This is a genomic window from Alteromonas sp. McT4-15 (genome assembly GCF_020515205.1).
GTDB lineage: Bacteria > Pseudomonadota > Gammaproteobacteria > Enterobacterales > Alteromonadaceae > Alteromonas.
In genome coordinates, this window is the sequence record NZ_JAJALG010000036.1 from 1 (window position 1) to 41,969 (window position 41,969).

The following is a 41,969-nucleotide window of genomic DNA, read 5'->3' on the forward strand; positions in this document are numbered from 1 at the left end:
TAAAAGCATTGCTATAAATGATGGCTATGTTGTACTTTCTAAGCGTAGTTTAAGGCTATATGAATCAAGAGTACTAAACTAGTTGATTACGGCTTTAATATTTAAAGGCCCTACGCACTTTTTTGTGTTGATCTGCGTCAAAGTAAGAATAACGGAATACCGCTACTATTTCCTTACTCACTGATGGAGTTTATTTGTGTCAGGCATTTATAAATGGTTTAAATTAGTACTAATAGCTGCGCTGCTTTCACAGCATGGCTTTGCTATGACGAACCCAATTATATGTGATGGTCACGACACATCAGAATCTCATATATCCTCAAATGATTCCTTATCAAACGTAGAACATACTAATTTAAATAATCACACACTTCATTCAGAAAAAGAACCAAGATGCACAGCACTGCGAAGGAAATGATCAATCGATATGCGCGTGCTGCATAGGTGCTTACTGTGCAACTTCTTTAACCCAATTTTTTGCTCCTGTGCAATCCGTTTTTTCGAAAAATAGCATTTTGGCTTTTTATAAACATACACAATGGCACTGATATTTGTGGCGTCACCGTCCGAGCGTGTGGGAAAATTTCAAACGATGCGAATGAAATAGTCCTAAGTGTGATTGGCCACAATGAGTCAATGATGACGACTATTATAGCAGCTGAAACAACACGACAGATGTGCGTTTTCCATCTGGCTCCAGGTGTTTTTCACAGTGAGCAGGTTATCATTCTTTATCCAATAATTGAGGAACTGAAAAATGAGTTTCCCAATTTGGTAGTGAGGCTCTAGGCTTGGTTTTTTCCGAAGGTATTAATCAACTTATTCCGAACTGTTAGATCAATTGTTGATACACACAAGTAAAGCCTATACCAGCAACTGTATTAAGATTAATGATGAAATGTCCAGTTTTATGAAGCAGGTGTTGGAAAGTGCAAACATGACAAATGAGGGGAAGTGGCCGATACATCAGCTTCAGAAAGTGACCACCTGTTTAGAGTCCAGGACGAAGTTTGATTGATTATTTGTGGAATGAAACAACAAATACGGTTAAGTTGTCATCTGAGCTAACCGTTAGTTTAGCTCCGTTCATGTGAAGCAATGAACGAGCGATAGTCAATCCTAAACCAACGCCTTGACCATGATTTTTTCGTGAAGGGTCTGCTCTAAAAAAGCGATCAAAAAGTCTCTGAAGATGGTCATCAGAGATTTTCGGGCCTGGATTTGAAACGGTAATTTTTGTATGTTCATCGTTGGTAGATACTGCTACCTTAACAATCGCGTTTTCGAAGGAATATCGAATTGCGTTTGATAATAGATTACTCATAGCTTGTCGAAACATGGACCTATCGCAATCAATTGTGGCATCGGCCCCTCGGATGCGAATTTGAATTTGTCTTTCTTCTGCCAGTAGTTCAAAATACTCAACTAATTCTTGAAGCTCTGCCCGGCAATTTAGTCGCTCTAACTGTGGCTTGACGAGTCCATGTTCCGTTTTGGCTAGAAGTAACATGTCACTGACCATCTTGGTCATACGTTCGTATTCTTCCAAATTAGAATATAAAATTTCAACATATTCACTTTCAGTGCGCGGTTGATTCAGAATAACCTGCGTTTGAGTTGTCAGGTTTGTGACCGGTGTTCTCAATTCATGCGCAATGTCCGCAGAAAAATATGAAAGTTGCTCAAAGCCAGCTTCGAGTCGTTCAATCATAGCATTAAACGACCCCACTAATCCTGCGAGCTCGACCGGTACCTCTAAAGGATTTAGTCGGATATCGAGCTTGTCAGCAGTAATAGAACCTATTTTTCTACTCAGTTTTCGTAGCGGCGAGTGGCCTCGATACACAGCAAAACGTGCCACTATTATCGTGATCAAACCAGACACGAAAATAATGCCCCATAACGTCTTTTCAAAGTCTTCCATGTAATTCATATGAAATTCCATGTTGGAGGCTACCACAACACGGTATGTAGACTTATTCTGACCAGTGCTGACGGTCACGAGAGCTTCAGTTGCTCGCAACATATGGGATCCATCAAAAAAAAGTGTCAACATATCAGGCGTTATGAGATCGTTGTCAAACAATTGACCGGGGTATTTGTGCAAGTCAACGCCTTTACTCGAAAATACGGATTCTCCATCTTCATTTTGCACAAGGTAATAGACTCCATGATGACCAGACACTGCTTCAACGAGGATACTCGAAGGTGCCACCTTTTCAGTGTATGCTTCGCTAAGCTTTCGTTTTACAGCATGGAATACCTCATTTAATTCATCAGCATCCTGTTCAGCAAAATGCGTTGCAATTGATTGTTGAACGATTAAGCTGATTATTGTAAGGCACAAAAATACGGTAATGCCAACAAGTATAGTGACTCTAAACGCAAGAGAGTTTGGCCGTTTTAGTTTATTCGTTACTATCATCTACACTCATTTTATAGCCCATCCCCCTGACAGTTTGAATTAGCTTTACAGGAAAGTCATCATCAATTTTTGCACGCAATCTTCGGATAGCGACATCAATGACATTCGTGTCACTGTCAAAATTCATGTCCCATACCTGAGAGGCGATCAAAGAACGGGGCAATACTTCACCTTGACGTCTGACCATTAGTTCAAGCAATGTAAACTCTTTAGTCGTCAGATTGATTACTTTGCCACCGCGCTTCGCAACGCGAGAAGGGATATCAAGCTCCAAATCTGCAATGTGTAACGTGTTGTTAGGGACAGAAGTCCCTCTCCTGATCAAGGTGCGCACTCTTGCGAGGAGTTCCGCGAAAGCAAACGGTTTAACCAAATAATCGTCTGCGCCTAACTCAAGTCCTTTGACTCTGTCATTAACGTGATCGCGAGCGGTTAAAAAAAGAACGGGTGTAAATTTACCAGACTCTCTCAATGAAGACAGGATTTTCCAACCTTCTATGTCGGGCAGCATTACATCGAGTACGATTAATTCATAATCACCAATCATCGATTTGTGGTGACCATCCAGGCCAGTCCTTACTAATTCTACAACAAAGCCGGATTCAATTAGCCCTTGTTTGATGTAATCGCCCGTTTTTACTTCGTCTTCGACTACAAGTATTTTCATGGTGTGTGATTAACCTGCTGCATAGCTTTAATTCAATGGAGTAAGCCTGTTGAATACACCGCAATCGTAAAATGCTGTTAGTATACTAATAATAAAACGTATGCCAGCAACCAACAGAGTATTCAATATACTAATGAGCGCGCCACATCGTAGCTCGAAGTCGCAAATATTCAACTAAAAATACACTTTCGCTATCAATATCGCTCATGATTACAAAATTGTAATGTCAAGGTAATCTGTCTGTCAGGGCCATTTGATATTCTCATTGCCGTAGCTAATCCGTGAAAACGCGTTTCATTAAAGGAGTCAGGTTTAAGTGAAACTTTCATTCGTCAAATACCTCTTTGTTATCGCTTTGTTGAGCGTGCAAGTAAGCGGGTCTTTCGCGAGTGTAGCTACGCCATGTGCAAGCGATATGGTGCATGAAATAGATAACAGAATCGGTCATCACATGGACCACTCATCACACGACGCATCAGAGAGTTGTTGCAATCAAAATTGCTGTTGTCCCATGGCAGTCTTTCAGCTCGGCATGTTGGCTGGGGAGAGTTTCGAAACACCAAAACTGTTGAACACCCCAGCCCTAAGCAAACAAACAAGGCTGCATAAAGTCTTTATCGCTATACATTTACGCCCCCCAAAATACTCTCTCGTGTAATTAGATTAGTCGATGTAAAGACTAACAGTTACTGCACGTGACGTTTCCATCGTAAAGCGTGCAAAATCCAATATATGTGAGAGTTGTTTATGAACAAAAATATACCGTTTGGGGCTTTGTTTTCTTTAGTCCTCTTTTTAACGGCGTGCAGTGATGTACTGCAGGCAAAGAATGATGCAAAGTCTGCAACACAGGCACCGAAATTCACATTACATGTCTACAAGAGTAGAACATGTAAATGTTGTCAAAAATGGGTGCGACATGTTGAAGAACATGGCTTTGAGACAGATGTGACAAATGTCACGCTAATGTCCGGAGTCAAAGATAAATATGGCGTCGAACCCCAGTATCGCTCCTGCCATACTGCTCTTTCTCAGGACGGGTTTGTATTTGAGGGGCACATACCCGCAAAATACATCCAACAATTTTTAGAAAACCCTCCTGAAGGGGTTTTAGGGTTGAGCGTTCCAGCCATGCCAATTGGATCGCCGGGCATGGAAGTTGACGAACGATTCCAACCTTACCTTGTATTGCAACTCAATGTAGATGGTTCAGTTACGACCTTTGCTGAAGTCAACACCTATGAGGAGCAATTCTAATGAACCGGTTTTGTCTTTTTGTTTCTATTTGGGGAGCGTTCTCGTTCTCGATGGTCTCTCCCGCTATCGCGAATGAAAAATTAACGCTCAAACGTGCAGTAGAAATAGCGGTAGAAAATGATCCATGGCTCGTTAGCAGTGCACATCGTGAACGTGCCACATTGTCCAGTAGTGTCGTCGCCTCGAGCCTACCAGACCCCGTTGTCAACATCGGTTTAGCAAATGTACCCACTGATGGTTTTGCGTTTGATCAAGAGCCCATGACTCAGCTAAAAGTAGGTGTGTCACAGATGTTTCCTCGTGGTGATTCGTTAGCCATAAGGTCTCGTCAATTGCGGGAGCAAGCAGCAGAGCATCCCCTGATGAGAGCCGACCGAGTGGCCAAAGCACGCGTTCAAGTATCAAACTTATGGTTAGAAATATATCGGGCGCAGCAAAGTGTAAAGCTAATTGATGAAGATAAAGCGTTATTTGAACAGCTCAGCGATATCGCAAAGGCAAATTATTCAACTGCCTTTGGACGCGTAAATCAGCAAGATATCGTTCGTGCAAAGTTGGAATTAACAAGGTTGGAAGACCGACTTACTAAACTACGAGCATTAGAAGAAAGAGCCACAGGGAAGCTTCTAGAGTGGCTAGTTAGAGATCAAAATTATCCAAGTCAATCGGGATTTGATGCCTTTTCTCGATTAACGTTGCCGCATGCCCTACCTGAGATCAAAAACATGGGGCAGAATATGAGAACAATACTTGAGCGCAGAGATCAACAATCGCTTGCAATGGTTCTCAATCAACACCCTTTGATCCTCTCGATAGAGCAAAGAATTCGCGCCAGCCAAACCGGTATTGACCTTGCCAAAGAAAAATACAAGCCACAATGGGGGGTTAACGCTAGTTACGCCTACAGAGACGACACGCCCGACGGTACAAGTCGAGCAGATTTTTTATCGATGGGTGTAAGTTTCGATGTACCTCTTTTTACAGAAAACCGCCAAGACCAAGAGGTTTCGGCTGCCGTAAGCCTATCTGAAGCCATTAAAACCGACAAGCGCTTAGTCCTCAGAGAAATGATGTCATACATCCAGTCTTTATATGCGGAAAATGAGCGATTAATGGAGCGACAAGCGCTGTACGAACTCGAATTGTTAGAGCAAATGCAAGAGCAAGCTGAGGCATCGCTCAATGCTTATACCAACGACGAAGGAGACTTTGCTGAGGTAGTGCGTGCTCGTATTGCGGATCTTAATGCCAGAATTGACGCACTGGATATCAGTGTGGATTTGGTCAAAACAAAAATTCAACTCAACTATTACTTTGATACCAACGCAGGTATTCCTTTGTCTCAAATCGGAGAACAACAATGAGCACAATTAAAGCACTCGTCATAGGCGGGGTAGCAGGCGGTATTATGACTGCGTTGGCATTCACGTTTCTGATACCATCTTCATCATCCACCGCGAATAATGAGCAAAACGAAGAGAAGCAACCGTTGTATTGGGTTGCGCCGATGGACCCAAATTACCGCAGAGACGAACCAGGAAAGTCTCCGATGGGCATGGATCTCATTCCTGTCTACGAAGAAAGTTCAAGTGGTGATGCGGGCCCAGGAACAATTACTATAGCGCCAAATGTGGAGAACAATCTTGGTGTTCGAACTGCGAAAGTGCAGCGCCGCGCGCTGCATGTCCCTATTAGAACTGTCGGGTACGTTCAATACAACGAAGAAACATTAATCCATGTGCATCCTCGCGTTGAAGGCTGGATAGAAACACTGCATGTAAAAGCATCTGGAGAATATGTTAAAAAAGGGGAACCACTTTACTCTCTATACTCGCCTGAGTTAGTGAATGCACAAGAAGAATTGCTGCTTGCTATGCGCAGAAACAACAAAGATCTGATCGTAGCTGCTCGTTCTCGCTTAAATGCATTGCAAGTGCCTGAAGACGTCGTGGAGACGTTAACAAAAACAAAAAATGTTCAGCAAACCGTTACCTTTTCCGCGCCCCAAACCGGATTCGTAGATAATTTAAACATTCGAGAAGGTTTCTTTATAAAACCTGGCGTTACAGTCATGTCGATTGGTGCATTGGATGAGGTTTGGGTTGATGCAGAGGTATTTGAGCGACAAACCGCCCAAATAGTGGAAGGGTTGCCTGTTACTATGACATTAGATTTCCTCCCCGGAAAGACGTGGCAAGGCGTTGTAGACTACGTCTACCCAACCCTTGAACAGAGTACCCGCACACTGCGTGTGCGTCTTCGCTTTGCTAATCAAGATTATACGTTAAAGCCGAACATGTTCGCTCAAGTGACTATCCACTCTGATATGGATTCGACCAACTTGATCGTGCCAACCGAAGCGGTTATTCGAACAGGCAATCAAAATCGCGTTGTATTGGCATTGGGAGATGGAAAATTTAAATCAGTTGCAATCAAAATTGGGCGAGTGGTTGACGAGTTTACAGAAGTACTTGAAGGACTGATCGATGGTGACAGCATTGTCACCTCCGCTCAATTTATGCTTGATTCAGAGAGCAGTATTAGCTCTGACTTTAAGCGAATGGAACCCCCTGAAGAAAGTCCAACATCGGTCTTCACAGAGGTGATGATCACAGACGTGATGCCTTCTCACAACATGATAACTGCAAAACATGGTCCAATTCCAGAATGGGATTGGCCGTCGATGACCATGGATTTTGTGGTAGCGGAGCATATCAATTTAGCAACGGTCAAAGGTGGTTCATCGGCACATATCGAGATCAGTAAGCAAACTGATGGTCAATATGTGGTGACAACCGTGCACATTATCGATTCAGCACAAAGTACACAGGCGACGATGTCTGAAAGCGTTTGGGCTGAAGTCAAGATTAATTCTGTAATGGATGGGCATCGAATGATAAATGTCGATCATCCCGCGATAAAAGAGTGGGATTGGCCCGCGATGACGATGGATTTTAATGTGGCAGATAACATAACCTTGTCTGATTTGGCCTCTGGAACGCTTGCGCATATTGAAATTTCAAAATCCTCAAGTGGCGAATATCTTGTTTCTACCATTCATGTTGTTGAAGAGGCAAGTAGTGAAACAAGTACCGCTGTCGACGCTGTGTGGACTCAAGCAACGGTCAATGCAGTGATGAGTGCTAACAACCAGTTAAGCCTTGAACATGACCCTATTGAGGCGTGGGATTGGCCTGCAATGACAATGGATTTCAACGTCGCTAATGAGATTGATTTATCTGACATTACCGCTGGTATGCGACTGCACATCGAAATTACCAAAACCCAAGACGGTGCGTACGTTATTACCACATTACATATACAAGCATCTGATAAAGGAACGATGGATCACAGCCAACATGAAGGAGCGCACGAATGATAGAAGCAATCATACGTTGGTCGGTCTCAAACCGCTTCTTTGTTTTACTCGCAACCATCATCATAGTCGGTGGCGGTTTAGTTACAATGAAAAATACGCCAGTAGACGCGATCCCAGATTTATCCGATGTCCAAGTGATAATCAAAACGAGTTATCCTGGTCAAGCGCCACAAGTTGTAGAAGATCAGGTAACGTACCCGCTAACGACCGCCATGCTTTCCGTACCGGGTGCACAAACGGTTCGAGGTTATTCGTTTTTCGGTGACTCCTACGTTTATATCATTTTTGATGATGATACCGACTTATATTGGGCAAGAAGCAGGGTGCTTGAATATTTATCGCAAGTTGCCCCCAATCTACCTGAAAACGCCAGGCCGCAATTAGGTCCAGATGCCACAGGCGTTGGTTGGGTTTATCTGTATGCATTGGTCGACAGAACCGGCCAACACGATATTTCTCAATTACGCAGTTTGCAAGACTGGTTCTTGAAATTTGAGCTCCAAACTGTGCCTGGCGTGTCCGAAGTCTCGGCGCTAGGGGGTATGGTGAAACAGTATCAAGTGAAAGTAGATCCTGAAAAACTCCGCGCTTACGGTATACCGCTTTCTCATATTCAGATGGCAATAAAGCGAGGAAATCAAGAAGTTGGGGCCTCTGTAGTGGAGCTTGCAGAAGCTGAGTACATGGTTCGTGCCACGGGGTATATTTCTGATAAGAAGGATATCGAAACCATTCCTCTTGGCGTCAATGACAATGGCACACCGCTTTTAATAAGGGATATTGCCACTGTAGATATCGGTCCACAAATGCGCCGCGGTATAGCAGAGCTAAACGGCGAAGGGGAAACAGTCGGCGGTATTGTCGTGATGCGTTTTGGCGAGAATGCTCAAAAAACGATAGATGGCGTCAAAGCAAAACTAGAGGACTTAAAAAAAGGACTACCTGATGGCGTTGAGGTGGTCACTGTTTATGACCGTTCCGCATTAATTGAAAGGGCCGTTGATAACCTAGCTTCAAAACTATTAGAAGAGTTTATCGTAGTCGCTTTGGTATGTGTCGCCTTTCTTTTTCATGTTCGGTCGTCACTCGTCGCTATCATCAGTATTCCTGTTGGGATCATTACCGCGCTAATCGTTATGTATATGCAAGGTATCAATGCCAATATCATGTCGTTGGGCGGCATTGCTATTGCCATTGGCGCCATGAGTGATGGTGCGATCGTTATGATTGAAAATATGCACAAACACATGGAAAAGACGCCTCTTACCAAGGAAAATCGCTGGCAGGTTGTTATCGATTCTGCGGTCGAAGTTGGACCTGCGTTATTTTTCAGTTTGTTGATCATTACGGTTAGTTTTGTACCTGTTTTTACGCTTGAGGCCCAGGAAGGGAGGATGTTTTCCCCTCTTGCTTATACGAAAACATATGCAATGGCTGCATCAGCGGCACTTGCGATTACACTGGTCCCAGTCTTAATGGGGTATTTTGTACGTGGAAAGGTGTTGCCTGAACACAAAAACCCAGTCAACAAGTTTTTAACGTTTTTATACATACCGACGCTCAAGACAGTTTTGCGCTTTCCAAAGTCAACGATGGTCGCAGCATTGATTGTCTTGGCTATCGGGGTTTGGCCAATTGATAAAATTGGTAGTGAATTTATTCCCCCGCTTGACGAAGGCGATTTGATGTATATGCCAACCACCTATGCCGGCATATCAATCGGGAAGGCACGAGAGCTTCTTCAACAGACCAACAAATTAATAAAAACCGTACCAGAAGTAGAAACGGTATTTGGCAAAGTAGGGCGGGCGGATACGGCGACGGACCCCGCGCCACTGACCATGATTGAGACATTCATTCAATTGAAACCCAAAGAACAATGGCGAGAAGGGATGACCACGCAGGACCTTATTAAAGAGTTTGATGCAGTGGTCAATTTACCGGGCTTAACCAACGCATGGGTGATGCCAATAAAAACCCGAATTGACATGCTTGCCACAGGAATTAAAACCCCTGTTGGGATTAAAATTGGTGGTCCCGATCTAATGGAAATTCAAAAAATCGGCCAACAAATTGAGTCAATATTAACTGACGTCGATGGCACGGCTTCAGTGTATTCTGAACGCGTCGCTGGCGGTCGCTACTTGAAAGTCGACATTGATCGCGAAAAAGCCGCCCGATATGGGCTCAATATCGCTGATGTTCAGCAAATTGTCTCTAGTGCAATTGGCGGTGTTAACGTAACACAGAGTGTAGAAGGGCTGGAGCGCTATCCAGTAAATATTCGTTATCCGCAGTCATACCGAAGCTCTCCAGAGTCGCTTTCTTTGTTACCTGTAGTGACACCACAAGGAAAACGTATAGCCTTAGCTGATGTTGCTGACGTCTACATCGAAGACGGACCACCGGGTATCAAGAGTGAAAACGCGCGGCTCAATGGATGGGTGTATGTTGACATCGATGGTGTAGACATAGGCACGTATGTGGCTACCGCGCAGCAAGTTGTTGCTGAACAACTCGTTTTACCCGCCGGCTATTCAATTAATTGGTCTGGCCAATACGAGTATATGTTAAGGGCAAAGGAGAAGCTCACTTACGTTGTGCCTTTGACGCTCGCTATAATCGTTATTATATTGTACCTCAACTTCCGAAACTTCATTGAAGTGGCGATTATTATGGGGACGTTGCCATTGTCGATGGTTGGCAGCATATGGCTTATGTACATCGAAGGCTTTAATTTCTCCGTGGCCGTAGGCGTAGGTTTCATTGCCTTGGCCGGTGTCGCTGTAGAAATAGGAGTCATTATGCTTGTATATCTCAATCATGAATATCAGGCACTGATGGATAGATGCAAAGAAGGGGGTACCTTACCGAGCGCCGAGATGTTGACCGAGGCAGTACTGCACGGTGCAGGATTGCGTGTTCGTCCCGTCATGATGACAACGGCCACTATCATCTTTGGATTGCTGCCGGTTTTATATGGCTCTGGTACGGGGTCCGAAGTCATGAGTCGGATTGCCGCGCCGATGGTGGGAGGAATGGTTAGTGCGATTATTCTGACACTACTCATACTGCCTGCCATTTATTTAATATGGCGCAAACAACAGCTTAAATACTTGGCTGTCGTTGCGTAATGAAAGGACCTGTTCGCCGTTCACATCGTTGGCTTATGCTGCTAGTCGGCGGGCAGGTGTTGTTTTGGTCGTTAAGCGGCCTTTACATGGTCTGGTTTGATATCTACTACATTCAGGGTGAACATTTTTTTACCTGGGCCCAGCGCGATGATGAAAGACGTCACAGGCTTGCTGATCGACAATACCATTGACCCAAATGCCATCAATATTGAAGCATTTGTGTCATCTATAACCCATCAAGTCTAAGGAGACTTCAAATGAAACTAATCTTTTCAATGCTCATGGTAGCCTTAAGTTTTTCTACTTTTGCTCACACAACACTTAAGACATCTACACCTAAGGATAATGCGATGTTGATGTCATCTCCACCTGAACTATCATTGGTTTTTACCAAGCCTGTAAGGTTGGCTAGAGTAACGTTGCAATCAAAAAGTGGGGAAACCATTCCGTTTGAGTTTAAGCCAAGTACGGAACTCGCTAGTGCCTTTAGTTACGAATTACCCGGATTACCAGTAGATACATACACTGTCAATTGGATGTTGCTAGGTCAGGACGGTCACAAAATGGAAGGGGCTTTTAGTTTTATGGTGCATGCTTCAATGATGAAACATAACGATAAAAAGCACGACAGCACGCACGGCAACCATTAGAGGACGCTATGGACATTTGGCAGTTGGGGTTGTTGATTTCAAAGTTTGGTGTTTATCTCGGCGTATCAGCGCTGCTTGGTGGTGGTTGGATTTTGTGCATTACCAATACTGATACTGACACCAAATTTACTCTACCCGCAAGCTTACAAACAACGGTAACAAGGCACATGCGTTTGTTTGCGGTCATTGGCATCATTTTTAGTGCTTTTGACTTTTTGTTTCAGGTTGGGCAGCTCGCTCAATCTGGATACGCTGGTATGTTTGACCCCGTTATGCGAGAGATGGTCGCGCATTCAACGCTCGGAGATGTTGCAAAAAGTCGACTAGTGCTGTTCGCAAGTGCGCTACTATATTTAACCTACTTAGGTCATTCAATTAGAAAAAATGCTTTTATTTCAAATCGCTCTCTTGGAATTTTCATTGTTATTGCGTTGGCAGGATTTGGGTATACATTTACATTAACTGGGCATACTCAACAGTTACAACCTAGTTTCAAGTTTATCCTGGCTGCTCATGCCGTTATTGCGCTCGCGTGGGTGGGTTCACTCTGGCCTCTTTCAAGGACGTGCGTAGCGCTTTCTAACCCCAATTTGCACCTCGTCATGACAAAATTTGGGAAATCGGCTGTATACCCCATTGGGGGGTTAATTATTGCTGGTTTACTACTGGCTTGGCAACTTGTGCGTTCTGTTAGCAGTTTGCTTGACACAAACTACGGCTTTGTATTGCTTGTTAAGCTGTTGTTTGTTGGTGCCATCTTTCTGATCGCGTTGTTACACAAACTGCGATTGGCTCCTCAGCTTTTAACCGGCATAACCAGTCCTCGAACGCTTCAAAAATCAATCCAAATCGAACTTTGTATAGGGATATCTATTTTAATGGTGACGGTGGTGTTAAGTACCGCCGTAGGCCCCAATTATTGAAGAAACACAAAATGAAAAAAATCTACTTGTTGTCAATCATACTCGTTCCTTTGCTATTAACTAACAGTGTTAATGCTCATGATAAATCGCATAACGACACCAGCAATAGTCCTATGTTCTCAGGGCTAGACTCCGACGCAGGAATAATAGCAAAACAATTCCACAAAGCACTCTCCGACGCTAATGCAGAGACAGTCATGAGCTTACTTGCCGATAATGTCCTTATTTTGGAAGGTGGCAGAATTGAGCGCAGTGCCGACGAATATCGTGCACATCATTTGCAAGCAGACATGCAATTTTCATCTGCCGTAACCACGAAGACGATTGAGCATCATGTTCGTGTGCATGGTAATACAGCTGTCTCCATTTCAAGAAGTCACACTTCTGGAAACTATAAAGGTCGAGATATTGATAGGACAGGCAATGAAACGCTCTTTTTAACGCTGATCAATGGACAGTGGAAAATCAGTCATATTCATTGGTCTCACTAACTCCCCACCAAACTAAAATAAAAAGGTCAAAACGATGAAACTTTTCTATGCAAGCTGCGTTGTTATTTTTTTAGCCACATCACCATACATTTATGCGTCTGAGCAAACGAACGACGAAACCGAGATACTAGAAATGATCCAAGATATTGAAAAGGGGTGGGAGTCTGGTAACGGTATGCCGTTCTATCAACATTATCTTGGCCAGGTAGGTGCGCGTTACATTGAGTCAGGCGGTCAGAATAAAGGGTTAGAGGATTTGGTCAAAAATCATGTAGAGCCGGAAAAAGAGGTATTGAAACGATTGACCATTGATATTCTAGATATCGAAACAAACGTTGAAGGAGACTTCGCTTGGGCAATTACGACAGTAAATGTTTCAGGAGAAGTGCGCAAAACCGGCGCAGTTTTTGATAAAAAAGGATTTCAAACCTATTTGTTTCGCCGAACTGATGAAGGATGGAAGGTCATTCATTCGCATTCATCCACCCGTGATAACAAGCCACATAAGCACCATTAACAACGTTGAATTCCGTGCAAAATCGCAATATCACATTGGATGCAATACGAACGTTAGCCATTGTATTGATGGTTGTATTCCATTTTGCTTACGATCTTCGTTTTTTTGGTTGGGTTGATTGGAATGTCCCCAATGGAAAAGGGTGGAGGGAGTTTCGGTATGTAATATTGACGCTCTTCTTTGTGAGTGTAGGCGCGTCGCTCGTGCTCGGGAATTTTCGAAAATTTAATCTAAAAATGTTTTTACTGCGGCTGTTTTCCATAGCGTTCTGGGCCGCGGTAATATCGCTTTTTACGTATTATTTTTTTAATGCAAACTGGATATTCTTTGGCGTATTGCATTTTATTGTAGTAGCAAGTGTTTTGTGTGTTCCGTTGATTCGAAAACCCATATTGTCGCTGTTGTTGGGTTTTGTTGCGGTCACGTTGTTTAACAGTGGCCTCGTATCCAGTAAATGGCCATTTAATCTGATCAGTTTGTCACTACCTCATTCTCCAAACGATTACGTTGCGATTTTTCCATGGATAGGTGTGGTATTGTTTGGTATTGCGATAGGGCACGTTTTGAAAAGCGGATTTGATCCTGTTGCAAAATGGAATATTCCGAATAAGTTGACTCTTCTCGGACGGCATAGTTTAGTGGTTTACATATTGCATCAACCTATCTTTTTTGCGCTGTTTGGTACTATCTATTGGTTGAGCTCATCGGTGTAACTATACACCTTCTTTTACTTTGCCATTAATCACCTTCAGTAACTAATATCCGCTATGCTGCTGCAGACATAAGATTACGATGAGATGTGCACATTTTTTTTTGGGGGGGGGGGGGAGAGTCAAGGCAGCAGAGCAATGCTTAATACACGCATATGCGCTTGCGCGCAAATGCATGTGTCGATATAATCTTGTTATCAACGCTAATGTGTTTACAGCAACGCAAGACTAATTCGGAGAAGATTGTGCTTTTAGTGCCAACAAACCCAGACTACCGTTAATACTCGAACAGTTTTGGCCGTTCTTCTTTGAAGTTGGTGTATTTTGACCACAAAGAGCTACATTCATTTGAATCTATTACGTCAGTTATTTGTCTTACAGTAGCCATATCGTTTTCTACTAGCAATGCAGACACTTGTGATAACATTTCGTCTTTAGCGGGTTTTTCTTCAGATATTTCGTGAAGTTTCAAACATCCCCTGATAAAAACCAAGCTGTCTACCATGCAGATTACGCGAAAAATGAAACGCGGTAACCGCTCTGGTGTTTTGTATTCGCTTCGTTCTTCGTTTAACCAAAAGAGTACATTCTGCTCAAAAGCAACAAGGTTTTCATTGATCCGTTGTGTTGCATCGACATTCAATATACCAAACCGCGACATTTCAGCCTCATAAAACGCAAGATCTAGTAATGCTTCGTAATACAGCATTTTAGCATCTTCTAGCTTGTTTTTGACTTTTTCAAACCGTGAAATTGCGTGCTCTTGAATTGAAATCACTTCTCTTAATATGCTTGGATCACACCGAACCGTTGCTGTTTCATCAATTGAAATAAGCGTTAAGTCGTTAAAAAACCGATCGTAACCATCTTCCACTAAGAACCGGCGAAGATATATGGAGACCGCTAGATTTTTAAATATCAGCCCATTTTGTGTTTCTGTTTCTCCCATTAGATTTTCAAATGCTGTTTCTGCATGTTGAACCTTGTCTAAATTTAATTGCTCAAGACGCCTTACTTCTTCCTTATGATCTTGAGTGAGGCGAACAATATCGTTTTCGTGCCTCTCAGTCAGTGAATTAATTTGCCGCTGCGTGTTCATTTGTAGTTCGATCAGTTCACGATCCGTTGCTTCTCTCAAGGCAACTAAGTCGCTCTCAGCTTCATCTTTAACTGCCTTCGTTCGCGAACTTTGAACATGGTTCATCCAAGCAATTGCCGCTGAAATCATGGCGACCAACAGCGAAATAAGTGCCAGCGCCATTGTTGCAAGGTTTCGACTGGTTTCATTTGTGAAATCTCTAGACGCGAGTAGTGTTTCAGATTTAGTTGATTTGTGCAGTTGATTTAAATGAGGTTGCAATTGCATTCGAATGTCTTGCATGTTGAGAACCTGCAACGACTGCTTTACCTGCTCTAACTCTTGAGCACTCAACTCACGTAACTCTGCGTCAGAAGCCTCTGAAATTTTCTAATACGCGTCATCAATTTGTACTTTAAGACCAGTTAATCCTCTGTAAAAATCGCCATGCTCACGATCATTTGGATGTGCGAGCGATGATGACATCACAAGAAACAAACATATCCATCTTTTCATAAATTATTTCCTTGTTACAAGTAACCACAATGCCAATTCAATATGGGTAGAACATACGTTCACAATATCGAAATCGTCACAGCAATGACTAAAAAACTTTTAGTCAGGGCGCAGAAGAGAGCTCATAAACAGACCAGTAGGATCGTATTGTTGTTTTAATAATTTCAAACGAGCTGTGTGTTGGCCGTAGTAAAGAGCAAGTGGCGACCCATTCCCCATGTCATAATTTTGGTAAGAATGACCATTAAAAAACGGTAATAGCAAATCGAAAGATTTATTCACCCAATCGATAACTTCAGTATCGTCACATTCAGCTTGAGTGATCCCTGTGATACTACAGACGAAAGAAGCGTTGCGGTGAATAAATGCCGAATCGTCAGCGTTTACATCCTGAATAGCGCCACAAAGCGGGTCTAGCATAAATCCACCTGAATTTACCGGACAAGCTCGGTAACACGATAAAAGTGTTTCAATGAATTCGTCTGATAGCTCGCCTTCAATTATGCCATTTCGCCAATACAAACTCAGATCACTATCGTAGTCATTGGATTGGCATTCAACGTATTGCGACCGCCTACTTAACAATGTGGCACCGTCTTGCCATTTGGCTACAGAATCCAAACCGTGCACCCAGTCCTCACTAAACCCCATTATCGAAATTCGTGCTTTATCGTGCATCGATCGCGAGAGATATGCATATAGAAAAACCGATCTGTTATCACTGAGCACTGTTTTGCTATATTGCCTAAGAATAGATCGTGCGTGACATAATGGCCACTCGAGTATTCGGCCATCAATATTTTGGGGGGCATCATTTAATTTAAACGTGACATCGGTCACAACGCCAAATTGACCATGGCCACACCCTTTTAATGCCCAAAACAAATCCGGATGTTGGGATTCGGTCACTTGTCTTACTTTACCGTCAGCAGTTATCAATCCAAACGCGAGCACATTGTCGCAACTCAAACCAAGCTTTCTGGACAAAAAACCGATCCCCCCTCCCAATGTTGCGCCGACAACACCAACATCGGGACAGGTACCCAAAGGAACTACTTTGTTGTGTTGCGCTAGAAAATGGTCCAATTCACTATTTTTGACGCCTGCGCCGACGTTTACTGAGCTCTTATCAACATTCAGTACAGTTGTTTTAAACATCGACATATCAATTACAATTGCATTGTTAAGGACCGACATGCCACTTACACCATGCCCTTGACCCTTAATTGTAATAGATAAGCGCAACTGCTTTGCACATCTGACAATGTGTATAATATCGGTCTTTGTTTTAGGTTGAATAATTACTAACGGAAAACGCGAAACACCTTGATTGAATACTTTCCTGTTTTCTTCATATTCTGCACTACCCGGTGACCAGAATGCGCCGTCAACAAGACTTGCCAGTTCTACCAAACTTGTTTCAGTAGCCCGCGTGATTGAATCTGTTTTTGTCTGTTTTGCAGGTGAAACTTCAACAATACTCTCAAGTAGATTCCAACTTCGACTACCAAAAGTGTTTGGCGTGATATCGCTCAGCAATTGTCGCAGATATTGTGCAACTAATCGGGGAGGTAAAAGCTTGTTTGCTGAATACATACTGCGCATTAACTCCGATGCAGGCAACGCGTGATTTGAAGCTTGCCTTATCGTTTCCTGCATTTTGGTGTCGACGTTTCCAGGAGCCACAGTTGTAAAAACAGCAATATCGTTATCGACTTCAAGTTGAAAACACTGGCACAGCATATTTAATGATGCTTTGCTCACACAATAAGCTGAGGCGCCAGCAACGGGTTGTACTGGCAAATCACTGGTTAAAAACATCACGCGGCTATGACTAAATTTTTTTAAGCATATCTGCGTTAAAAGGCGAGGTACTTCGACATTTATCCATTGGGTTGCCTCCCACTCATCAGGGGCGACGTTGCTAATATCTCCAAATGGCATGACAACACCTGCGCAATGGATCAGGTAGCTAAAGTGAGTATGCTGATTGACAACGTTTTGAAGGCTTTTAATACAATCCCTATTAGTGAAATCGATACACTCGATTCTGACCCTATCCCCATAAGACCTTTTAAGCTGTTGTAAAGTTTCTGGATTTCTACAAAGTGCTACGATCTGGATAAAAGGGTAGGAGAGTAGAAGCTCTTTTGTAAGCGCAAGTCCTATACCAGAGCTAGCGCCTGATATTAGTGCTGTCTGTTGATACAACATCTTAAAAGCCTATTTCGTAGAAGAGTGAAAGCTCACTTATATGTTTGATAGCTTCAGCATAAGTAAAGTCCTTGAATGGATAAATAAAGTTAATGATTTGATTACAGAAATGTAATCAAACCGTAATCGATTCGTTGTGATGCTTTGATCTGAATCAACTACAGTTGAAATGAAATCACTACGATTAAATACATAAACATTTTATTAAGGTGCCTACGACGAACAAGGACAACTAGATATCACAGCCAATGGGTTTGATATCAACTTTATTAGTACTCACGCCATCATCAGAGGCGAGTATATTAAAACTGAAACGGACTCATTTGTTGAGCGAGATCATGAGCAAACTATTGACTCATTTTCACGCAATGGATGGTTTTTACAAGGTACTTTCTTCGTTGGGCATGCTTTTCAATCCCTAGGTAGTACTGAATTGGTCCTTGAATATGCTGAAACCAATAAAATTGAAGAAGCGGAGCGCTGGATGGTAGGTGTCAACTATTGGTTGGACCCTCGTTCAGTTATTAAGGTGGGCTATGAAGATACAGACGTAGTTGAAGGCCCTGATGATACACGGTTTGCTGTGCAATTCAGCTATGGATTCTAGGGGATATCATGAACAAGAAATTAATTATATGTGCACTAATCACATTTATTTCGTTACCGAACTTGGCAGACGATGAAACCACACTTTCTGGCGCAGAGTTAATTAATAACAACTGTGCGCGTTGTCATAACAGTAGGCCTGTGCGTGAGTTTTCTATCAGTGAGTGGAGAGTGATCATGCCACACATGCGCGAAAAAGCGCATTTAACCGGCAGCGAAGTATAAGCCATTCTTGAATTCATGGAAATAGCTTCTAGTCCTGCTCAACCGGTAGAGGTGACTCTGGCTAAATCATTAACAGTCAATCCACGTGACGTACTCACTCGATATGGTTGTCAGGGGTGTCATCAAGTGCAAGGCGCAGGCGGAACACTCGGTCCATCGCTGGATAATGTTATTAGCGAAAAAGGCAGGGCATTCTTTTTGCGCAAAGTTAAGGAGCCTCAATTTAATAACTCGTCGTCCGCAATGCCGCAAATGCCGATTACAGATGATGAGCTTGAAGCTTTAGCTGAGTTTTTATCGTCCATATAGCCTATTGACCTGAGTCTAAGACATTAGATTAAGGTGACAAGACGTAAACTTTAAACCTAAAACGCTCAACTGAGCATAATCAAAGGAAACAATCTTATGAAAAAGCTTACTTCACTATTACTGGCCAGTGCTTTAGTCGTTGCGCCAATAGCGACTTCTTTTGCATATCAACAGACTGACAAATCTGATATGCCGATGATGGATGGTCAGATGATGCAAAAGATGCAGACGCATATGGAAGAAATGCGCGCAGTATTGGATGCCGTTAAGAGTGAATCGGATCCGGAGAAGCGCGAAGCCATGTTGCATGAGCATGCCCAAAAGATGCAAGACATGATGGGCATGATGGAAGGAAGCGACTCGATGGGGATGAAAGCGGGAAAAGGAATGAAACACAAACACACTGATATGTCCACCGAAGACAAAATGAAAATGATGGAACAGCGTATGTCGATGATGGAAGACATGATGAGCCAAATGATGGGGCACACCGCTGAAAAGTCTAAACCAATACATAAACACAAATAGAGCTAATCACCACGTTACGAGGCAGGAGGTGACCTGCTGTCTCGCTTATTTCAATAATCACAGGAATTTTACATGAATAAATTAATTAAGTTTTTTTCAATTGTAGTCTTGTCAGTTGGACTCCTCGGAGGATGCGCAAGCCAGGTTTATCACGACTACATCATGAGTGGGCAAGTTGTTACAGTCGATGATAAGCAAGCAGTGGTATGTGTATCTGATACGGATGGTTTGAAGGAACATCAAGTTTTTAATGTCTATAGAACTGTCTACGACCCTACAGCAATCTCAGAAGGTGAAAACAGCTATTCACGAGAGTTCGTTGGGAAAATTCGTCTTGGAAAAACTAAGGATAAGCACTTCGCGGAAGCTATTGTGCTGGATGGCGAAATTACGCGTTATGACATGGTCGAGTTTGACCGTGGTTTTTGATTAATATTTTAATTAGGAGTATGCCGTTGTGAATAATAGAGTTTATCACCAACCCTACCGTATAGCGATTATTGTGACGCTGGTATTAGTGAGTGTCTTATTCACAACCGCGTGCTCAGCAGTACCACAAAGTACTGAGCCAGACAAAAAAAACAATTCATCAGAAACTAAAGAAACTCAGCCTGAGTTAAACGTTGATGACTTCGCTAAAATCCAAACCGCTTTGCGCTCGTTAGACAATTCATTAGCGACCCAGCCAAAAAGCAATGAGAGTGTAAATCCGAGTGATACCAGTGTTTCACTCAATACATCATCAATGCCACTTTCAGCAACAAACACAATGAAAATGGGAAAGAGTAAGAATAAAGGCATGATGCCAATGCGCGGGAAATCGTGCATGGGAATGATGTGCAAAATGATGATGAAAAACAGCTCAATGATGGGTACACCACCTGAACAAAATAAAACACAGATATCTGGTTCTCCATTAAATGAAAGCTTACCCGGTGTCAGTGGAGCGCTGCATTTATACCACGTTGGAGAGCAAGCTTTTTTCTTAAACCACAAAGAGACACTCGAATTGACCGATGGTCAGTACCAAACGCTTCTCACGATCCGAACTGAATGGGAGTCTACTCAACAAAGCTTTACGCTGCAGCGAAGTGCGTTAGAAGCATCGTTGTGGGAATTGACCGCTCAGGGGCTACCTCAATACGACAATATCAAAGACACCATTGCTGAAATAGAAGCCACAAACAGCGCCTTGCGGTTGCAGTTTATTACATCGGTAGGGAAAGCGGTATCAGTATTAACGCCCTCTCAGATCGCTAAGATAAATAGCCTGTGGATGGCCGAACAAACAGGTGAGTTATGAGCATGTGGTGGCCACACACATCATTTTTTCTGCGTTACGCCGTCATTTTGAACGTTATGCTGTTATTCGCAACGACGAGCAGTTACGCACAGCAACAGCCAGAGGATAGTGAGCATGCGAGCCACCATCCTGAAGCTACCAATGATCCCACTGTCAACGCTAATACGGATGTTTTGCCGACTGCTACACAAGGTAAAGGACCGCTGGGCAATGCTGACGCCATGATGGGATCCGGTATGGCAAAAGGCATGGATAAAATGATGGAGAAAATGGGTGCACCCAAACCTAAAGATCTCTATCCCACGCTAATGCGCATGCATTCAGCTACACCCGAACAAAGAGAGACTGTTCTGATTAAAGCAACCGCAAGAATGCAACAAGGAAGTGAGCAACTTGCTACAGGTTTTGATTGGCTTGCCCGCGCAGCTGCCACTGATGACTATTCCCAAATGCAAATGGCTGTTGAAACAGTTAAAGAGGGTATAGCCCATTTTGACAGTGGTCTTGCTGCGAAACGTGCCATACAAGACGGGCAAGAACCACGAAGAGTGGCATTAACCTGGTTCAAGTCACAAATGAATTTGCTTCCCAGTGCGCCGGAAAAAGGTACTTCAACCCTATTTGGTATGACACCGTTTCACAGCGCAGTGATGCTCGTTTTACTCATATTTACAATTGTTATGGTGTATGTGTATGGATTTAAGATGCGCAGAGCTGCCGCGCTGCTCGAAGAGCTTAAGTCTACTGACACCGCAAGCACATCTGCGCCAACGACAAAAGTTTCCTCTGTTGTCGAATCTAATCCGGCTGCCCAGCAGCATGCTTCGGCACCTGCGCAAAGTAGCGAGCCAGCATTGTCATCCACTGCCTCATCGCGCAAGGGCACGTTTAGTGGCGGTATGGTAGTAACCGCGATTTTTAATGAAACCCATGATGTTAAAACGTTACGTCTAGCCAGCCCAGATGGACAAACCATTCCATTTGATTTCGAACCAGGTCAATTTGTCACGTTCACACTGAACATCGATGGTTTTGAAAAGCCAGTTAAGCGCTCATACACCATTGCATCATCGCCCACTGAACAGTATTACTTTGAAGTTACGATAAAGCGAGAGGAGTTCGGTGTGGTTTCTCGTTATATGCATGACGCGGTTGAGGTAGGAAATACGCTTTCAATTAAAGCCCCCGGCGGTAAATTTTATTTCAATGGTCATGGTTCAAACAGCGTGGTGTTGATTTCTGGGGGAGTGGGGATCACACCGATGATGAGCGCTGTCCGCTACTTGACGACGACGTGCTGGGACGGTGATATTTATTTTCTGTTTTGTACGCGAACGTCCAACGACTTTATTTTTGAACAGGAATTAAAATATCTGCAAGCACGTCATCCTCGGTTAAAAGTACTGGTCAGTATGACTCAAGCAGAGGGTACATCCTGGATGGGGCCCCAAGGCCGCTTTTCATCCGCAATGATAAACGAATTTGTGCCAGATATTGCCTCAAAAACTGCGCATATTTGTGGGCCTCCTGCAATGATGGATGCTACGAAAAAAATGCTAGCCGAATTGGGTATGCCTAACACGCATATTAAAACCGAAGCGTTTGGGGCTGCTAAACCAGAGCCCGCTCCCGTTAAACCTCAATTAGCCACTAACACCAACGCAGGCGACAACAGACAAGTACGGTTTAGTCTTTCAGACGTCGAAGCCCACGCGGGTCCGGATGAGACCGTATTAGACGTCGCTGATGGACTCGATGTAGATATAGAGAATTCATGCAGAGCGGGTTCGTGCGGGAGTTGTAAGGTGAAACTGCTACGTGGTGACGTCGATATGGAGGTTGATGATGGGCTGGAGCCTGAAGATAAGCTCAGTGGGTATATTCTGGCGTGCCAAGCTATCCCTAAATCTGATGTGGAGGTTGAGGCTTAATGAATTCTCAAGAGCGCACAATTGTAAGCAGCTTGGTTGTCCTAATGATCCTGCTATGGCTCGGTTTTTTATGGCATAGAGACCCAGCATTCCCAGGCAGTTTTATTGGATTTGGCGTGGGTTTAAGCGCTTCGGTATTAATGCTTATCCCATTGGTATACATGACCATTAAGCGTAACAAATCACTTAAGAAAGTCGTGACGAAGCACATCGCTATGCCAACGCTCCTGCGTATACATATCTATGCTGGTGTGCTGGGGCCTATTCTAGCGCTGATCCATAGTGCCCATCGTTTTGATAGTGCTACCGGAGTTTCGCTTGTTATCTTTATGATGGTCGTTGTGATCAGTGGGTTTGTGGGTCGATATGTACTCGGTCTTATTTCATCGAATGTGAAAGAGAAAAAGCGCCAAGTAAATGAACTCCACGTTGCGCTTTCTAACGCAAAACAGGCGTTGAAAGACGCAGTCTGTGATGACAGATATTCGACGTTTGCCCAAACATCCGCACGACATATTCCTTACATCACGTTAAATGTGCCTACTTCAGCACAAAGTAAATTGTTCAAACAAGAAAGCCAGGTTCTTTCTATCATTGATACAATTTCCGATGTTGAGTACAGCATTCTCATTCATGACACCGCGAAGGTGTGGTTTGCTCGTTGGTTAAAATTTCACATCGTGATTTCAATGACACTTTATGTAGTCCTGTTTTTTCACATTTTCAGTGAAGTTTACTTTGGACTGCGCTGGTTATGATGAAATGGATAATAATCGTTCTTGGCTTAGTTGCTGCTGGCTTTGGCGTCAGTCATTTCATTCATATGCCTGAAGATAGCGCACAAATTCCATGGGAAAAAATGGTTGAACCCGGTTCACTCAATAAAGCACATGCCTTTCTCGCGGATGACTGTTTGAGTTGTCACACACCGGTGAAGGGCGTTGAGCGTGACAAATGTGTGGCGTGTCATGCAAATGATACGCATATCGTTGCGCGTCAACCCACTGCATTTCATACCGACATCAAAGAATGTGCAAGTTGCCATGTAGAGCACAAAGGTGAATCGGCCAACATTTCGCTCATGAGCCATATAGCGTTAGTCGACATTGGTTTCAATATGCTCCCCAACCCAAATGTCCCGTTTGACGAGGGCGCTGCCACCATGGCGTTTTTGGAGAACATACTAGCGAATAAACAAACTCCTGAGCCCTTGTTTGTGCACCCTGAGGTCAGTGATAAAGAAGCCTTATTAAATTGTACGCAATGTCACAGCAACGATGATCGCCATTTAGGTCTATTTGGAGAGGATTGCGTGCAGTGTCACAGCACAGACAAATGGTCATTGCCAAAGTTTATTCACCCGTCGAGTCAATCACGTGATTGCAATCAATGTCATGAAGCGCCGCCCAGTCACTATATGCAGCATTTTAAAATGATTTCCGCCAAAGTGGCAGGCGAGCCTAAAGCTAAAGTTGAGGAATGCTATGCCTGCCATCAATCTACGTCCTGGAACGATATTAAGCGTGCCGGGTGGTATAAACACCATTAAGGGGTACAAACTGTGATCACAAATTCCATTGCGCTCGCAACCTCGGTGCTGATCGCAATAGTATTGTGTCTGCCTCGCTTACGACAATCTTTCCAATGGCGAGCAACAGTCACACCGTTGGCTTCCATTATTGGTAGTGGCTTTTTGATCATTGCACCACTGCTGCATTCGGTAATGGGGAAATGGGCACTGCTTGGAATAGTGTTGTTGTCCATTCTGGCATATGCGCTGGGGTCGGTTATTCGCTTCAATATACGCCACGCAGAACCTGAGCTAGCTAGCAATCAACAAAGCAGTATTATGACGCTTGAAAAAGCAAGTCAATGGGCGCTTGGTGCGGCATATGCCATTTCCGTGGCGTTTTATATTAGTTTGTTTGCAGCGTTTGTTTTTGATCGTTTATCTATCTCTGATACGACGTACATCAAACTGTTTACCAGTGGGTTGCTTGTCATCATTATGGTGGTCGCTTGGCTTCGAGGTGCTAGGGGGCTAGAGACCATTGAGCTATTCGCCGTGACAATAAAGTTGGCTATTATAGTAGGTGTGCTCGCAGCGCTGGCAACCTACGACATACAAGTACAAAGTGCTTGGTTTCAACATGAAGCGATACAGGCATTGAGCCATTTTGAAACTGTTAGCATGCTCGCAGGGATGCTCATGGTAACGCAAGGGTTCGAGACAACCCGTTTTATGGGGAATAACTATACGCCAGAACAGCGCATTAAAGCGAGTCGTTATGCTCAGTGGATCGCTATTTTTCTCTATGTTGTTTTTATCGGTCTAACGTGTCCTATTTTCCTGGATTTTCCGATCACGGAATTAAACGAAACAACGATTAGCTACACCCTAGGGCAAGCAATATGGGTATTGCCGATTTTATTACTGGTTGCCGCCACGGCAAGTCAGTTAAGTGCAGCATTAGCCGATACTATCGGTGGCGGAGGCCTCTTAAAAGAGCTTTTCCATTTACCTATCTCCCCCCAATTTTACTACGTTTTAGTTATCGCCATCGCAGGTATATTAGTTTGGTCATCTAACGTATTTGAAATTATTAATCTCGCTTCAAAAGGGTTTGCACTTTATTACCTGATCCAAACAATAATCGTGATCAAACTCGTGATGCGTCAAAGCACAGGTCAACGCATTAGGTCAACAAAATTACTTGGTCTATCGGTGATCGTTCTCTGTTTATTCTTTGTGATTGGCTGGTCAATTCCAGCACCTCATAGCTAATAAGGAAAATACCGATGCTATCACTAGAAACTACACCAACAATTGACCAAATTAAAAATGCGGCTAAGCGCTACGCTATCATTGGTGTTGGAAATCTACTGCAGCGAGATGATGGCGTTGGTGTGCACGCGGTTCGTGCTCTGCAACCCCTGCTAAAGTCTTATTCAAATGTATCTTGCATTGACGCTGGGACACTGAGCTATGAACTTTTGGAGTGGGTCGCGAGTTCCGATCATACGATAGTCATCGACGCGGCCTACATGCGCTGTTCGCCTGGTACGGTGAGAGTGTTTGAGGACGAGGCAATTGCGGATCAGTTTAAGCAAGCGACGACCCATTCCGTTCACCAGATCACGTTACGCGATACATTGTTGACCAGCCAAACGTTATATTCAAAACCTTCTGCGGTGACGTTAATTGGCGTAGAGCCTGAGGCGATAGAGTGGGGAACCTCTTTGAGTCCAAAGGTAAATGCAGCGTTATCATCGATCATCGATATCGCATTTGCTTGCTTATCAAGCGACGACATTCAGGCCTATAAACCGGCAACCCAAAAGGAGGCACGATGACCGAAGAACTCATTTTTATGACATCCAATGCTGAAAAAACCGGCAACGTAATGCCGCTTTTGCATCAGATACGTCATGCGTTGTCTCAGTTAATTGAACGACAAGAACAAACCACGATTGATCTGCGACGATTGCCTTTAAGCGCTAGCGAAGAAGCGCAGTTAGAAGCTTTTCTTGGGCATGGAGAGGTTAAAGCTGATATTCAGGCGCTGGGTGATACGGTGCTAATCGAATCACGCTACGCAGGCGTTTGGCTTGAAATTCACTATAACGAAGATGTGGAGATCATGGGCAAATACGTTCATATCTGTACCTGTCCACCAATCATAAAATCTCAGCCAGAAGATATGGTGTTATCGCTCAGCAATATAGTGTCTGACATCCATTCGTTGTCTCATCAATCTTCTGATGAAACGGCTAAGGAGGATTGAAATGGCGCTACCAACATTAAACAAGCAGTTACAAGCGTCCGGTATCTCAAGACGCACATTTCTTAAGTTTTGCGCTACAACGGCGTCTTTACTGGCATTGCCGCAAAGCGCTGTTGCCGATTTGGCGACTGCCCTTGGCAATGCGAGAAGACCCTCTGTGATTTGGTTGCCCTTTCAAGAGTGCACAGGGTGTACCGAAGCAATATTGCGCTCTCATGCTCCCACATTGGAAAGCCTTATTTTCGATCATATTTCGTTGGATTATCAGCATACGATAATGGCTGCTGCGGGAGAGCAAGCTGAAGACGCTAGGCGTGCGGCGATGAACGCGCACAAAGGGCAATATTTGTTGTTGGTTGATGGTTCGGTTCCGGTGGGTAACCCAGGATACTCAACGATCAGTGGCATGAGTAATGTCGATATGCTGAGAGAATCGGCAAAAGATGCTGCGGGTATTATTGCCATCGGTACCTGCGCGTCTTTTGGCGGGATCCCTAAAGCAAACCCAAATCCGACGGGGGCAGTGGCAGTAAGCGACATTATTACAGACAAGCCAATCGTAAACATTTCAGGCTGTCCGCCACTGCCTATCGCGATTACAGCTGTGTTGGTTCATTACCTGACGTTTAAACGTTTCCCTGATCTCGACGAATTACAACGCCCACTCGCTTTTTTTGGTGAAAGCATCCATGACAGATGTTATCGACGCCCATTTTTTGAACAACGTAAATTTGCAAAATCGTTTGATGATGAGGGGGCAAAAAATGGGTGGTGTTTGTTCGAACTTGGTTGTAAAGGGCCCGAAACCTTTAACGCATGTGCAACGGTTAAATGGAATCAAGGCACGAGTTTTCCTATCGAATCTGGCCATCCGTGTCTTGGTTGCTCTGAGCCCGATTTCTGGGATAAAAGCAGCTTTTACCAAGCCTTGGGTCCATGGGAGTGGTACAAATCCAAACCCGGCAAAGGTGCACAGAAGCATGCTGGGAAAAACTCATAAGATAATAGGCAAGGCTCATGGAAAATACAGCAAGTAACAACCGGTTAGTCGTCGATCCTATCACTCGAATTGAAGGGCATCTTCGAATAGAAGCTGAAATGGATGGGAATACCATCAAACAGGCGTTCTCATCAGGCACGTCTGTTCGGGGAATTGAACTGATTTTACAAGGCAGAGATCCGCGTGACGCTTGGGCTTTTGCGCAACGTATCTGTGGCGTCTGCACGCTGGTGCATGGTATGGCATCGGTGCGTGCTGTCGAAGATGCAATTAGAAAAGCTTGGCGGTCAAACGCAAAATTAGGGGTTGCCATTGGAAAGCCCTCCATGACATCTATGCCAAAAGGACCGATGCAACATGGTAAAAAAGGGCACCGACAGTCACGTACTTCAATAGGCGTACTGAGTGAAGCAGAAATGGCTATCCCTCAAAATGCACAACTGATAAGAAACATCATGATTGCAACCCAATATGTGCATGATCACGTGATGCATTTTTATCACTTGCATGCCCTAGATTGGGTTGACGTTGTTTCTGCACTAGATGCAGATCCAACGAGAACCGCTGCGCTCGCCGGTCAATTGAGTGATTATCCTCGTTCATCGCCGGGATATTTCAAAGATATGAAGCAAAAAGTCAAAACGCTGGTTGAGTCTGGGCAGCTAGGGATATTCAGTAACGCGTATTGGGGGCATCCTGGCTATAAACTGCCACCTGAAGTTAACTTGATGGCATTAGCACATTATTTAGATGCGCTAACGTGGCAGCGTGAAGTTGTAAAAGTTCACACCATATTTGGAGGGAAAAACCCTCATCCTAATTTTGTCGTTGGCGGCGTGCCTTCACCGATTAATCTCAATGCGTCAACGGGTATTAACACGAGTCGATTAGTGCAACTACAAGATGCTATCACGCAAATGAAGAGCTTTGTCGATCAGGTGTATTACCCCGATATTGTGGCGATTGCGGGTTATTACAAAGAGTGGGGGACACGAGGGGAAGGGCTGGGTAACTTTCTTACCTATGGAGACTTACCTATGACATCAATGGATGACCCTGATTCTTTCTTGTTTCCACGAGGTGCAATACTTGGTCGAGACTTGAGTAAAGTGCATGACCTTGATCTAGATGATCCCTCTGAAATTCAAGAATTCGTCTCTTCCTCCTGGTATCGATATAGTGGAGGGAACGCAAGTGGTTTACACCCTTTTAATGGACAAACAACACTCGAGTATACTGGTCCGAAACCGCCTTACAAGCACCTAAATGTAGGGGCTGAATATTCATGGTTGAAAAGTCCGCGTTGGAAAGGCCATGCGATGGAGGTGGGACCGCTGGCTCGCGTGCTAATGATGTATGCTAAAAAAGATGCCGCTGCGCAAGACATCGTTAATCGATCTCTTTCTATCTTGGATTTAGAGACCTCTGCACTTTTCTCCACACTCGGTAGGACGCTCGCCAGAGCAGTGGAAACAAAAATTGTGGTTAACCAGCTACAGTCTTGGTATGACCAACTATTGGATAATATCGCAAAGGGCGATACCGATACGTTTAACCCTCTGTATTTTGACCCTACCAATTGGCCAATTAAAGGCCAGGGGGTAGGCGTGATGGAAGCGCCTCGTGGCGCGTTGGGGCATTGGTTGGTCATGCAAAATGGCAAAATTGAGAATTACCAATGTGTCGTGCCTACGACATGGAACGCTGGACCTCGAGATCCCAACTCACAGGCAGGTGCTTATGAAGCCGCTCTGCAAGATAAACATACGCTACATGATCCTGACCAACCTTTAGAGATTTTGCGAACACTTCATAGTTTTGACCCCTGCTTAGCATGTGCCGTGCACGTAATGGACGAAACAGGGGAAGAGCGTTTGCGTCTAAAAGTTCGTTAACCTTACTTGAGGAATATTATGAAAATCAAAAATAGTATTAGAAAGTCAGTTACTTCTTTAATTGCCTTTTTTTATCTGGTGGTAGGTTCACCCGTTAGTTATGCGCACCCGGGTCATCAAGGCGATCATTCACTACTTTTGGGATCTCTGGTGTCAACAATCGTGCTTGTCACCGTTGCGCTGTTTATTTATCGAGCTAGAGCAAGTAGGCCCTATCAACGGGTAAAACAGTAATGTGTCTCGCTATCCCCATGAAAGTCATTGCAATTAAAGGCTTTAACGCAACGTGTGAAGCGAAAGGTGTCTCTCGCGAGGTGAGTTTACATTTAGTGCAAGGGCTAGAGGTCAAAGTTGGCGACTATGTGATGGTACATGTTGGTTATGCTCTCCAAGTGATCACCTATGATGACGCGCAGGTGACATGGGAGATGCTCGATCAGGTCATTGCTTACGATGCATGAAATTAGTCTTTGCTATAGCTTGCTTGACACAGTCGCTGTTCACCAGCGAGCAAACATGAATAAGTCTGTCAGTCTGGTTCACGTCAAAGTCGGCCCACTGTCAGGTGTTGAGCCTGACTTGCTGCACCATGCGTTCTTGGCGTGTAGAACTCACACCATTGGCGATCAGGCAACGCTTAGAATTGACACAAGCGCTATCAAGATACGCTGTAAATTGTGTGGCGAATTCAGCCGAGTTTCGGTGAATAGTATCCTATGTGCAAGTTGCGGTGCTTGGCAAACCGACCTCATTGAGGGCGATGAATTTATATTGCAACGAATAGAGTTTATCGCACCTGACAATTTTACAGAATCAAAGGAGAGAAAACATGTGCGGTAACTGTGGTTGCGAAACGCAAGTAAAATCAGAGAAAACTGACAAGCCATCAGCAAATATCGTTGAGGTTCACGCAAATTTAAAAAGCAACAATGACAGCCAAGCGATAGCAAACCGTGCTTTATTTGACGCACATAATGTACTAGTGATTAATTTGATGTCATCCCCAGGCAGTGGAAAAACCCGGCTACTCGAAGAAACGATACGTGCGCTTAAGTCGCAATATGCGATGGCGGTGATTGAAGGCGACCTCGAAACTGAAAATGACGCAAATAGAATTAGACGTCATGGTGTGCAGGCGGAGCAAATCGCCACGGGCCAAGGGTGTCACTTGGACGCCAGTATGGTGCAAAAGGTACTTGGAAGATTTAGCTTACAAAAACTAGACGTTTTGTTTATAGAGAATGTTGGCAATTTGATTTGTCCAGCGTGTTTTGATTTAGGACAGCACTTAAACATTATTTTGCTGTCCGTGCCAGAAGGTGATGATAAGCCTGAAAAGTACCCAGTGATGTTTCGTGCCGCGGACGTCATGCTTATTTCTAAGACCGATTACTTGCAATTTCACGATGAATTCAATGTACCTCGCGCGATTGAATCATTTCGTATAGTGGGCAACGATGCGCCCGTTCTCGAAGTGTCTTCATTGAAAAGTCAACATCTAGAGCGTTGGTTTTCTTATTTTACGCACGCCATTACAGCTCATCAGTCTCAGTCGTTACAAAATAGCGGAGTCTAAAGTCTTATGTACAGTGTTGAATCGTTGCTAAGAGACATTAAGAATACCTCGCTTTCAAAACCGTTTCGTATTCTTAATGTTTGCGGTGGCCATGAGCGTGCGATTACGCGCGCTGGATTTAGAACGTTGTTTCAGCACAATATTCATCTGATACCTGGGCCAGGGTGCCCCGTTTGTATTTGCCCCGAAGAGGATATTGCATACGCGATACACTTAGCCATTAACGAAAATGTCGTTATCGTTAGTTTTGGTGACATGCTCCGCGTCCCAGTCGAACACGAAATGGGTGGCTGTAGCTCATTGATAGACGCAAAAAATCAAGGGGCCGATATTCGTCCGATATCTTCTCCTCAAGAAGCGGTATCTATAGCATTGGAAGAACCTCGTAAGGTTATTGTGTTTTTTGCTGTTGGTTTTGAAACGACTATGGCACCGATTGCAGCAACACTGCTTAATGATTTACCCAATAACTTTAGAGTTTTATTGTCTGGACGACTTACTTGGCCAGCAGTTGCCCATGTGCTTGAGAGTCAACCGAATACTTTTGATGCACTGATTGCGCCAGGCCACGTTGCGACAATTATGGGTAGTGAAGAATGGCAGTTTGCAATCGACCATCATAATTTGCCTGTCAGTATTGCTGGTTTTCATCCAGAAAGTTTGCTGTTGTCGCTCCAAACGCTGCTCGGCAATTATTCAAATAAAGTCGTCACACTGAGTAACCGCTATCCCGAAGTGGTAAAGCAAAACGGCAATGCAGCAGCTAAAGCAATAATCAATAAAGCGTTCACTATCGTTGACGCACATTGGCGAGGAATTGGTGTTATTCCTGGTTCTGGATTTTCCTTTGCTTCGAGACTATCGCACCTAGACGCCACAAACGATTATGCGCCAGTCGATTTCCCTTCGCAATGTGCGCAAAACGTTCCTGAAACCACATCGCTCTGTGAAAAAGTGATCCTCGGAAAAATGGCACCTGATGCGTGCCCGTTTTTTGGTCAGGAATGCAAACCAGCATCCCCTAAAGGCGCATGTATGGTGTCTGATGAGGGGGCTTGCCGAATTTGGTATAGCTCTGGTGAGCGCTCGATAACAAATGTTATCAAAAAGGGGAATACGCTAAAGGTGGAGATGAAGTGATGACAACTGCCCGCACATATGTTGCCAATACGAATAAGAGTAAAACTATCGCCTATGAGTTGAACATTACTGGAGTCATCCAGGGGGTTGGGTTCAGACCGTTAGTTTACTGCTTAGCGTATGAAAAAAGTATTGTTGGTTGGGTACAAAACGACTGTGGATGTGTGCGAATACACGCTGAAGGCACTGAGCTAGACGTTGAACAATTTGTATTCGACTTACTGAACAATGGGTCGCTAGTTTCCATATCCTTACTGGAAAAAAAGCAGGTTAAACTGAGTAATGTAGACTCGTTCACGATAAAAGAAAGCGGTCATGATATAGCGTGCGGGGCGATATCAATCCCCAAAGATGTCTATTTGTGTGGAGCGTGTAAAGCTGAGTTACTGTCAAATACTAACCGACGTGGCACCTATAGCTTTATCGCTTGCAGTAAATGTGGTCCACGATTTTCTATGCTGCGAGCAATGCCATACGACAGAAAGAACATGAGTATGTCAGCATTTCCAATGTGTGAGTTATGTCGTAAAGAATATCAATCGCCAACTGATAGGCGCTTTCATGCTCAACCAATAAGCTGTCGCGTATGCGGGCCTGAAGTATTTTGTTCAACTGTCGGCGGGCGCGTGGTCTCGCAAGGCGATGTTGATGTTGTAGCAACGGTTGTCGCATATTTGAATCAAGGCAAAATTGTCGCGTTAAAAAGTATAGGCGGTTATCACTTGCTCTGTGACGCACAAAGCACTGAAGCGGTAGACCTTTTACGCCAGCGTAAAAATAGACCAGATAAACCTTTCGCGGTCATGCTCCCAGAGCCTCGTGCAGACGAAACAAGTGAGGATTGGTTAGATAAATGCGTTGCTGTAGACAGTCATCAAAGAGCGCTCTTACTAAGCCCCGTGCGACCCATTTTACTTGCAAAAAAGCAATCGAATGTACCCATTGCAGATAACGTAGCGCCCATGCTTCGTGATTTGGGGGTGATGTTGCCGTGCAGCGGACTGCATTTACTCATTATGCAGCAATTCAATCGCCCCATGGTGGCTACGTCAGGAAATATTTACGGTGAACCGATGGTCACATCGACGTCATCGGCACAGCAACACCTTACGATGTTGGCAGACATCTTCGTGCACCATAATCGAGACATTTTTCACAAACTGGATGATTCTGTGCTGCGAACGCTTAAGTCAGGCACCATTCCAATTCGTCTGGGGCGGGGTATAAGTCCGATAGAATTATCATTGCCATATACTGTGCAGGAACCAATGCTTGCTGTTGGCGCGAATCAGAAAAATACAGTCGCAATAGCTTTGAACAATCGACTTATCATAACACCGCATATTGGCGACCTCGATTCTCCGATAATGCAAGCGCACTTTGAAAAATGTATCAGTGACTTTCAAGCTCTCTATCATGTTCATCCACAGCGTATTCTTTGCGATAGCCATCCTGGCTATATCAGTTCCCGTTGGGCCAAAGGCAGTGAACTACCGACTACTAAAGTTTTACATCACCACGCTCATGCATCAGCGTGGGCATTAGCTGCTGAAATATCGACACCAAGCTTGGTTTTCGTGTGGGATGGAACGGGATTAGGCGAGAATGGCGAGATGTGGGGAGGGGAAGTTTTTTGTGGGACGCCGGGCAATTGGAAACGTGTTGCCTCATTAGCGCCTATGAAGTTGCAAGGCGGCAACAAGGTTCCAAATCAACCATGGCGAAGTGCAGCATCACTAGTGTGGGGTACTAATTTCACCGGCATTGATTTTAAACCATTTGATCCACAACAATTAAGCTACAACGCATGGCAAAACGAACTCAATTGTCATGTTAGTAGTTCAATGGGAAGACTGTTCGACGCGGCGGCATTTGCCTGCTGTGAACAGAGCGAAGTCTCTTATGAAGGGCAGGCGCCGATGATGTTGGAAAGCGTTGCGTCGACGCCCTCTAAGGTTATGCCGTTAACGTTGGTCCAGAAAAACGACGAATTTATTCAAATGGATTGGCGAACACTGGTACCGGAACTTTTTGATTTCAAAGTGTCTCCTCAAACTCGTGCTGCAAATTTCCACGCTTCGTTAATTGAAACGGTATGGGAGGTAACCCTACATTGCCGTAAAAAGTTTAATTTTGACCACATTGGATTGGCAGGAGGCGTCTTCCAAAATCGCATTTTGTGTGACGGTATATCACAACGGTTTTTACAATCAGACATTCCTGTGGTTATTCCAAGTAGTTTGCCATTAAACGATGCCGCAATAAGTGTTGGGCAAATCCACGAATACTGTTCACGGAGGTCATAATGAAAAGCGCAGAGGGCAATAATCATTTATCATCAGAGCCGTTGGGCACGGAATCTATTCAATTAGCTCAGGGGAACGGCGGAACACTGACAAAAAGACTCATTGATCATGTTTTTAAAAATAAAGCGAACAAAGATCTAGATCTGCTTCATGATGCCGCCACAGTAACTTTTGATGGTCCTTATCTGAGTATAACAACGGATAGCTTCGTTGTATCCCCCCCAACATTTCCAGGCGGCAATGTAGGCGCGTTGAGTGTTTACGGTACCGTCAATGATTTAGCAGTCGTTGGGGCAACACCACGGTACATCAGTACTGCATTTATTATTGAAGAAGGCTTTTCCCTTTCAACATTGAAACAAATCGTTAATGGAATGCATCAAGCTGCCGAAGAAACGAAGGTCGCCATTGTAACAGGTGATACGAAAGTTGTCCCGAAAGGCAGTGGTGGCGGCGTTTTTATCAATACAACGGGTGTTGGAGACAGCCGAGATGCGCCGATTTGGGATACCAGTCTTATAAAGGCAGGCGATCATGTACTGGTTAGTGGTTCTGTAGGTGATCACGGTGCGTGTGTCCTGCTTGCTCGCGAGGACTATGGTTTGCAAGGTCAGCTAAAGTCTGATTGTGGAAGCGTTGTTCCTCTTATTGATCCAATCAAGCATTTGGAAGGTGTTCGTTTTGTGCGTGACCCAACTCGTGGAGGGTTGTCAGTATTACTCCATGACGTTGCTAATGAAACAGGCTTCGATATCGAGTTAATTGAAAATAATATTCCGGTGCGACCTGAAGTGGCAAGCGTGTGTGAAATATTAGGCTTTGATCCGTTTGTTTTAGCGTGTGAGGGACGCATTGTTGCTGTTGTTGCCCCTGACATAAGCGGTAAGGTGCTAGAACACTGGCGGAGCATTCGAAACGGGGAGCAGGCCGAACACATTGGTGTAATAGTAAAAAACACCGAATCAAAAGGGCGCGTGACCATTGTTACGCCAATGGGAGGAAGACGTTTCATGAATGAACTCGAAGATGAGCCGCTTCCAAGGATCTGCTGAAAGAATAGGTGTTGACCTGTGAGCAACACATAGGTTTACCCTAGTAACGTGAGAGTAGAACATAGGATTAAAGGCGTGCTTAACCGCATATCTATGTTGATAAAAGAGGAGCGTTAAAATGCGCGTTAAACAAATTGCAGATGCACTAGAGATTAGCGCGGACAGCGTACGGTATTACACGCGCATTGGTTTTTTGGTGCCAAGTAAATCGCACAATGGTTACAAGTATTACAGGCCCGCTGATGTGACACGACTACGGTTTATTTTAAGCGCGCGTTCATTAGGTTTCTCTATCAATGATATTAAGGAAATTCTGTTCACGTCATCACAAACCAACGCGCCATGCCCGACGGTTCGGCGCCTTATTGAACAAAGGTTGAAAGAAACTGAACAGCGGTATCAGGACATGCATGAGCTAAGACTGCGCATGCGAAAAGCAATCTCAGAATGGGAAAATACACCGGATCAGCATCCAACGGCCGATACGATTTGCCATTTGATTGAAGGTTTCACAACACTTAAATCATAACATTATTTAGAGAGGGAGTGGCTCATGAATTCAAAAACGGACGATGCGAAAATTCATTCGTGTTGTGGCGGTGACAAAAAAGTATCAACCGCTAGTAAGGCGGTCGAGAGTGAAACACATACTGAGCAAGTCTCTGCGTCTTCGGGTGAGCTACAACTCAATATCCAAGGTGCAAGTTGCGCCAGTTGTGTGTCTAAAATTGAAGCGGCCTTAAAACAGGTCTCGGGTGTCACCAATGCTGAGATGAATTTTGCTGAACGCTCGGTGTTGGTGATGGGCAGTTCATCCTCCCACGCATTGATTAAGGCGGTAGAGCAAGCTGGGTATAACGCAACATTAGCGAATACGGATTCAGATGAGGCTGCCATTGAAGAAAAGGAACAGGCGGACTGGGCATATTATAAAAAACTAATGCGAGACATGGTCATTGCATTATCTCTGGGTGTGCCACTGATGCTTTATGGCTTGGTGACGGGGGAAATGAGCGTCAACACGACCACTGAGCGGATCGTGTGGTTGATTGTAGGGATCATGACATTGGGTGTTATGGTGTTTTCTGGTCGGCATTTTTATGTAGGTGCTTGGAACTCCTTTAAAAATCACGCCGCGAACATGGATACTTTGATTGCATTGGGGACAGGAACAGCCTGGTTGTACTCTATGGTCGTTGTGTTTTTCCCCGGATATGTGCCTGAAATGGCGCGGCATGTCTATTTTGAAGCAACAGCCATGATAATTGGTCTCATTAATTTAGGCTTAGCGCTTGAGATAAAAGCACGCGGTAAAACGTCCGAGGCAATTAAACGACTGATTGGTTTACAAGCCAAAACAGCTCGCGTCATTCGTGATGGGCATGATATAGATATTCCGATTGAAGATGTTCTGCTAAATGATCTTATCCGGGTTCGCCCTGGGGAGCGCATCTCTGTTGATGGCTTAGTTGTCGAGGGCCAGACAAGTATTGATGAATCAATGCTAACGGGTGAACCCATGCCCATAGAAAAACGAAAAGACGATGAGGTCGTTGCCGGCACGATAAACAAATCAGGCTCTATCGTCTTTCGAGCAGAGCGCGTGGGAAAAGATACCGCGCTTGCTCAAATTATTAACATGGTAAAACGCGCACAAAATTCTAAACCGCCTATTGGTCGATTAGCTGATATGATTTCCGCCTATTTTGTACCGGTCGTCATGATCATTGCCGTGATCAGTGCGCTGGCCTGGTTGAATTATGGTCCATCTCCTGAAGTAGCTTTTGCAATCGTTTCTGCGACCACAGTACTGATTATTGCCTGCCCTTGCGCCTTGGGTTTGGCCACACCGATGTCGGTGATGGTCGGTGTGGGAAAGGCGGCTGAAGCGGGGGTTCTTATCCGAAACGGCGAAGCGCTGCAATCTGCATCAAAAATAACCACTATGGTTCTAGATAAAACAGGCACTATTACTGAGGGGGCCCCTAAAGTAACAGATGTCGTTATAGTTTCAGATCATAGTCACAACGATGTGCTTTCTTTGGCGGCTAGCCTTGAGTCTGGTTCTGAGCATCCACTTGCCATGGCGATCGTTGAATCTGCAAAGGAGCAAGGTGTGCCGATCCATTCCGTTACTGATTTTCAGTCCATTGCGGGGAAGGGGGTTGAAGCCATGCTAAATTCTCAACGCCTGCTATTTGGAAATGAAAAATTGATGATAGACCAAGGGATCGAGCTTCATCATTACATCGACAAAGCGCAGAGGTTAGCAGCGGATGCAAAGACCCCTATGTATTTTGCTATTGATTCTACATTAGTTGCCGTAATTGCCGTCGCTGACCCAATAAAATCTGACTCAATAGATGCGATAAAGCGGCTACAGCATAACGGGATACGAGTTGTGATGTTAACCGGGGATAATCGACTGACCGCAAAAGCCGTCGCCCGAAAAGCGGGGATTGCAGATTACGTTGCCGAAGTGATGCCGGAAGATAAGGCAAACAAAATACTTGAGCTTCAACGTGAAGGCGAAATTGTGGGTATGACCGGTGATGGCATAAATGACGCACCGGCCCTTGCTCATGCCAACGTCGGCTTTGCGATTGGGACTGGGACTGATGTAGCGATAGAAAGTGCGGATATAACGTTGATGCGCGGCTCCCTACATGGGTTAGCGGATGCAATTGCCGTGAGCAAAGCAACACTGCGTAACATCAAGCAAAACCTCTTTGGCGCATTTATTTATAATGTCGCCGGAATACCATTTGCGGCAGGCGTCTTTTATCCATTCTTAGGGATACTGCTTAACCCAGTCATTGCTGGTGCAGCGATGGCATTCTCATCACTAACGGTGGTGACCAATGCTAACCGATTACGTCTATTTAAAGCGAAAGAGCACTAGGAGTACACAATGATGATATGGATTAATTTAGCAGGGCTTATCCTGATTGGGCTTATTGTTTGGTGGTTTTGGCTTTACAAAGCACAATCAACCCAGATAAAAGACGGCAGTATCAAAGTCCTTGTAAAAGACGGCGTGTATCAGCCTGCCAATATCACGGTGCCGGCGCATCAGTCCGTTCAGCTTATGTTCGTCAGAGAAGATGCAACGCCCTGTGCAGAAACGTTATTGATCCCGGAGTTGGATATCAATGAAACATTAGCGCTTAACAAGCGAGTGACGGTCACTATTCCTGCTTCCAGTGCCGGCGTTTACCCATTTCATTGTCAGATGCAAATGTATCGTGGCACGTTGGTGATCAAGTGATTAAACGCTTTTTATTAACGTAAAAGATACCAAAGCGAGGTGTATTATGAGTAAACAAAAAGTCCCCTTTTGGCGCACCCCCAGTGGTTGGTCTGCCATAGGCCTTATTACCGCCGCGAGCTACTTCTTGCTGGTTGAGCATGGTGAGCATGTGTTTCCGTATTTACCTTACTTGATCTTGTTGTTGTGCCTTGTCATGCACATTTTTATGCACGGCAGTCATGGCAAAGGACATGAAACACATGAGCACACCGAAAAAACATTTAAAGAACAAACCGAGGACAATGAGCAATATCGAAAAGGCTATATCGAAGGGTTAGAGCAGGCCCGTAAAGGAAAACATAAAACGGAGAATAATAATGCACGGTGATTCTGATTATGGGCTCTGGGCACTAGTCATTATAAACTCAGCCATTTTTATCTTTTTTGCGTTTAGTTTTATCAAGCCGAAGTCGAAAACAGATTGGCGAAGCCTAGGTGTATTTTCCGCTTTTATCGTGGCCTTATTTACCGAAATGTATGGTTTCCCCCTGACAATATATTTTTTGTCAGGGTGGTTAGCGGAAAGTTATCCAGGGGTAGACTTTTTAGCGCATGAAAATGGTCACTTGTGGCATACTTTGCTAGGGCTATCCGGCGATGCTCACTGGGATATTTTACACATCTTAAGTAATGTCATCATCATTTTAGGTTTCTTTTTACTATCCGCTTCTTGGAGTGTCCTACACCACGCGCAAAAATCGCATAGTTTAGCCACTACTGGATGGTACGCTCGCTGCCGGCATCCTCAATATGTTGCATTTATACTGATCATGTTTGGCTTTTTGTTGCAATGGCCAACACTGCCAACCTTACTTATGTTTCCAATTCTTATTGTCGTTTATGCTCGACTCGCCACGCGAGAAGAGCAGCAAGCTGAATCCGAGTTTGGTGATAGCTACAGACACTATAAACAAACGACGCCAGGTTGGTTTCCCCGTATGGGTATTTCAAACGTTTCAAGCACTAATTAAGGATTACAAAATGAACAAAGTACTACTGTCATTACTGTTTGTTGGAGGGGTGTTACCCGCGACATTTGCTGCTGCTCAAACGTCGATGAGTGCGGATGATATGCTTCGAAGTAATGAGCTTGTCATGGATGCACTAATGCAACGCATACAACGGATCAACGACGTCTCTGATAGGCAAACTCTCATCGTTGAGCATATGAAAATGATGGAAATTTATTTAACGAATATTGAGAAGAGACTCCAAAGTGAAACAGACCTGCAACACAAAGCACATCTGGAAGAAACGTACACAAATGGCCTTCAACGAAGTCTCGTTCTTATCGACAGCGGTTTAGCAGGGGGCGACTTTGTAGTCATGGGAAATTCGGTAGACGAACATTTGTTTTATCTTGAACAAAGAATGTCAATTTTACAATCGTTAATGAAGCAGCAGCTCGGTGCCAATAGTGTTTTAAATAATTAAAGAAATGACGAACATAAACAAGTTAACAATCGATTTATAGGAGGAAAAGATGAGCGATCTAGATCACAGAGTCGGTGTATCAGAGGCGAATTTAGTCGTACGGCATTTAAAGTTGGTTGGTATTACCGAAGATAACATAGAAGCAATTATTGCTGGCATTGATGGGACCTTTGGAATCGATGCAGTTTCATTTGAGGACGCCAAAAGTACCCTGCATATAGGCTACGATGCAACCCACTGCAATTTAGATGGCATTGAGACAATCATTCGTGACAACGGGGCAGACATTTCGGACGACTTTTGGACAAAAATGAAAGAAGGCTATTACCAATTCGTTGACGAAAACATTCGTGAAAATGCAAAACACAAACCCTGGAGTTGCCACCGTGTTCCTCCTGGGCAAACCCATAAAAAGTAATTGTTTCAATAGCAACGATCAGACTTACGTTACGCCTGATCGTACAGCCATAACAAACAAAAACAGGACAACACAGTGGTACATAGTAAAAACGAAGCGGACAGAATTAAGTTACTTAACTTGGGAATAATTGAAAGAAACCCAGCTGAGCATGAAATCCATCAAGCGGTACAAGAATTCACAGGTTCCGTTATGCCTAACGCAAAAGTTATATAATCCTCGTGAACCTCTTCTCAAAGTGGGGCTTGTTCAAGTCTTTCACAGACAATATCCATTGGCGTTTTTCCCTTTAACGAACCATGTGCCCGTTGCCAGTTGTAGTAATGCTGCCATTCGGGCAATGTTTCGTTTTTTAGTTCGTCTAGATTCAAGTTTACTGTTGAATAAAACTCTTCTTTGTCGGTTCTTTGCTTTCAACCTTACCATTCAGGTGAGGAGAACTAGGCTTGTTAGGACGAAATTTGATGCCATAATCCATCAGCTTTCGCTGAACTTTCTCTGCGAAGAATTCTGTACCACGGTCGGTTTGTATTCGCTGTATTGGAAATGGCATTTCCTCGATTACCTTATCGATAAAAATAAGGGTGTTTGCTGCCGACCTCCGGTTAAACACATCCAGTACGCGATATCTAGAGCAGTCATCAATAGCAGTATATTGGTAAATTCCAGGAGCGATTTTGCATGTATCCATCTGCACTCGATCACCTGGAATAGGTCTTTGGTAACGGATGAAGTCTTTTTTCTTCCGTTGAAATACTATTGGTTTAACGTCATGTCTGGTCAGCACCTTATGTATGGAAGCAAGCGATAATTGAACACTATGCTCGCGAAGAAGTTCATTTTGGATTCTCCGCGCACCAAGCTTCCTGTCTTTTCTCAGGCTTAGAATCCATTCCTCTATCTGATGGTTTATTTTAGTATTTGGCGAGGTATGAGGGCGTTTAGAAACGTCCTGAAGACCGTCTAGACCATTTTCTTTGTATCGTTTTAACCATTTACGAAGAGTGGGTCTGGATATACCACACCTGCGGCAAACCAGACCTGCATTTTTAGTTTCTTCGTAAAGCTCAATCCACTTGAGTCGCTGTCTAATTTCTTTGTTCTTAGAGTCGTATTATGTTGAAACGATCTCTATGAATCACACACATAAACGTCCTTGTTGTCTTAAATATTCTGACTACTGTTTTCGA

The 41,969-nt window shown here is 44.1% G+C and carries 42 protein-coding genes and 1 pseudogene; 37 read left to right on the top strand and 6 right to left on the bottom strand.

Features of this window, described 5'->3' with window-relative positions:
- Positions 1-1,018: 1,018 nt before the first annotated feature.
- Together LHL20_RS17720 and LHL20_RS17725 are read right to left on the bottom strand one after the other, a co-directional pair.
- The gene (locus LHL20_RS17720; protein ID WP_015066001.1) at positions 1,019-2,425 is read right to left on the bottom strand and encodes a heavy metal sensor histidine kinase; all 1,407 of its coding nucleotides are present in this window, start codon (positions 2,423-2,425) and stop codon (positions 1,019-1,021) included.
- Positions 2,409-3,092: a heavy metal response regulator transcription factor gene (locus tag LHL20_RS17725; RefSeq protein WP_012516830.1), complete on the bottom strand. Its 684-nt coding sequence runs from the start codon at positions 3,090-3,092 to the stop codon at positions 2,409-2,411. The genes LHL20_RS17720 and LHL20_RS17725 overlap by 17 nt, the downstream gene beginning before the upstream one ends.
- 747 nt (positions 3,093-3,839) lie before the next feature.
- Between LHL20_RS17725 and LHL20_RS17730 the strand changes: the two genes are divergently transcribed.
- From LHL20_RS17730 to LHL20_RS17770, 9 genes are all read left to right on the top strand, one after another.
- Positions 3,840-4,349, top strand: a complete 510-nt coding sequence (locus LHL20_RS17730; RefSeq protein WP_012516831.1) for a DUF411 domain-containing protein — start codon at positions 3,840-3,842, stop codon at positions 4,347-4,349.
- Positions 4,349-5,713, top strand: coding sequence for a TolC family protein (locus LHL20_RS17735; RefSeq protein ID WP_014996986.1), 1,365 nt, complete (start codon positions 4,349-4,351; stop codon positions 5,711-5,713). Before LHL20_RS17730 ends, LHL20_RS17735 begins: the two co-directional genes overlap by 1 nt.
- Positions 5,710-7,728 (top strand): efflux RND transporter periplasmic adaptor subunit, encoded by a 2,019-nt coding sequence (locus LHL20_RS17740; RefSeq protein ID WP_015066002.1) that lies wholly within the window; start codon positions 5,710-5,712, stop codon positions 7,726-7,728. Before LHL20_RS17735 ends, LHL20_RS17740 begins: the two co-directional genes overlap by 4 nt.
- On the top strand, positions 7,725-10,862 hold the full coding sequence (locus LHL20_RS17745; protein ID WP_226434252.1) for an efflux RND transporter permease subunit: 3,138 nt from the start codon (positions 7,725-7,727) through the stop codon (positions 10,860-10,862). The genes LHL20_RS17740 and LHL20_RS17745 overlap by 4 nt, the downstream gene beginning before the upstream one ends.
- Positions 10,863-11,119: 257 nt before the next feature.
- Positions 11,120-11,512, top strand: a complete 393-nt coding sequence (locus LHL20_RS17750; RefSeq protein ID WP_012516837.1) for a copper resistance CopC family protein — start codon at positions 11,120-11,122, stop codon at positions 11,510-11,512.
- 8 nt (positions 11,513-11,520) lie between these two features.
- Positions 11,521-12,435, top strand: a complete 915-nt coding sequence (locus LHL20_RS17755) for a copper resistance D family protein (protein ID WP_049587497.1) — start codon at positions 11,521-11,523, stop codon at positions 12,433-12,435.
- An 11-nt stretch (positions 12,436-12,446) separates the two neighbouring features.
- Complete coding sequence (locus LHL20_RS17760) at positions 12,447-12,926, top strand: YybH family protein (protein ID WP_061487037.1); 480 nt, start codon at positions 12,447-12,449, stop codon at positions 12,924-12,926.
- A gap of 34 nt (positions 12,927-12,960) precedes the next feature.
- Positions 12,961-13,443, top strand: a complete 483-nt coding sequence (locus tag LHL20_RS17765; RefSeq protein WP_069945558.1) for a YybH family protein — start codon at positions 12,961-12,963, stop codon at positions 13,441-13,443.
- A 14-nt stretch (positions 13,444-13,457) separates the two neighbouring features.
- Positions 13,458-14,156 carry a heparan-alpha-glucosaminide N-acetyltransferase gene (locus LHL20_RS17770; RefSeq protein ID WP_020744863.1) on the top strand — a complete coding sequence of 233 codons (699 nt, stop codon included), beginning with the start codon at positions 13,458-13,460 and terminating at the stop codon, positions 14,154-14,156.
- 274 nt (positions 14,157-14,430) lie between these two features.
- On the opposite strand, the gene LHL20_RS17775 is transcribed toward LHL20_RS17770, so the two are convergent.
- The 3 genes from LHL20_RS17775 to LHL20_RS17780 form a co-directional block, all read right to left on the bottom strand.
- Entirely contained in the window at positions 14,431-15,534 is a 1,104-nt protein-coding gene (locus LHL20_RS17775) for a hypothetical protein (RefSeq protein ID WP_020744630.1), read from the bottom strand.
- 87 nt (positions 15,535-15,621) lie between these two features.
- The gene (locus LHL20_RS21110; RefSeq protein ID WP_264180995.1) at positions 15,622-15,747 is read right to left on the bottom strand and encodes a hypothetical protein; all 126 of its coding nucleotides are present in this window, start codon (positions 15,745-15,747) and stop codon (positions 15,622-15,624) included.
- Positions 15,748-15,846: 99 nt separating this feature from the next.
- Positions 15,847-17,961, bottom strand: coding sequence for an SDR family NAD(P)-dependent oxidoreductase (locus LHL20_RS17780; RefSeq protein ID WP_043959776.1), 2,115 nt, complete (start codon positions 17,959-17,961; stop codon positions 15,847-15,849).
- A gap of 433 nt (positions 17,962-18,394) precedes the next feature.
- Between LHL20_RS17780 and LHL20_RS17785 the strand changes: the two genes are divergently transcribed.
- From LHL20_RS17785 to LHL20_RS17920, 28 genes are all read left to right on the top strand, one after another.
- Entirely contained in the window at positions 18,395-18,568 is a 174-nt protein-coding gene (locus tag LHL20_RS17785; RefSeq protein ID WP_012516845.1) for a hypothetical protein, read from the top strand.
- Between the two features lie 8 nt (positions 18,569-18,576).
- On the top strand, positions 18,577-18,792 hold the full coding sequence (locus LHL20_RS17790) for a hypothetical protein (protein ID WP_012516846.1): 216 nt from the start codon (positions 18,577-18,579) through the stop codon (positions 18,790-18,792).
- Positions 18,793-18,807: 15 nt separating this feature from the next.
- Positions 18,808-19,101 carry a c-type cytochrome gene (locus tag LHL20_RS17795; RefSeq protein ID WP_226434253.1) on the top strand — a complete coding sequence of 98 codons (294 nt, stop codon included), beginning with the start codon at positions 18,808-18,810 and terminating at the stop codon, positions 19,099-19,101.
- Positions 19,102-19,197: 96 nt separating this feature from the next.
- Entirely contained in the window at positions 19,198-19,629 is a 432-nt protein-coding gene (locus LHL20_RS17800) for a hypothetical protein (protein WP_012516848.1), read from the top strand.
- A 72-nt stretch (positions 19,630-19,701) separates the two neighbouring features.
- Positions 19,702-20,058: a hypothetical protein gene (locus LHL20_RS17805; protein ID WP_012516849.1), complete on the top strand. Its 357-nt coding sequence runs from the start codon at positions 19,702-19,704 to the stop codon at positions 20,056-20,058.
- A gap of 28 nt (positions 20,059-20,086) precedes the next feature.
- Positions 20,087-20,932, top strand: a complete 846-nt coding sequence (locus LHL20_RS17810; protein ID WP_044556710.1) for a hypothetical protein — start codon at positions 20,087-20,089, stop codon at positions 20,930-20,932.
- Complete coding sequence (locus tag LHL20_RS17815; RefSeq protein WP_049587489.1) at positions 20,929-22,863, top strand: 2Fe-2S iron-sulfur cluster-binding protein; 1,935 nt, start codon at positions 20,929-20,931, stop codon at positions 22,861-22,863. Before LHL20_RS17810 ends, LHL20_RS17815 begins: the two co-directional genes overlap by 4 nt.
- On the top strand, positions 22,863-23,621 hold the full coding sequence (locus LHL20_RS17820; protein WP_014996999.1) for a hypothetical protein: 759 nt from the start codon (positions 22,863-22,865) through the stop codon (positions 23,619-23,621). Before LHL20_RS17815 ends, LHL20_RS17820 begins: the two co-directional genes overlap by 1 nt.
- Positions 23,618-24,412 (top strand): cytochrome c3 family protein, encoded by a 795-nt coding sequence (locus tag LHL20_RS17825; protein ID WP_014997000.1) that lies wholly within the window; start codon positions 23,618-23,620, stop codon positions 24,410-24,412. Before LHL20_RS17820 ends, LHL20_RS17825 begins: the two co-directional genes overlap by 4 nt.
- A gap of 12 nt (positions 24,413-24,424) precedes the next feature.
- Entirely contained in the window at positions 24,425-25,648 is a 1,224-nt protein-coding gene (locus LHL20_RS17830; protein WP_156079167.1) for a hypothetical protein, read from the top strand.
- 14 nt (positions 25,649-25,662) lie between these two features.
- Entirely contained in the window at positions 25,663-26,217 is a 555-nt protein-coding gene (locus LHL20_RS17835) for a HyaD/HybD family hydrogenase maturation endopeptidase (RefSeq protein WP_020742695.1), read from the top strand.
- Positions 26,214-26,648 (top strand): hydrogenase expression/formation C-terminal domain-containing protein, encoded by a 435-nt coding sequence (locus LHL20_RS17840; RefSeq protein ID WP_006991848.1) that lies wholly within the window; start codon positions 26,214-26,216, stop codon positions 26,646-26,648. Before LHL20_RS17835 ends, LHL20_RS17840 begins: the two co-directional genes overlap by 4 nt.
- A 1-nt stretch (position 26,649) precedes the next feature.
- Positions 26,650-27,648, top strand: coding sequence for a hydrogenase small subunit (locus LHL20_RS17845; protein ID WP_012516857.1), 999 nt, complete (start codon positions 26,650-26,652; stop codon positions 27,646-27,648).
- Positions 27,649-27,665: 17 nt separating this feature from the next.
- Entirely contained in the window at positions 27,666-29,543 is a 1,878-nt protein-coding gene (locus LHL20_RS17850; protein ID WP_044055662.1) for a nickel-dependent hydrogenase large subunit, read from the top strand.
- A gap of 18 nt (positions 29,544-29,561) precedes the next feature.
- A complete protein-coding gene (locus LHL20_RS17855; RefSeq protein ID WP_012516859.1) occupies positions 29,562-29,777 on the top strand; it encodes a hypothetical protein in 216 nt (71 codons plus the stop codon).
- Positions 29,777-30,004, top strand: coding sequence for a HypC/HybG/HupF family hydrogenase formation chaperone (locus tag LHL20_RS17860; protein ID WP_015066017.1), 228 nt, complete (start codon positions 29,777-29,779; stop codon positions 30,002-30,004). The genes LHL20_RS17855 and LHL20_RS17860 overlap by 1 nt, the downstream gene beginning before the upstream one ends.
- On the top strand, positions 29,997-30,383 hold the full coding sequence (locus tag LHL20_RS17865) for a hydrogenase maturation nickel metallochaperone HypA/HybF (RefSeq protein WP_012516861.1): 387 nt from the start codon (positions 29,997-29,999) through the stop codon (positions 30,381-30,383). Before LHL20_RS17860 ends, LHL20_RS17865 begins: the two co-directional genes overlap by 8 nt.
- Entirely contained in the window at positions 30,373-31,119 is a 747-nt protein-coding gene (gene hypB, locus LHL20_RS17870; protein ID WP_226434255.1) for a hydrogenase nickel incorporation protein HypB, read from the top strand. The genes LHL20_RS17865 and hypB overlap by 11 nt, the downstream gene beginning before the upstream one ends.
- Positions 31,120-31,125: 6 nt before the next feature.
- The gene (gene hypD, locus LHL20_RS17875) at positions 31,126-32,259 is read left to right on the top strand and encodes a hydrogenase formation protein HypD (RefSeq protein ID WP_226434256.1); all 1,134 of its coding nucleotides are present in this window, start codon (positions 31,126-31,128) and stop codon (positions 32,257-32,259) included.
- Entirely contained in the window at positions 32,259-34,565 is a 2,307-nt protein-coding gene (hypF, locus tag LHL20_RS17880; protein ID WP_226434257.1) for a carbamoyltransferase HypF, read from the top strand. Before hypD ends, hypF begins: the two co-directional genes overlap by 1 nt.
- A complete protein-coding gene (gene hypE, locus LHL20_RS17885; RefSeq protein WP_226434258.1) occupies positions 34,565-35,617 on the top strand; it encodes a hydrogenase expression/formation protein HypE in 1,053 nt (350 codons plus the stop codon). The genes hypF and hypE overlap by 1 nt, the downstream gene beginning before the upstream one ends.
- Positions 35,618-35,735: 118 nt before the next feature.
- Entirely contained in the window at positions 35,736-36,146 is a 411-nt protein-coding gene (locus tag LHL20_RS17890; protein ID WP_015066020.1) for a MerR family transcriptional regulator, read from the top strand.
- Positions 36,147-36,170: 24 nt separating this feature from the next.
- The gene (locus LHL20_RS17895) at positions 36,171-38,519 is read left to right on the top strand and encodes a heavy metal translocating P-type ATPase (RefSeq protein ID WP_196494312.1); all 2,349 of its coding nucleotides are present in this window, start codon (positions 36,171-36,173) and stop codon (positions 38,517-38,519) included.
- 9 nt (positions 38,520-38,528) lie between these two features.
- Entirely contained in the window at positions 38,529-38,885 is a 357-nt protein-coding gene (locus LHL20_RS17900; RefSeq protein ID WP_012516868.1) for a cupredoxin domain-containing protein, read from the top strand.
- Between the two features lie 46 nt (positions 38,886-38,931).
- Positions 38,932-39,255, top strand: a complete 324-nt coding sequence (locus LHL20_RS17905) for a DUF2933 domain-containing protein (protein ID WP_014997005.1) — start codon at positions 38,932-38,934, stop codon at positions 39,253-39,255.
- On the top strand, positions 39,245-39,898 hold the full coding sequence (locus tag LHL20_RS17910) for a methyltransferase family protein (protein ID WP_014997006.1): 654 nt from the start codon (positions 39,245-39,247) through the stop codon (positions 39,896-39,898). The genes LHL20_RS17905 and LHL20_RS17910 overlap by 11 nt, the downstream gene beginning before the upstream one ends.
- Positions 39,899-39,908: 10 nt before the next feature.
- Positions 39,909-40,361, top strand: coding sequence for a hypothetical protein (locus LHL20_RS17915; RefSeq protein WP_014997007.1), 453 nt, complete (start codon positions 39,909-39,911; stop codon positions 40,359-40,361).
- A 49-nt stretch (positions 40,362-40,410) separates the two neighbouring features.
- Entirely contained in the window at positions 40,411-40,779 is a 369-nt protein-coding gene (locus LHL20_RS17920) for a hypothetical protein (protein WP_012516876.1), read from the top strand.
- A 236-nt stretch (positions 40,780-41,015) separates the two neighbouring features.
- Here the strand turns inward: LHL20_RS17920 and LHL20_RS17925 are convergent.
- Positions 41,016-41,872: pseudogene (locus tag LHL20_RS17925) on the bottom strand (IS481 family transposase); the annotation flags it as partial.
- Positions 41,873-41,969 lie beyond the last annotated feature (97 nt).

What these genes read in the sequence shown, in the direction of transcription:
- LHL20_RS17840 (WP_006991848.1), top strand. Translation starts at nt 26,214, where the DNA reads ATGACCGAAGAACTCATTTTTATGACATCCAATGCTGAAAAAACCGGC.
- LHL20_RS17815 (WP_049587489.1), top strand. Translation starts at nt 20,929, where the DNA reads ATGAGCATGTGGTGGCCACACACATCATTTTTTCTGCGTTACGCCGTC.
- LHL20_RS17895 (WP_196494312.1), top strand. Translation starts at nt 36,171, where the DNA reads ATGAATTCAAAAACGGACGATGCGAAAATTCATTCGTGTTGTGGCGGT.
- hypE (WP_226434258.1), top strand. Translation starts at nt 34,565, where the DNA reads ATGAAAAGCGCAGAGGGCAATAATCATTTATCATCAGAGCCGTTGGGC.
- LHL20_RS17755 (WP_049587497.1), top strand. Translation starts at nt 11,521, where the DNA reads ATGGACATTTGGCAGTTGGGGTTGTTGATTTCAAAGTTTGGTGTTTAT.
- LHL20_RS17720 (WP_015066001.1), bottom strand. Translation starts at nt 2,425, where the DNA reads ATGATAGTAACGAATAAACTAAAACGGCCAAACTCTCTTGCGTTTAGA.
- hypD (WP_226434256.1), top strand. Translation starts at nt 31,126, where the DNA reads ATGTACAGTGTTGAATCGTTGCTAAGAGACATTAAGAATACCTCGCTT.
- LHL20_RS17795 (WP_226434253.1), top strand. Translation starts at nt 18,808, where the DNA reads ATGGAAATAGCTTCTAGTCCTGCTCAACCGGTAGAGGTGACTCTGGCT.
- LHL20_RS17890 (WP_015066020.1), top strand. Translation starts at nt 35,736, where the DNA reads ATGCGCGTTAAACAAATTGCAGATGCACTAGAGATTAGCGCGGACAGC.
- LHL20_RS17735 (WP_014996986.1), top strand. Translation starts at nt 4,349, where the DNA reads ATGAACCGGTTTTGTCTTTTTGTTTCTATTTGGGGAGCGTTCTCGTTC.
- LHL20_RS17820 (WP_014996999.1), top strand. Translation starts at nt 22,863, where the DNA reads ATGAATTCTCAAGAGCGCACAATTGTAAGCAGCTTGGTTGTCCTAATG.
- LHL20_RS17845 (WP_012516857.1), top strand. Translation starts at nt 26,650, where the DNA reads ATGGCGCTACCAACATTAAACAAGCAGTTACAAGCGTCCGGTATCTCA.
- LHL20_RS17910 (WP_014997006.1), top strand. Translation starts at nt 39,245, where the DNA reads ATGCACGGTGATTCTGATTATGGGCTCTGGGCACTAGTCATTATAAAC.
- LHL20_RS17920 (WP_012516876.1), top strand. Translation starts at nt 40,411, where the DNA reads ATGAGCGATCTAGATCACAGAGTCGGTGTATCAGAGGCGAATTTAGTC.
- LHL20_RS17900 (WP_012516868.1), top strand. Translation starts at nt 38,529, where the DNA reads ATGATGATATGGATTAATTTAGCAGGGCTTATCCTGATTGGGCTTATT.
- LHL20_RS17750 (WP_012516837.1), top strand. Translation starts at nt 11,120, where the DNA reads ATGAAACTAATCTTTTCAATGCTCATGGTAGCCTTAAGTTTTTCTACT.
- LHL20_RS17860 (WP_015066017.1), top strand. Translation starts at nt 29,777, where the DNA reads ATGTGTCTCGCTATCCCCATGAAAGTCATTGCAATTAAAGGCTTTAAC.
- LHL20_RS17800 (WP_012516848.1), top strand. Translation starts at nt 19,198, where the DNA reads ATGAAAAAGCTTACTTCACTATTACTGGCCAGTGCTTTAGTCGTTGCG.
- LHL20_RS21110 (WP_264180995.1), bottom strand. Translation starts at nt 15,747, where the DNA reads ATGAAAAGATGGATATGTTTGTTTCTTGTGATGTCATCATCGCTCGCA.
- LHL20_RS17775 (WP_020744630.1), bottom strand. Translation starts at nt 15,534, where the DNA reads ATGCAAGACATTCGAATGCAATTGCAACCTCATTTAAATCAACTGCAC.
- LHL20_RS17765 (WP_069945558.1), top strand. Translation starts at nt 12,961, where the DNA reads ATGAAACTTTTCTATGCAAGCTGCGTTGTTATTTTTTTAGCCACATCA.
- LHL20_RS17730 (WP_012516831.1), top strand. Translation starts at nt 3,840, where the DNA reads ATGAACAAAAATATACCGTTTGGGGCTTTGTTTTCTTTAGTCCTCTTT.
- LHL20_RS17825 (WP_014997000.1), top strand. Translation starts at nt 23,618, where the DNA reads ATGATGAAATGGATAATAATCGTTCTTGGCTTAGTTGCTGCTGGCTTT.
- LHL20_RS17850 (WP_044055662.1), top strand. Translation starts at nt 27,666, where the DNA reads ATGGAAAATACAGCAAGTAACAACCGGTTAGTCGTCGATCCTATCACT.
- LHL20_RS17865 (WP_012516861.1), top strand. Translation starts at nt 29,997, where the DNA reads ATGCATGAAATTAGTCTTTGCTATAGCTTGCTTGACACAGTCGCTGTT.
- LHL20_RS17855 (WP_012516859.1), top strand. Translation starts at nt 29,562, where the DNA reads ATGAAAATCAAAAATAGTATTAGAAAGTCAGTTACTTCTTTAATTGCC.
- LHL20_RS17780 (WP_043959776.1), bottom strand. Translation starts at nt 17,961, where the DNA reads ATGTTGTATCAACAGACAGCACTAATATCAGGCGCTAGCTCTGGTATA.
- LHL20_RS17760 (WP_061487037.1), top strand. Translation starts at nt 12,447, where the DNA reads ATGAAAAAAATCTACTTGTTGTCAATCATACTCGTTCCTTTGCTATTA.
- LHL20_RS17835 (WP_020742695.1), top strand. Translation starts at nt 25,663, where the DNA reads ATGCTATCACTAGAAACTACACCAACAATTGACCAAATTAAAAATGCG.
- LHL20_RS17745 (WP_226434252.1), top strand. Translation starts at nt 7,725, where the DNA reads ATGATAGAAGCAATCATACGTTGGTCGGTCTCAAACCGCTTCTTTGTT.
- LHL20_RS17905 (WP_014997005.1), top strand. Translation starts at nt 38,932, where the DNA reads ATGAGTAAACAAAAAGTCCCCTTTTGGCGCACCCCCAGTGGTTGGTCT.
- LHL20_RS17740 (WP_015066002.1), top strand. Translation starts at nt 5,710, where the DNA reads ATGAGCACAATTAAAGCACTCGTCATAGGCGGGGTAGCAGGCGGTATT.
- LHL20_RS17915 (WP_014997007.1), top strand. Translation starts at nt 39,909, where the DNA reads ATGAACAAAGTACTACTGTCATTACTGTTTGTTGGAGGGGTGTTACCC.
- LHL20_RS17725 (WP_012516830.1), bottom strand. Translation starts at nt 3,092, where the DNA reads ATGAAAATACTTGTAGTCGAAGACGAAGTAAAAACGGGCGATTACATC.
- hypB (WP_226434255.1), top strand. Translation starts at nt 30,373, where the DNA reads ATGTGCGGTAACTGTGGTTGCGAAACGCAAGTAAAATCAGAGAAAACT.
- LHL20_RS17790 (WP_012516846.1), top strand. Translation starts at nt 18,577, where the DNA reads ATGAACAAGAAATTAATTATATGTGCACTAATCACATTTATTTCGTTA.
- hypF (WP_226434257.1), top strand. Translation starts at nt 32,259, where the DNA reads ATGACAACTGCCCGCACATATGTTGCCAATACGAATAAGAGTAAAACT.
- LHL20_RS17805 (WP_012516849.1), top strand. Translation starts at nt 19,702, where the DNA reads ATGAATAAATTAATTAAGTTTTTTTCAATTGTAGTCTTGTCAGTTGGA.